Origin of the sequence: Pseudomonas sp., from assembly GCF_051660785.1 — a bacterium.
GTDB lineage: Bacteria > Pseudomonadota > Gammaproteobacteria > Pseudomonadales > Pseudomonadaceae > Aquipseudomonas.
The window spans coordinates 1-57,671 of sequence record NZ_JBOFQE010000001.1; the positions used below are offsets into that span (position 1 = coordinate 1).

The 57,671-nt window shown below is 59.5% G+C and carries 47 protein-coding genes (1 of these 47 running past the window's edge); 27 read left to right on the forward strand and 20 right to left on the reverse strand.

The annotated features are described in order from the left end of the window. Positions 1-248: 248 nt before the first annotated feature. From ACRC4F_RS00005 to ACRC4F_RS00015, 3 genes are all read left to right on the forward strand, one after another. Positions 249-380, forward strand: a complete 132-nt coding sequence (locus ACRC4F_RS00005) for a hypothetical protein (RefSeq protein WP_017337149.1) — start codon at positions 249-251, stop codon at positions 378-380. A 37-nt stretch (positions 381-417) separates the two neighbouring features. After that, positions 418-657 (forward strand): hypothetical protein, encoded by a 240-nt coding sequence (locus tag ACRC4F_RS00010; RefSeq protein WP_438657541.1) that lies wholly within the window; start codon positions 418-420, stop codon positions 655-657. A gap of 101 nt (positions 658-758) precedes the next feature. Next, on the forward strand, positions 759-1,958 hold the full coding sequence (locus ACRC4F_RS00015; RefSeq protein WP_438657542.1) for an MFS transporter: 1,200 nt from the start codon (positions 759-761) through the stop codon (positions 1,956-1,958). Here ACRC4F_RS00015 and arfB read toward each other — a convergent pair. Both arfB and ACRC4F_RS00025 read right to left on the reverse strand, forming a co-directional pair. Then, on the reverse strand, positions 1,955-2,368 hold the full coding sequence (gene arfB / locus ACRC4F_RS00020) for an alternative ribosome rescue aminoacyl-tRNA hydrolase ArfB (protein WP_123364512.1): 414 nt from the start codon (positions 2,366-2,368) through the stop codon (positions 1,955-1,957). The genes ACRC4F_RS00015 and arfB overlap by 4 nt on opposite strands. Positions 2,369-2,590: 222 nt before the next feature. After that, a complete protein-coding gene (locus ACRC4F_RS00025; RefSeq protein ID WP_438657543.1) occupies positions 2,591-4,006 on the reverse strand; it encodes an amino acid permease in 1,416 nt (471 codons plus the stop codon). Between the two features lie 930 nt (positions 4,007-4,936). Here ACRC4F_RS00025 and ACRC4F_RS00030 point away from each other — a divergent pair. Both ACRC4F_RS00030 and ACRC4F_RS00035 read left to right on the forward strand, forming a co-directional pair. Further along, positions 4,937-5,074: a hypothetical protein gene (locus tag ACRC4F_RS00030; protein ID WP_010461921.1), complete on the forward strand. Its 138-nt coding sequence runs from the start codon at positions 4,937-4,939 to the stop codon at positions 5,072-5,074. A 69-nt stretch (positions 5,075-5,143) separates the two neighbouring features. Continuing rightward, positions 5,144-6,109 carry a leucyl aminopeptidase gene (locus ACRC4F_RS00035; protein ID WP_438657544.1) on the forward strand — a complete coding sequence of 322 codons (966 nt, stop codon included), beginning with the start codon at positions 5,144-5,146 and terminating at the stop codon, positions 6,107-6,109. A 200-nt stretch (positions 6,110-6,309) separates the two neighbouring features. Here ACRC4F_RS00035 and rluB read toward each other — a convergent pair whose 3' ends face one another. The 8 genes from rluB to ACRC4F_RS00075 all read right to left on the reverse strand — a co-directional run bounded on the left by rluB (position 6,310) and on the right by ACRC4F_RS00075 (position 12,669). Beyond that, on the reverse strand, positions 6,310-7,608 hold the full coding sequence (rluB, locus tag ACRC4F_RS00040; protein WP_438657545.1) for a 23S rRNA pseudouridine(2605) synthase RluB: 1,299 nt from the start codon (positions 7,606-7,608) through the stop codon (positions 6,310-6,312). A gap of 156 nt (positions 7,609-7,764) precedes the next feature. Beyond that, positions 7,765-7,956, reverse strand: coding sequence for a DUF1289 domain-containing protein (locus ACRC4F_RS00045; protein WP_438657546.1), 192 nt, complete (start codon positions 7,954-7,956; stop codon positions 7,765-7,767). A gap of 80 nt (positions 7,957-8,036) precedes the next feature. Next, the gene (locus ACRC4F_RS00050) at positions 8,037-8,873 is read right to left on the reverse strand and encodes an IS3 family transposase (protein WP_438657547.1); all 837 of its coding nucleotides are present in this window, start codon (positions 8,871-8,873) and stop codon (positions 8,037-8,039) included. Next, positions 8,870-9,175: a transposase gene (locus tag ACRC4F_RS00055; protein WP_438657548.1), complete on the reverse strand. Its 306-nt coding sequence runs from the start codon at positions 9,173-9,175 to the stop codon at positions 8,870-8,872. Before ACRC4F_RS00055 ends, ACRC4F_RS00050 begins: the two co-directional genes overlap by 4 nt. Positions 9,176-9,348: 173 nt before the next feature. Next, a complete protein-coding gene (gene scpB, locus ACRC4F_RS00060) occupies positions 9,349-10,329 on the reverse strand; it encodes an SMC-Scp complex subunit ScpB (RefSeq protein WP_438657549.1) in 981 nt (326 codons plus the stop codon). An 11-nt stretch (positions 10,330-10,340) separates the two neighbouring features. Further along, the gene (locus ACRC4F_RS00065; protein ID WP_109628539.1) at positions 10,341-11,162 is read right to left on the reverse strand and encodes a segregation and condensation protein A; all 822 of its coding nucleotides are present in this window, start codon (positions 11,160-11,162) and stop codon (positions 10,341-10,343) included. Beyond that, complete coding sequence (locus ACRC4F_RS00070) at positions 11,163-11,792, reverse strand: L-threonylcarbamoyladenylate synthase (RefSeq protein ID WP_438657550.1); 630 nt, start codon at positions 11,790-11,792, stop codon at positions 11,163-11,165. Positions 11,793-11,805: 13 nt separating this feature from the next. Beyond that, on the reverse strand, positions 11,806-12,669 hold the full coding sequence (locus tag ACRC4F_RS00075; RefSeq protein ID WP_438657551.1) for a PHP domain-containing protein: 864 nt from the start codon (positions 12,667-12,669) through the stop codon (positions 11,806-11,808). A gap of 87 nt (positions 12,670-12,756) precedes the next feature. Here ACRC4F_RS00075 and ACRC4F_RS00080 point away from each other — a divergent pair, with 87 nt between their 5' ends. The 6 genes from ACRC4F_RS00080 to ACRC4F_RS00105 all read left to right on the forward strand — a co-directional run bounded on the left by ACRC4F_RS00080 (position 12,757) and on the right by ACRC4F_RS00105 (position 17,221). Further along, entirely contained in the window at positions 12,757-13,353 is a 597-nt protein-coding gene (locus tag ACRC4F_RS00080) for a septation protein A (RefSeq protein WP_438657552.1), read from the forward strand. 1 nt (position 13,354) lies between these two features. Beyond that, on the forward strand, positions 13,355-13,654 hold the full coding sequence (locus tag ACRC4F_RS00085) for a YciI family protein (protein WP_008156126.1): 300 nt from the start codon (positions 13,355-13,357) through the stop codon (positions 13,652-13,654). A 108-nt stretch (positions 13,655-13,762) separates the two neighbouring features. Then, positions 13,763-14,176: a translation initiation factor 2 gene (locus ACRC4F_RS00090; protein ID WP_438657553.1), complete on the forward strand. Its 414-nt coding sequence runs from the start codon at positions 13,763-13,765 to the stop codon at positions 14,174-14,176. Between the two features lie 7 nt (positions 14,177-14,183). Then, positions 14,184-14,861 (forward strand): response regulator transcription factor, encoded by a 678-nt coding sequence (locus tag ACRC4F_RS00095; protein ID WP_059407604.1) that lies wholly within the window; start codon positions 14,184-14,186, stop codon positions 14,859-14,861. A gap of 320 nt (positions 14,862-15,181) precedes the next feature. Further along, positions 15,182-15,619, forward strand: a complete 438-nt coding sequence (locus tag ACRC4F_RS00100) for a Spy/CpxP family protein refolding chaperone (protein ID WP_438657554.1) — start codon at positions 15,182-15,184, stop codon at positions 15,617-15,619. Positions 15,620-15,880: 261 nt separating this feature from the next. Next, positions 15,881-17,221 (forward strand): ATP-binding protein, encoded by a 1,341-nt coding sequence (locus tag ACRC4F_RS00105; protein WP_438657555.1) that lies wholly within the window; start codon positions 15,881-15,883, stop codon positions 17,219-17,221. Between the two features lie 242 nt (positions 17,222-17,463). On the opposite strand, the gene ACRC4F_RS00110 is transcribed toward ACRC4F_RS00105, so the two are convergent. After that, positions 17,464-18,030 carry an NAD(P)H nitroreductase gene (locus tag ACRC4F_RS00110; protein WP_438657556.1) on the reverse strand — a complete coding sequence of 189 codons (567 nt, stop codon included), beginning with the start codon at positions 18,028-18,030 and terminating at the stop codon, positions 17,464-17,466. A 122-nt stretch (positions 18,031-18,152) separates the two neighbouring features. Here ACRC4F_RS00110 and ACRC4F_RS00115 point away from each other — a divergent pair, with 122 nt between their 5' ends. After that, positions 18,153-19,607, forward strand: coding sequence for a TrkH family potassium uptake protein (locus ACRC4F_RS00115; protein WP_438657557.1), 1,455 nt, complete (start codon positions 18,153-18,155; stop codon positions 19,605-19,607). Here ACRC4F_RS00115 and ACRC4F_RS00120 read toward each other — a convergent pair. Then, on the reverse strand, positions 19,564-20,625 hold the full coding sequence (locus tag ACRC4F_RS00120; protein WP_438657558.1) for an AraC family transcriptional regulator: 1,062 nt from the start codon (positions 20,623-20,625) through the stop codon (positions 19,564-19,566). The two genes, ACRC4F_RS00115 and ACRC4F_RS00120, sit on opposite strands and share 44 nt — an antisense overlap. 163 nt (positions 20,626-20,788) lie before the next feature. Here ACRC4F_RS00120 and ACRC4F_RS00125 point away from each other — a divergent pair, with 163 nt between their 5' ends. Together ACRC4F_RS00125 and ACRC4F_RS00130 are read left to right on the forward strand one after the other, a co-directional pair. Beyond that, entirely contained in the window at positions 20,789-21,100 is a 312-nt protein-coding gene (locus tag ACRC4F_RS00125; RefSeq protein ID WP_438657559.1) for an Mpo1-like protein, read from the forward strand. A 99-nt stretch (positions 21,101-21,199) separates the two neighbouring features. Further along, positions 21,200-21,790 (forward strand): HD domain-containing protein, encoded by a 591-nt coding sequence (locus tag ACRC4F_RS00130; RefSeq protein ID WP_438657560.1) that lies wholly within the window; start codon positions 21,200-21,202, stop codon positions 21,788-21,790. Between the two features lie 136 nt (positions 21,791-21,926). On the opposite strand, the gene ACRC4F_RS00135 is transcribed toward ACRC4F_RS00130, so the two are convergent. Further along, the gene (locus ACRC4F_RS00135) at positions 21,927-22,742 is read right to left on the reverse strand and encodes a UDP-2,3-diacylglucosamine diphosphatase (protein ID WP_438657561.1); all 816 of its coding nucleotides are present in this window, start codon (positions 22,740-22,742) and stop codon (positions 21,927-21,929) included. A gap of 129 nt (positions 22,743-22,871) precedes the next feature. Here ACRC4F_RS00135 and ACRC4F_RS00140 point away from each other — a divergent pair, with 129 nt between their 5' ends. Together ACRC4F_RS00140 and ACRC4F_RS00145 are read left to right on the forward strand one after the other, a co-directional pair. After that, a complete protein-coding gene (locus ACRC4F_RS00140) occupies positions 22,872-23,636 on the forward strand; it encodes an AraC family transcriptional regulator (RefSeq protein WP_438657562.1) in 765 nt (254 codons plus the stop codon). Positions 23,637-23,794: 158 nt separating this feature from the next. Continuing rightward, complete coding sequence (locus tag ACRC4F_RS00145) at positions 23,795-24,688, forward strand: DMT family transporter (protein WP_438657563.1); 894 nt, start codon at positions 23,795-23,797, stop codon at positions 24,686-24,688. On the opposite strand, the gene ACRC4F_RS00150 is transcribed toward ACRC4F_RS00145, so the two are convergent. The 4 genes from ACRC4F_RS00150 to recQ form a co-directional block, all read right to left on the reverse strand. Beyond that, entirely contained in the window at positions 24,682-24,969 is a 288-nt protein-coding gene (locus ACRC4F_RS00150; protein WP_403099289.1) for a SelT/SelW/SelH family protein, read from the reverse strand. The two genes, ACRC4F_RS00145 and ACRC4F_RS00150, sit on opposite strands and share 7 nt — an antisense overlap. Before the next feature lie 45 nt (positions 24,970-25,014). Further along, on the reverse strand, positions 25,015-26,769 hold the full coding sequence (locus ACRC4F_RS00155; RefSeq protein WP_438657564.1) for a FimV/HubP family polar landmark protein: 1,755 nt from the start codon (positions 26,767-26,769) through the stop codon (positions 25,015-25,017). A gap of 128 nt (positions 26,770-26,897) precedes the next feature. Continuing rightward, a complete protein-coding gene (locus ACRC4F_RS00160; RefSeq protein WP_438657565.1) occupies positions 26,898-27,332 on the reverse strand; it encodes a MarR family transcriptional regulator in 435 nt (144 codons plus the stop codon). Between the two features lie 119 nt (positions 27,333-27,451). Then, positions 27,452-29,578 carry a DNA helicase RecQ gene (gene recQ, locus ACRC4F_RS00165; protein WP_131062539.1) on the reverse strand — a complete coding sequence of 709 codons (2,127 nt, stop codon included), beginning with the start codon at positions 29,576-29,578 and terminating at the stop codon, positions 27,452-27,454. Positions 29,579-29,990: 412 nt separating this feature from the next. On the opposite strand from recQ, the gene ACRC4F_RS00170 reads away from it, so the two are divergent. From ACRC4F_RS00170 to ACRC4F_RS00200, 7 genes are all read left to right on the forward strand, one after another. Beyond that, entirely contained in the window at positions 29,991-30,578 is a 588-nt protein-coding gene (locus ACRC4F_RS00170; RefSeq protein ID WP_010461974.1) for a UPF0149 family protein, read from the forward strand. A 10-nt stretch (positions 30,579-30,588) separates the two neighbouring features. Further along, entirely contained in the window at positions 30,589-30,984 is a 396-nt protein-coding gene (locus ACRC4F_RS00175) for a YbaN family protein (RefSeq protein WP_438657566.1), read from the forward strand. A gap of 231 nt (positions 30,985-31,215) precedes the next feature. Next, a complete protein-coding gene (gene lapG / locus ACRC4F_RS00180; RefSeq protein WP_438657567.1) occupies positions 31,216-31,923 on the forward strand; it encodes a cysteine protease LapG in 708 nt (235 codons plus the stop codon). Between the two features lie 22 nt (positions 31,924-31,945). Beyond that, positions 31,946-33,886 carry a cyclic di-GMP receptor LapD gene (gene lapD, locus ACRC4F_RS00185; RefSeq protein ID WP_438657568.1) on the forward strand — a complete coding sequence of 647 codons (1,941 nt, stop codon included), beginning with the start codon at positions 31,946-31,948 and terminating at the stop codon, positions 33,884-33,886. Positions 33,887-34,015: 129 nt separating this feature from the next. Further along, entirely contained in the window at positions 34,016-37,966 is a 3,951-nt protein-coding gene (locus ACRC4F_RS00190) for an Ig-like domain repeat protein (RefSeq protein ID WP_438657569.1), read from the forward strand. A gap of 195 nt (positions 37,967-38,161) precedes the next feature. Next, positions 38,162-41,395, forward strand: coding sequence for a hypothetical protein (locus tag ACRC4F_RS00195; protein ID WP_438657570.1), 3,234 nt, complete (start codon positions 38,162-38,164; stop codon positions 41,393-41,395). Positions 41,396-41,989: 594 nt separating this feature from the next. Beyond that, on the forward strand, positions 41,990-42,349 hold the full coding sequence (locus ACRC4F_RS00200) for a DUF6124 family protein (protein ID WP_438657571.1): 360 nt from the start codon (positions 41,990-41,992) through the stop codon (positions 42,347-42,349). A 408-nt stretch (positions 42,350-42,757) separates the two neighbouring features. Here the strand turns inward: ACRC4F_RS00200 and ACRC4F_RS00205 are convergent, their stop codons facing one another. Continuing rightward, the gene (locus tag ACRC4F_RS00205) at positions 42,758-49,918 is read right to left on the reverse strand and encodes a retention module-containing protein (RefSeq protein ID WP_438657572.1); all 7,161 of its coding nucleotides are present in this window, start codon (positions 49,916-49,918) and stop codon (positions 42,758-42,760) included. Between the two features lie 591 nt (positions 49,919-50,509). Here ACRC4F_RS00205 and ACRC4F_RS00210 point away from each other — a divergent pair. The 3 genes from ACRC4F_RS00210 to ACRC4F_RS00220 are packed head-to-tail and all read left to right on the forward strand — an operon-like array spanning position 50,510 to position 55,423. Further along, on the forward strand, positions 50,510-51,868 hold the full coding sequence (locus ACRC4F_RS00210; protein WP_438657573.1) for a TolC family outer membrane protein: 1,359 nt from the start codon (positions 50,510-50,512) through the stop codon (positions 51,866-51,868). A gap of 18 nt (positions 51,869-51,886) precedes the next feature. Further along, complete coding sequence (locus ACRC4F_RS00215; RefSeq protein ID WP_438657574.1) at positions 51,887-54,046, forward strand: type I secretion system permease/ATPase; 2,160 nt, start codon at positions 51,887-51,889, stop codon at positions 54,044-54,046. A 9-nt stretch (positions 54,047-54,055) separates the two neighbouring features. Then, positions 54,056-55,423 carry an HlyD family type I secretion periplasmic adaptor subunit gene (locus ACRC4F_RS00220; protein WP_438657575.1) on the forward strand — a complete coding sequence of 456 codons (1,368 nt, stop codon included), beginning with the start codon at positions 54,056-54,058 and terminating at the stop codon, positions 55,421-55,423. Between the two features lie 147 nt (positions 55,424-55,570). Here ACRC4F_RS00220 and ACRC4F_RS00225 read toward each other — a convergent pair whose 3' ends face one another. Both ACRC4F_RS00225 and ACRC4F_RS00230 read right to left on the reverse strand, forming a co-directional pair. After that, positions 55,571-56,167 (reverse strand): tRNA-uridine aminocarboxypropyltransferase, encoded by a 597-nt coding sequence (locus tag ACRC4F_RS00225; RefSeq protein ID WP_438657576.1) that lies wholly within the window; start codon positions 56,165-56,167, stop codon positions 55,571-55,573. Between the two features lie 4 nt (positions 56,168-56,171). After that, positions 56,172-57,065: a LysR family transcriptional regulator gene (locus ACRC4F_RS00230; RefSeq protein ID WP_007945995.1), complete on the reverse strand. Its 894-nt coding sequence runs from the start codon at positions 57,063-57,065 to the stop codon at positions 56,172-56,174. Between the two features lie 406 nt (positions 57,066-57,471). Here ACRC4F_RS00230 and speB point away from each other — a divergent pair, with 406 nt between their 5' ends. After that, positions 57,472-57,671, forward strand: partial view of an agmatinase gene (gene speB / locus ACRC4F_RS00235; protein WP_438657577.1) — the 5' portion only. It continues 751 nt past the right edge of the window; only the first 200 of its 951 coding nucleotides appear in the window; it begins with the start codon at positions 57,472-57,474; its stop codon lies beyond the right edge, outside the window.

The window sequence follows — 57,671 nt, forward strand, 5'->3', positions numbered from 1 at the left end:
AGCGAGCCTGCTCGCGATGGCGGAAAGTCAGTCAATACATCTGTTGACTGACACACCGCTATCGCGAGCAGGCTCGCTCCCACATTTGTTTTATGTCGCGCTCTCCATGACCTGTCTAGACAACGCCATCCGTCGAAACAAATGGATATAAAAGTCTGATTGTCATTTCTCCTGCTGTATCCTGCCCAAGCTTTTTAAAAGCGCGGATCTACCAGATCTATCAACAGACTTTGCGAGGAGCGCGAAACATGCACGAGATCCCTAATCTCCCCTTCCCAAGCCTGCACGAAACTGAGCAGACAACCCCGCAACAAGCCGGTGCCCAACAGCCCGAGCCGAAAGAAGCCACTGAACGCCGCCAGGCCGACAGCGAAGACTGAAACACCTGCAATGCCAGACCGTGTGGAAAGCGCTAACATGCGCTTTCCACACCGCCTGAACCCCGAGTCCCACACCATGACTGACGACTTCTCCCCTCCTTTTGATGAAGAGCTGCAGGCCAGCGTCCTGATCGGCACCGCCGAGAAGATGATCGAGATCTGGAATCGCCTGTCTCCCGAGAAACAAGCGGCGTTGCTTGCCCGTTTCGGCACTGAAGAAAACGCCCTGGCCGCCCTGGTCACGACGCAACTGGTTGCCCCGCAAAAACCTGAATAACCCCCGCCCGGCAAATAGTTTTACTTTTTCCACGACCCTCTGCCGTTCGCGCCGCTATCATAAGCAGCCTATCTATCCTGCTTTCCCGTGGACCTTTACCCATGTCTGAAAACCAGCGCCCCCTGGCGGTCACGCTGCAAGTCGTTTCCATCGTTCTCTTTACCTTCATCGGCTATCTGAACATCGGCATTCCCCTCGCCGTATTGCCTGGCTACGTTCACAGCGACCTCGGCTTTGGCGCCGTGATCGCCGGGCTGGTGATCAGCGTGCAATACCTGGCCACCCTGCTCAGCCGGCCCTACGCCGGGAAAATCATCGACAACAAGGGCAGCAAACTCGCCGTCATGTATGGCCTCGCCGGTTGCGGCTTGAGTGGTGTGTTCATGCTGATTTCGGCCTGGACCCAGAGCTTGCCGATGCTGAGCCTGATCAGCCTGTTGATCGGCCGCCTGGTGCTCGGCAGCGCGGAAAGCCTGGTGGGTTCGGGCTCGATTGGTTGGGGCATCGGCCGGGTCGGTGCGGCGAACACCGCCAAGGTCATCTCCTGGAACGGCATCGCCAGTTATGGCGCACTGGCGGTCGGCGCGCCGTTGGGTGTGCTGCTGGTCAGTCAATTGGGCTTGTGGAGCATGGGCGTGAGCATCGTGCTGCTGGCCGTCCTCGGCCTGGCGCTGGCCTGGCCGAAAACCGCCGCGCCGATTGTGGTCGGTGAACGGCTGCCGTTCATGCACGTGCTGGGACGGGTGCTGCCCCATGGTTGCGGCCTTGCCTTGGGCTCGATCGGATTTGGCACCATCGCCACCTTCATCACGTTGTATTACGCCACGCAACACTGGGACAACGCGGTGCTGTGCCTGAGCTTGTTCGGCGCCAGCTTCATCGGCGCGCGGCTGTTGTTCGGAAACCTGATCAACCGCCTCGGCGGCTTTCGCGTGGCGATTGCCTGCCTGGCGGTGGAAACCCTTGGGTTGTTGCTGCTGTGGCTGGCACCGGATGCGCATTGGGCACTGGCCGGGGCGGCATTGAGCGGTTTCGGGTTTTCGCTGGTGTTTCCGGCGTTGGGCGTGGAAGCGGTCAACCTGGTGCCGGCCTCCAGTCGTGGCGCGGCGGTAGGGGCTTATTCGCTGTTCATCGATTTGTCGCTGGGGATTACCGGGCCGCTGGCCGGCGCGATTGCCGCCGGGTTTGGTTTTGCGTCGATCTTTCTGTTTGCCGCTCTCGCTGCATTGAGCGGTTTGGCATTGAGTGTTTATTTGTACCGGCAGGCGCCTAAGTATCGCGAAGAGCGTGGCACCCGCTAGAAATCGATCTTGCCGCGTCCAGCCTTGATGCTGCCGCGCTTGGTCTTGGACTCCAGCCGACGCTTCTTCGAGCCGAGGGTCGGCTTGGTCGGACGGCGTTTCTTCTCGACCTTGGTGGCGCTGAGGATCAACTCGGTCAGCCGCTCCAGCGCATCGGCGCGATTGGCTTCCTGCGTGCGGTATTGCTGGGCCTTGATGATCAACACCCCTTCGCTGGTGATGCGACTGTCCCGCAGCGCCAGCAGCCGCTCCTTGTAGAACTCGGGCAAGGACGAGGCCGGAATGTCGAAGCGCAAGTGCACGGCGCTGGAGACCTTGTTGACGTTCTGCCCACCGGCGCCTTGCGCGCGAATGGCCGTCAATTCAATCTCGGCATCCGGCAGATGCACATTGTTGGAAATCACCAGCATGGAAAAGGGGTCCGCATTTGGGGTTCATCAGGATACCCGAATAGCCGGTAGGGGAATGCGGACCATTGTGGGAGCGAGCCTGCTCGCGATGGCGTCGTTGCATTCAACATCCATGTTGGCTGACAGATTGCCATCGCGAGCAGGCTCGCTCCCACAGGGTTTTGCGGCACGCACAAAAAAACCCGGCACATTGGCCGGGTTTGTTGTTTCTACAGGCTGCGCTTACTTCGCGCTTGCCGCCTGCAACGCATGCCGAGCACTGCGCTTGTTCTTGATGCCGTAGCACACCCACATGAACGCAACCCACACCGGAATCGCATACACCGAGATCTGGATGCCCGGGATCAACAGCATCACGCCGAGGATGAACACCACGAACGCCAGGCAGATGAAGTTCCCGTACGGGTACCACAGGGCCTTGAACAGCGGCGTTTGTTTTGTCTTGTCCATGTGCTGGCGGAACTTGAAGTGCGAGAAGCTGATCATCGCCCAGTTGATCACCAGGGTAGCCACCACCAGCGACATCAGCAGTTCCAGCGCATTCTGCGGGATCAGGTAGTTCAGCAACACCGCGATCAACGTCACCGCCGCCGAAGCGAGGATCGAGCGCACCGGCACGCCGCGCTTGTCGATCTTCGCCAGAGCTTTCGGCGCATCGCCCTGCTCGGCCATACCCAGCAACATGCGGCTGTTGCAGTAGGTGCCGCTGTTGTACACCGACAGCGCCGCGGTCAGGACCACGAAGTTGAGGATGTGCGCCGCGGTGTCGCTGCCAAGCATCGAGAACACTTGCACGAACGGGCTGCCGCTATAGGAATCACCCGACGCGTTCAGGGTCGCCAGCAGGCTGTCCCACGGTGTCAGCGACAACAGGATGACCAGTGCACCGATGTAGAAAATCAGGATCCGGTAGATCACCTGGTTGATGGCTTTCGGGATCACGGTTTTCGGCTTGTCGGCTTCTGCTGCGGTGAAACCGAGCATTTCCAGACCGCCGAAGGAGAACATGATGATCGCCATGGCCATCACCAGACCGCTGACACCATTCGGGAAGAAGCCGCCATGGGCCCACAGGTTGGTCACCGAGGCTTGCGGGCCGCCATGACCGCTGACCAGCAGGTAGCTGCCGAGCGCGATCATGCCGACGATCGCCACGACCTTGATGATCGCGAACCAGAACTCGGCTTCGCCAAAGACTTTGACGTTGGCCAGGTTGATCAGGTTGATCAGAACGAAGAAGCCGGCGGCCGAGACCCAGGTCGGAATGTGGGGCGCCCAGTAGTGGATGTATTTGCCGACCGCGGTCAGCTCCGACATGCCCACCAGAATGTACAGAATCCAGCAGTTCCAGCCCGACAGGAAACCGGCGAAACCACCCCAGTATTTGTGGGCGAAGTGGCTGAAGGAACCGGCAACGGGTTCTTCGACAATCATTTCGCCGAGCTGGCGCATGATCATGAAAGCAATGAAGCCACAGATGGCATAGCCGAGGATCATCGACGGGCCGGCAGATTTCAGTACGCCGGCCGAGCCCAGGAACAGCCCGGTACCGATCGCGCCACCGAGGGCGATCAGTTGAATATGGCGATTTTTCAGGCCGCGTTTCAGCTCGCCTGAATGCGAGTTTTGTCCACTCATGAAAAGGGTCTCACGCAAGGTTTGATGATGTTCGTTAGACGATGCTGCTCGGTTGCGATTTCAAGCAGCGTCGATCAAACCCCAGAGAAGGCAAAAGGAGTTCAGCGTTTTTACAACGGTCATGCGTCACCTGTTTGTTTTTATCTGTGACGAAATCGAACCCGACACGCTTGTGGCGCGGCGGAGTGAACAAGGCGGATAGCCTTGAGGTTTGCGCAGATGCGCAGGAGGTCACAGTTAAAACGCGGCGCATTGTACACCTGTAACCCCCTGCTGCCAGACACCGCTGGATCAGCGCGTCGTTTGCCGGGATTGCCTGTGTCCGCCCCGAGGCTCTGGGGCGGCTGCAAAAATAGGGTCAGACCTTTGCGGGTCTTCGGTGGGGGCGACGGAAAAGACGCCCTCCGGGGAGAAGTGGAGATGAGTCACGGCGTACATTGCGCCTCCTTCTTGTTATGCACCTGCACGACAGGCATGGGGCGCATCTCACCCTTCCAGCGCCGCTGAAACAAGCGGGCCAGAGCCTTGCAGGATCGCTGACCCGCGTATTTTCGGCAGGTTTTCCTTACACTCCTTCCGCAAGCGTCAATCTAAGGGACTTGCGGCGCGATTCCGTCAGCGTTTCTTTACAAGCTGTAACGCATATTTTCCAAATCAGATCAATCCGTAGGACGACTGCAAATTGACGGCAGGAAGTTTCCTAAGGAAAAGGTCGAGTTAGTTTTCTGTTTTTTATCGATAAATCTTTCATTAAAAAACAGAATAAAAAGTTCAAATAAATCTAATTTGATTATTTTTTTGCAATTTAAAAACCTCTGGACTAGGTTTTCAGCGACTGCCGAGACGCATCGACCGGCAAGTTGGCGGGTTATTCAATGACTGAAAAACGCGCCGCTGCACTTACCGAAAAAGTCATCTAGGAGATTCACAATGCAAGCACTTGAAAAAGACTTGGAAACTGAACTGCAACTGGACGATTGGTTTGAAGCACCGACCCATGAAGCCGCCGTTGAAATGATGCAAGCCGATGCGGTCGTTCCGTTCGGCACGGCGATGTGGCCGTTGTAAGGCACCTCGGCAGGCATGATCCGGCCGGTTGTGCCTGCCACTTTTTCTCGGTTTGTCAGGGAGGACTACATGGATAAGCAACGCGCCATTTCGCATTTCCTTTACTACCTCGAACACCACCCTGCCCTTGCCGGCATCAACCCGGCGAAGGTCTTGCTCGGCCACACCGCTGATTACGAGGCACTGACCGGCGCCATCGCCGAACAGGCCGGTGACAGCCAGCCGTTCCGATTCAGCGCCATGCGCCTGGACCTCGAACCCACCGAAACGCTGGCCCAGGCGATTGCCGACAGCGATCTGTACATTTTCTTCTACGACTCTTCCACCCTGCCCAATCCTCGCCCCGACGGCCCGGAGTTTGTCCGTGCGCTGCAAGGCGTGATGGCCGAGAACTGGAAGAAGTCGTTGCTGTTCAAGGATTACGGCGATTACTTCTACGACACCTTCAGTGTCACTCCGCAGCGTATAGCGGGGCTGAACAGCCACTTGATCCAGCGCATGTCTCACGCGACGACGTTAAGCTTCAAAGATGACCACGGCTCGTGGTTTGAAACGCCGATGCACAGCATCAAGAAGTGGACCGATATCAATGGAGTCGGCAACTTTGACTTGGCGCCCGGTGAAATTGCGACACACAGCGAAGCAATTAACGGCCAGGTGAAGTTCATGGGGACGTTTCTCAGCACCATTCCGTTTGCCCGCAAGTACGGGGTGCTGAATTCGCCATTGGAGTTGTGGATCGAGAACTCGACCATCCGCAAGATCGCCACGGAGGTGCCGGGGTTGGAACATGACTTCAACAAGTACCTGGACGCCAATCCGTCGAACCGGCGCATTGAGGAGTTGGGGATTGGCACCAACGAAGGCGTGAAGGCGCTGTATGCGCGCAATGCCGGGTTTGAGGAGCGCCATTGCGGGCTGCATCTGGGCTTGGGCGGTGGGGCCAAGGGCAGCCATCATCTGGACCTGATCTTCTCCGGCGGGGTTTTGGCGCTGGATGATGAGCCGGTGTTTGATGGGCGGTTTGTCTTTTAGCTGGTGAATAGCGGTGCTGCTACTGGCGTCATCGCGAGCAGGCTCGCTCCCACAGTGGACCGCATTCCTATGCCGCACCTCGGTCACCTGTGGGAGCGAGCCTGCTCGCGATGACGCCTGAACAGTCAACACTTTACTTAAAGCCAGACAAAAAAAACGCCAACCCTGAGGTTGGCGTTTTTTTATGCAGCGCTTACCGATTACTCAGGCTTGCGACGACCGAAGCCCGGGCGCTGGCCCGAACCGGCTGGCGCACCACGGCGTTTGCCCGACGGTGCATCCTTGTCGACCAGAACGATGCCTGGACGTTTCTTTGCCGGTGCCTTGGCCGGGCGCTTGGTGTCGGAAGGACGGTCTGCCACTGGCGTACCGCGACCCGACTCACCACGAGACTCGCCACGACCGGCTGGAGCACCGCGATCGCTACGACCGCCGCTTGGCGCACCGCGGCCTTCGCCACGCTCAGTACGACCGTTGGCCGGACGTGGCGTGCGTGGACCGCGCTCGCCATCAGCGCGTGGCGCTGCTGGTTTGCGGGCTGGACGCTCGCCTTCGATTTGCGGTACACGGGAGTCACGCGGCGTAGCAGCGGTCTGGTTGCCGATGGCTGGACGCAACGAACGCACCCGCTCGGTCTTGCCCATCGGACGCGACGATTTACGCTGCATGCGGTCGAGCTTGTCTTTGCTCTTGGCGTTCATCTGCGGCATGGCCACAGGCGTCAGGCCGACTTCAGCACTGAGAATGTCGACTTCGTACTGGCTCATTTCGCGCCAGCGACCCATTGGCAGGTCGGAGTTGAGGAACACCGGACCGAAACGCACGCGCTTCAGACGGCTGACCACCAGGCCCTGGGATTCCCACAGACGACGAACTTCGCGGTTGCGACCTTCCATCACCACGCAGTGATACCAGTGGTTGAAACCTTCGCCACCCGGTGCTTGCTTGATGTCGGTGAACTTGGCCGGGCCGTCTTCGAGGACGACGCCTGCTTTCAGACGCTCGATCATCTCGTCATCGACTTCGCCACGCACACGTACCGCGTATTCACGGTCCATTTCGTAGGAAGGGTGCATCAGACGGTTGGCCAGCTCACCGTCGGTGGTGAACATCAGCAGGCCGGTGGTGTTGATGTCCAGACGACCGATGTTGATCCAGCGACCTTCTTTTGGTTTCGGCATCTTGTCGAAAACGGTCGGACGGCCTTCCGGATCAAGGCGGGTGCAGATTTCGCCGTCGGGCTTGTTGTACATGATCACGCGGCGTACCGACTCGGCGGCTTCTTCGCGCTTGATCACCTTGCCATCAATGGTGATGGCGTCGTGCATGTCGACGCGCTGCCCGAGGGTGGCGTCTTTGCCATTGACCTTGATGCGGCCGTGGCTGATCCAGGCTTCCACGTCACGGCGCGAGCCGACGCCGATACGGGCGAGGACTTTCTGCAGTTTTTCGCCTGCTGGGCCGATTTCCTGGTCGTCTTTCTGGTCGTTGATACTCATCTGGGCACCTCCCGGTGTGGTCTGTTCAGGCGGCCCTGAATTGAGCGTCCTGAAGCGATGTAAATCTAATCACTTGGCGAGGGGATCGCCGAAGGGTCGCGAATCATACGCTCATGGGAGCGTTTGCGCATCAGAGACTAGCTGATGATTGCCTGCTTATTTGCTTTTACGCCGAACGGCACCGCCGAGTTTGATCAACCTGAGCGCTGACTCCGCGAGCACCGTGCGCTTGTCGGCCTTGTCGAGTTTCTTCCAGGCCTTGATCTCGCGCTTGCTGCGGCCACAGCCGAGGCAGATGTCATCGGCGAATTTGCAGACGCTGATGCACGGGTCTTTGGTAGAACTCATCAAATACTCCAGTCAACACAAAACCCCTGTGGGAGCTAGCCTGATCTGGTCAAGTAATCCCGGACACCGGTTACGGTGTTTTATGCCGCTTTTTGCTCCATGGCTATTGGCGACAGATAGTTGTTGTAGCTGTGGAGCCTGGTACGGTTGTAATACATGAAGAAGCGCAGCATATCGGTTTGCGCTTCCTTGATCGTGCTGTAACCGACTCCAGGCACCCATTCTGACTTCAGTGTCCCAAAAAAACGTTCCGTGGGCGCGTTGTCCCAGCATTGCCCGCGATGACTCATGCTTTGCAGAATTCCATGGCTCGCCAGCTCTGCTTGAAACTTGCGACTGGTGTATTGGCAGCCCTGATCGGAGTGAAACATCAGTCCAGAAGTGCAGTTTCGAACCTCTGTTGCCATGCGCAGAGCCTTGCTGACCAGATTGGCATCATTAACCAGAGAAAACGCCCAACCAACGACCCGTCGAGCGTACAAGTCAATCACGATGGCCAGATGAACCCAGCGTTTGTCCACCATCAAACTTGTAACGTCGCCACACCAGACTTGATTCACCGCGGTCGGCTTGAAATTGCGCTTGAGCAGATTGGGCGCGACAAAAGCTTCAACGCCTTTGGATCTGAATGGATGCGGCTGGCGTTGTTTGCTGACAATGTTGGCCTCCCTCATCAATGCTCTGGCAAGAGCTCTTCCAACAGCTATGTTTTCGGCCTGCAGATGCTTGCTGATCGTTCTGGACCCCATGGCTTCCCGGCTTTCGTGGTGCAACTGCACCACTTTCTTTTTGAGTTCTTCTCGTTCGATCCGTGGCTGGGTCTGCCGCTGAATCCACTCATAAAAGCTGCTGCGCTTCACATCGAAAACGCGGCACACGATGGCAGTCGGGAACGACTCTCTTAGCTCTGCGATCATCGAAAACGATCGGGATCCGACATCAAGAGAGCGGTAGCCTTTTTTAAGATCTCGGCCTCCATTTCCATGCGTTTGATCTTGGCCTTTAGCTCCTGGATTTCGCGCTGATCTTCGGTTATCGCCTTGGTACCTTTGACTGGCTGTCCCTCGCGCTCCTTGCGAACCTGATCGACCCAGCGCCGCAAAGCGGTAGGTCCGATATCCAGCGACGCACAAACCTCTGGAACCGGGCAGTTATCATCAAGCACCATGCTGGCAGCGTGCAGCTTGAACTCGCGGGAATAGACCTTTCTTTCGTTCATAGAACCTCCAATTGGCGAAATCATATCGCCCTTAAGAGGTGTCCGGAATTATTAGGCCAGTTCAGCCTGCTAGCGATGGGGGAGTTTCAGTCGACATCATGGTTGCCTGACACTCCCTCATCGCTAGCAGGCTAGCTCCCACAGGGGGGCCTTCTTTGCCTACGGGATTTGGGTCAGTCGTCGAATTCGCGGCGCTCGGCTTCGATGGCTTCAGCCAAAGCCCGGGCTTCGGCTTCTTCGTCGGTCAATTCGGGCTCGGGTTTGTGCTGTTCAAGGGCGGCGACAGCGGCGAGGAGTTTTTCGCGTGCTTCGGCAACGCCAAGCACATCATCTTCCTGCTCTTCTTCCTGCTCTTCTTCGACTGTGGCTTCTGGCTCAACCTGAAGTTCAACTTCGATCTCGGGCTGATCTTGAATCTCTTCGGTCTCAGTCACCTCGCCATCGCGCAACAGATCGTCAAAGTCGGTCTTGATCCCCTCCTCCATCGTGTCCAGTTCGAGCAACAACGTGTGGAAACTGGTTTCTTCCTTCTCCTCCTCCGGCTCGGCACTGGCGTCCGCCAGTTCCTGCAAGCCCGCCGGCACTGGAGCGTCGTCGAAATCGAGTACCGGATCAGGCTCCAGCTCTCGCAACTCAGCCAGCGGCGGCAAATCGTCGAGGTTCTTCAGGTTGAAGTGATCGAGGAACGCCTTGGTGGTGGCGAACATCGCCGGTTTGCCGGGCACGTCGCGGTAGCCGACGATGCGGATCCACTCGCGTTCCAGCAGGGTCTTGACGATGTGACTGTTGACCGCCACGCCCCGCACGTCTTCGATCTCGCCCCGGGTGATCGGTTGACGATAGGCGATCAACGCGATGGTTTCGAGCATGGCGCGGGAATAACGCTGCGGGCGTTCTTCCCACAATCTTCCCACCCACGGCGAGAACTTTTCGCGGATCTGCAGGCGATACCCGGAGGCCACTTCCTTCAGCTCGAAGGCGCGACCGTCGCAGGATTTGGCGAGAATCGTCAGGGCTTTCTTGAAGACCGGCGGTTCCGGCCGCTCACCTTCTTCGAAGAGTTCGAACAAGCGTTCAAGGGATTGCGGTTTTCCCGAGGCCAACAGAAAGGCTTCAAGCAGTGGCGCCAGCTCGCGGGGTTCAGTCAGGTTCATGATTCAACTCGTTATTCGGCTCGGGCTCGCACGTGGATCGCCGCGAACGGCTCATTCTGCACCAGCTCGACCAAAGATTCCTTGACCAGTTCGAGGATCGCCATAAAGGTCACCACTACCCCCAGACGTCCTTCTTCTGCGGTGAACAGCTCGACAAAGGGCACGAAACCGCCGCCCTTGAGCCGGTCCAGCACATCGCTCATGCGTTCGCGGGTGGACAGCGCCTCGCGGCTGACCTGGTGGCTTTCGAACATGTCGCCACGGCGCAGGACCTCGGCCATGGACAGCAGCAGCTCTGACAAACGCACGTCCGGCAACAGCTTGCGCGCCCGGGCTTCCGGGGCGTCGAGCTTGGGCACCACCACGTCACGGCCGACGCGACTCAGGCCATCGATGCCTTCCGCCGCCGCCTTGAAGCGCTCGTATTCCTGCAAGCGACGGATCAGTTCGGCGCGTGGGTCGTCTTCTTCGTCTTCGATGGTTTCGGCACGCGGCAACAGCATCCGCGACTTGATCTCGGCCAGCATCGCGGCCATCACCAGGTACTCGGCGGCCAGTTCCAGGCGCACCGACTGCATCAACTCGACATAACCCATGTACTGACGGGTGATTTCCGCCACGGGAATGTCGAGAATGTTGATGTTCTGTTTGCGGATCAGATACAGGAGCAGGTCGAGCGGGCCTTCGAACGCTTCAAGGAAAACCTCGAGCGCGTCCGGCGGAATGTACAGGTCCAGCGGCATTTCCATGACCGCCTGGCCATAGACCATGGCGAAGGGCAGCTCTTGCTGCGCGCCGGCCTGACTGTCGACAACGGGTTCCACGGCAGACATCTACGCCTCGGCCATGAACGGCGTCGGGTCGCCGCAACCGACGCGGATCACTTCCGGTTCGCCGTCGGCGAGGTTGATCACGGTGGACGCCTTGATCCCGCCGAAACCGCCATCGATGATCAGGTCGACCTGATGCTCAAGCAACTGACGCATTTCGTAGGGATCGCTCATCGGGTCGGTGTCGCCGGGCATGATCAGGGTCACGCTCATCAATGGCTCGCCGAGTTCTTCCAGCAGCGCCAGGGCAATCGGATGGCTCGGCACCCGCAGGCCGATGGTGCGTTTTTTCGGGTGCAACAAAAGCCGCGGGACTTCGCGGGTGGCGTTGAGAATGAAGGTGTAAGGCCCCGGCAGGTGCGCCTTGAGCAGGCGGAAGGTGCCGGTGTCGATCTTGGCGAACAGGCCCAGTTGCGACAAGTCGCTGCAGATCAGTGCAAAGTTGTGCTTGTCATCCAGCCCGCGCAAACGGCGTACGCGCTCCACGGCAACCTTGTCACCGATCTGGCAACCAATGGCGTAGGAAGAGTCTGTGGGATAAATCACCACCCCGCCGCTGCGGATGATCTCGACAGCCTGTTTGATCAGGCGCGCTTGCGGGTTTTCCGGATGAATCTGGAAAAATTGACTCACATTCTCTACCTGTTCAGACGGCGGCAATAATTGGGTCATGTTTGAATCGACACCACAGTGGTGGCAGATCCTCCGGGAGCGGACGGTATTCGCCGATCTCGGACCAGCCTCCAGGGCCATGAAAATCACTGCCGGCGCTGACCAGCAGACCGAACTCGCGGGCCAGAATCGCCAGGCTGCCCACTTGCTCGGCGGGCTGATGGCCATTGACCACTTCAATTGCGTGGCCCCCGGCTTGAATATAGTCAGAAATCAGGCGGCGACGCTTGCTGCGAGTGAAATCGTAGTGCCACGGATGCGCCAGGCTGACCCAGGCCTTCGCGGCCCGCAGGGTCTCGACCGTGTCTTCCAGGGTCGGCCAGTGCTGCTTGACGTCGCCCAGTTTGCCGGCGCCCAGCCATTTGCGGAACGCTTCGGCGCGATCCTTGACGAAACCTTCACGCACCATCCAGTCAGCGAAGTGCGGACGGGCCGGTGCATTGCCGCTGTCGCCCAGTTCCTGCTGGATGGCCCGTGCACCTTCCAGTGCGCCGGGCATGCCCTTCAACGCCAGCTTGCGACTTATTTCTTCGGACCTTAACCAGCGGCCATCGTGCAATTTGGCAATCGCCTCGACCAACGGTATGGCATTGACATCAAATCCGTAGCCGAGCACGTGAATGGTCGCCCCGCCCCAGGTACAGGACAATTCGACGCCATTGACCAATTGCATCCCCAGCGCCGTGGCCGCGCTGCGGGCCTCGTCGAGGCCTTCAAGGGTGTCGTGATCGGTCAGGGCCAGGACTCGCACGCCTTTCTCGAACGCACGCGCCACCAGGACAGCAGGCGCGAGAGCGCCATCGGAGGCGGTGCTATGGCAGTGCAAATCGACATTCACGGGGATGTGTTACCTCAAATCAGCTGGCGCTATCGCGCGCCCATATGTTTGTTATTATGCCGCCACATCCTGCTTCTGGCTGCCACTGTGAAACAATTCATCGATTTCATCCCGCTCCTGCTGTTTTTCATCGTTTTCAAAATCGATCCACGGGTCGTCGACATCGGCGGTCATCAACTGACTGTAGGCGGTATTTACAGCGCCACCGCGATGCTGATCATCAGCTCCCTGGTGGTGTACGGTGCGCTGTTCTTCAAGCAGCGCAAGCTGGAGAAGAGCCAGTGGCTGACCCTCATCGCCTGCCTGGTCTTCGGCAGCCTGACCCTGGCGTTCCACAGCGAGACCTTCCTGAAATGGAAAGCCCCGGTGGTCAACTGGCTGTTCGCCCTCGCGTTCATTGGTAGCCACTTCATCGGTGACCAACTGCTGATCAAGCGCATCATGGGCCACGCGCTGACCCTGCCGGACCTGGTCTGGACGCGCCTGAACATCGCCTGGATCGGCTTCTTCCTGTTTTGCGGTGCCGCCAACCTGTTCGTCGCGTTCACGTTCCAGAGCTACTGGGTCGACTTCAAAGTCTTCGGCAGCCTGGGCCTGACGTTGCTGTTCCTGGTCGCCCAGGGCATTTACCTGTCCCGCCACCTGCACGACGCCGATACCACTACGCCAAAAACCGAGGACTGACATGCTTTACGCAATCATTGCCACAGACGTCGCCAATTCCCTGGAAGCCCGCCTGGCCGCACGGCCTGCCCACCTTGAGCGCCTGCAAGTGCTCAAGGGCGAAGGTCGCATCGTTTTGGCCGGTCCACACCCGGCGGTCGACAGCAATGATCCGGGCGCCGCAGGTTTTACCGGCAGCCTGATCGTCGCCGAGTTCGATTCCCTGAGCGCTGCCCAAGCCTGGGCCGATGCCGATCCGTACATCGCCGCCGGCGTCTACGCCAACGTTTCGGTCAAGCCGTTCAAGCAAGTCCTGCCGTAAACTCCTTTGCGCGGTGAACCATGTCGGTTCATCGCGCTCTCAACGCTCATTATTCTCGTTCAGCGGCCGACAACCTGCCCAGTACTCGTATTGGAATCAGGAGTGGCGATGCGCAAAGGTCCGTTGTGTCTGATGTTGGTGACGTTGTCGATGGTGGCCCCTGCCCACGGTGAAGAAAGCGCCGAGGGCGGCAGTTCGACGCCGCTGTCGCTGAGCGCCGGCAGCCAGATCACCGAGTTGCAGCAGCGCTTGAAGGCAAGCGAGCAGCAACGAGAAGAACTGAACAAACAACTGCAAAATACCGACAGCGAACGCGAAAGCGCTCAGTTGAGCCGGTTGCGCCAAGAGAATCAGCGCCTCAAGCTGCAACTCAAGGAAGCCCAGGCCAGCAATCCGCTGCCACGTCTGCTGACTGATCAGCAGCAATGGTTCGTAATCGGTGGTGGAGTTGCGCTATTGGCCCTGCTCTGCGGTATCTTCGCCAGCGGTGCCACCAGAAAACGTCGGCAATGGCTAAATTGAGTGAGTGATGAGCGAGCTGTTATTAATTGATGATGACCAGGAGCTGTGCGAGCTCCTGAGCAGTTGGCTGAGCCAGGAAGGCTTTCAGGTCCGTGCCTGTCACGATGGCCAGAGTGCCCGTCGTGCGCTGGCCGAAACCTCCCCCGCCGCCGTGGTGCTGGACGTGATGCTGCCGGACGGCAGCGGTCTGGAATTGCTCAAGCAGCTGCGCAGTGACCATCCGGACCTGCCGGTGCTGATGCTGTCTGCGCGTGGCGAACCGCTGGATCGTATCCTCGGCCTGGAACTCGGCGCCGACGATTACCTTGCCAAGCCGTGCGACCCACGGGAACTGACAGCCCGTCTGCGCGCCGTGTTGCGCCGCAGTCATCCGGCGGCGGTGTCCAGTCAGCTCGAGCTGGGCGACCTGTGCTTCAGCCCGGTGCGTGGCGTGGTCAGCATCGACGAACAGGAATTCACCCTCACCGTCTCCGAAAGCCGTCTGCTTGAAGCCCTGCTCAAGCAACCCGGCGAGCCCCTGGACAAACAGGAACTGGCGCAAATCGCCCTCGGCCGCAAGCTGACCCTGTACGACCGCAGCCTGGACATGCACGTCAGCAACCTGCGCAAAAAGATCGGCCCGCACCCCGACGGCCGCCCGCGCATCATTGCCCTGCGTAGCCGCGGCTACTACTACAGCCTCTGAACCCGGACACAGCCCTCTGTAGCAGCTGTCGAGCCCCAGCGAAGCTGCGTTCGGCGACGAAGTCGTCGTAAACCCTGCAAACGCGGTATACCGGAAAAACCGCATCGCCTGATTTCACGACTGCTTCGCAGCCGAACGCAGCCTCGCTGGGGCTCGACAGCTGCTACAACGGGCATGTGTGTCCAAAAGGTGGTGGAAGTGTCAGGTCGGTACGAAATCGTCTTTACCGAAGCTTTACGCTCCGCTGACCGCCGCTGACCTTGATCTCCGTATTCTGAACTCATCCGGAACGTACCGGGAACGAGACAAGGAGATTCACCATGCGCAAGACTCTTATCGCTCTGATGTTCGCTGCCGCCCTGCCGACCGTTGCCATGGCCATGCCTGAAGGTGCCGGCCCGATGGACGGCTCGCGCCACGGCGGTCAGATGCACGGCATGCACGGTAAAGGCCCGTACAGCCAGCTGGACCTGAGTCGCGAACAGCGCGAGCAGATCCGCAAAATCATGGGCGAGCAGATGCACGAGCGTAAGCAAGTGGTCGAGAAGTACCTGGAAAAACTCTCGCCGGCCGACCAGAAAGCCATGAAAGATGAAATGGCCGCCAACCACAAGAAAGCCGAAGCCGATGTCCGTGGCCTGCTGAAACCGGATCAACAGAAGAAATTCGACGAGATCCAGAAGAAGAAGGCTGAGCGCCGCGCCGAATGGGCCGAGTTCAAAGCGTGGAAAGCGCAGCAACCGCAAAAAGCGCAATAATGCGTTAACCCGGACCCGACGGCTAAACCCGTCGGGTCTTTTGCCATTCAGGTTCATGTGGGAGTGAGCCTGTGGCGAGGGGATTTAGCGAAACGTCGCACCGCCCCGTTGGGCTGCAAAGCGGCCCCGAATCAGACATTGCGGTGTATCAGGTACACCGCAAGCAATGGTTTGACGACTGCTTCGCAGCCGAACGGGGATAAATCCCCTCGCCACACAGGCTCGCTCCCACATTAATCTGTGTTTGTCTGAGGATTTTCTGTGCGCTCATTGTTCTGGCGTATCCTGGCCAGCTTCTGGCTGGCCATCGCTCTGGTTGCAGGGCTGTCTATTCTGCTGGGGCACATGCTCAACCAGGACGCATGGATTCTCAGCCGCCATCCGGGCCTCAACACCTTGCCCGAAGAATGGACGCAGACCTACGAAGCCCAGGGTGAGGAAGCTGCGCAGGACATTCTCGAACAGCGTAAACGCCAGTATCACATCGACGTCCAGGTGCTTAACGAGAGCGGCGATCCGGTGGTGCGCGGCACTTTTCCGCGCCGGGCGGCAGCGTTCGAAGCGCGACAGAACAACGACGATCGCCGTCTGCCATGGCGTCGCTTGACCGCTGAATACACCAGCGCGAAAACCGGCGACACCTACCTGTTGATCTACCGCATCCCTCACCCCGAACTGGACGCGTGGCACCGCGAAAGCCTGCTCTGGCCGTTGAGTGCGCTGGGCATTGCGCTGGTGGTGCTGACCCTCTTCAGCCTCTTCGTGACCTTGTCTATCACCCGCCCGCTCAACCGCTTGCGCGGCGCGGTGCATGACCTTGGGCAAACCACCTATCAGCAGAACAGCCTGGTGAAACTGGCCAACCGTCGTGACGAATTTGGTGTGCTGGCCAACGACTTCAACCGTATGGGCGCGCGCCTGCAAAGCCTCATTGGCAGCCAGCGGCAATTGCTGCGCGATGTGTCCCATGAACTGCGCTCACCGCTGGCGCGACTGCGCATTGCCTTGGCACTGGCCGAACGGGCCACTCCCGAAGAACGGGAAAAACTCGCGCCACGCTTGACCCGTGAGTGCGACCGGCTCGAAGCGCTGATCAGTGAAATCCTGGTGCTCGCACGGGTTGATGCCGACAACGCCAGCGCTGAAGACGTAGACCTGAACGCGTTGCTCAATACACTGCAAAAGGATGCGCAATTGGGTTCGCCGGAGCAGACCGTGCGCCTCGACGCCGAAGCGCAGCTGAACCTCAAAGGCTGGCCGACGATGATCGAGCGTGCCGTCGACAATCTGCTGCGCAATGCTCAGCGCTTCAACCCGCAGGGGCAGTCGATTGAAATGCAGGCGGTGCGTCATGGCGAGCGGATTGTGGTCAGCGTCCGGGATCATGGGCCCGGTGTCGATGCCGAGCATTTGAGCCAGTTGGGTGAGCCGTTTTATCGGGCTCCGGGGCAGACGGCAGCCGGGCATGGCCTGGGATTGGCCATTGCGCGACGCGCGGCAGAGAGGCATGGCGGCAGTCTGGTGCTGGCTAATCATCCGCAGGGCGGGTTCATTGCCAGCCTGGAATTACCGTTGGTGCCGGGAATCATCGTCCAACCGTGATCCCCTGTGGGAGCGGGCTTGCTCGCAATTGCGGTAGCACACTCAACATCGCAGTGCCTGTCAGACCGCTATCGCGAGCAAGCTTGCTCCTACAGTAGATCTCCAGCGCATACGGGATTTGCGTTCGACGACGATCAACTGTGGGAGTGAGCCTGCTCGCGATGGCGTCGGCACATTCAGTATTGATGTGACTGACAGATAGCTATCGCGAGCAGGCTCGCTCCTACAGTTGATCGACGGTGTCAGGCCTTTGTGGGCCAGGCGCTGACGAATTCGGCGAGGTCGACTTTCTCTGCTACACGCGGTTCTTTCTGCGGCGTGCCGAGGTACAGGAAGGCAATCACCTCTTCACCCTCCGCCAATCCCAATCCCTTGGCTACATGCGCCGAATAAGCCAGTTCACCGGTGCGCCACACCGCGCCAATGCCTTGCGCGTAGGCCGCCAGCAGAATGCCGTGAGCAGCGCAGCCCGCCGCGAGCAATTGCTCGGATTTCGGGTATTTGACGTGATCCTGCAACCGCGCGATCACCACAACCACCAGCGGTGCACGCAATGGGCCATTGCGCGCCTTGTCCAGCGCCGCCTCGGACACTTCGCTGTCCTGCAGTTTCGCTGCTTCGGCCAGCAACTCGCCCATTTGCTCTCGCGCCGCACCTTCGACTGTCAGGAAGCGCCAAGGCTGCAAATGGCCGTGGTCCGGCGCACGCATCGCGGCAGCAAACAGCACTTCGCGTTGTTCTGCGGTCGGTGCCGGTTCGAGCAGTCGTGGAACGGAAACACGGTTGAGCAAAGCGTCGAGAGCCTGCATCGGCCACCTCCTGAAAAATATGTTTGGCTATTCTAGCGGTAACCACCTCGGGCGTGCCGGTTTACATAGCAGACCCCACGGGTAGAATGGCGCCCTTCCTACTTTCAGCCCGAGCGGACTTCATGGCGTTGCCGACCTTACGTCTCATTGGTTTCATCATCGGCCTCTTCCTGATCACGCTGGCCATCGCCATGGTCGTGCCCATGGCCACGCTGGTGATTTTCGAACGCACGGGCGATCTGCCGTCGTTCCTCTGGGCAAGCATGATTACCTTTGTCGCCGGCCTTGCACTGGTCATCCCCGGTCGCCCGGAACATGTGCATCTGCGTCCGCGCGATATGTACCTGCTGACCGTCAGCAGCTGGCTGGTGGTGTGCATTTTCGCCGCGCTGCCGTTCCTCCTGACCCAGCACATCAGCTACACCGACTCGTTCTTTGAAAGCATGTCCGGCATCACGGCCACCGGCTCAACGGTGCTGAACCACCTCGACGACATGTCCCCCGGCATCCTGATGTGGCGATCGTTGCTGCACTGGATTGGCGGCATCGGCTTTATCGGCATGGCGGTGGCGATTCTGCCCCTGCTGCGAATCGGTGGCATGCGCCTGTTTCAGACCGAGTCGTCGGACCGTTCCGAAAAGGTCATGCCTCGCTCGCACATGGTGGCGCGATTGATCGTTGCGGCTTACGTGGGCATCACCATTCTCGGCAGCCTGGCGTTCTGGTGGGCAGGGATGAGCCCGTTCGATGCGATCAACCATGCGATGTCGGCGATTTCCACCGGCGGGTTCTCCACCTCCGACCAGTCCCTGGCCAAGTGGACGCAACCGGCGGTGCACTGGGTGGCGATTGTCATCATGATTCTCGGCAGCCTGCCGTTCACCCTGTACGTGGCAACCTTGCGTGGCAACCGTCGGGCATTGATCAAGGATCAGCAGGTTCAAGGTTTGATTGGCATGTTGCTGGTGACCTGGCTGGTGCTCGGCACCTGGTACTGGTGGACCACCCAACTGCATTGGCTGGATGCGTTGCGGCATGTGGCGCTGAACGTGACGTCGGTGGTGACAACCACCGGTTTTGCGCTGGGGGACTACAGCCTGTGGGGAAATTTCTCGCTGATGCTGTTCTTCTACCTGGGTTTTGTCGGCGGTTGCTCAGGTTCGACGGCCGGCGGGATCAAGATTTTCCGCTTCCAGGTGGCCTACATCCTGCTCAAGGCCAACCTTAACCAATTGATTCACCCACGCGCGGTGATCAAGCAAAAGTACAACGGTCACCGTCTCGACGAAGAGATCGTGCGTTCGATCCTGACCTTTTCGTTCTTCTTCGCCATCACCATCTGCGTGATTGCATTGCTGCTGTCGCTGCTCGGCGTCGACTGGATGACCGCCCTGACCGGCGCCGCCAGCACCGTGTCCGGCGTCGGTCCCGGATTGGGCGAGACCATCGGCCCGGCGGGCAACTTCGCCACCCTGCCGGACGCCGCCAAGTGGATTCTCTCGTTCGGCATGCTGCTGGGCCGACTGGAGATCATTACGGTGTTTGTTCTGTGTATTCCTGCATTCTGGCGTCACTGACAATCGCAGGCGCTTGCATCAGCCGCGCCCGGTACTCGCCGGGGGTGGCGTCAAACCAGCGCCGAAAGGCACGGAAGAAGTTGCTGGGATCGGCAAACCCCAAGAGGTAGGCGATTTCCAGCAAGGTCATGGTGGGCTGCGCCAGGTATTGCTCGGCCAGTTCACGTCGGGTGTCATCCAGCAACGTTTGAAAACTCGTGCCTTCTTCCTGCAAGCGTCGCTGCAAGGTGCGCTGCGACAAGTGCAACGTCTGCGCCACGGTATCGCGCTTGGGTTCGCCCTGTGGCAGCAAACGACACAGGACCTGCCGCGCCTTGTGCGTTACGCGGCTTTCGGAAAACCGCGCGAGGTATTCGCCGGCAAACCGGTCATGCAACAGCGCCATCGCCTCGTTGGCGGTCGGCAGCGGCGCCTCCATGTCGGCGCGCTCGAAGATCAACGCGTCATAAGGCGCGTTGAACACCAACGGTGCATGGAAGGCTTGTTTATAGGGTTCCAGATCGACAGGCTGATCGCCCTGGATCAGCACTTTGCGCGGTTGCAGGGTGCGCCCGGTCAACCAGCCGCACAGCGCCAGCGCACAGGCCAGCGACGCTTCGGCGCTCTGTCGGGTCGGCGGCAAATGATCGCCATGCACCGTCAGAATCAGCGCATAACCTTCATCCAGCAGGCGGAAACTCAGGTCAGCGCTTTCGGCAATGATGCGCTGATAACGCACCAGTCGCTCAAAGCCTTCGGCCAGCGTCTGGCTGGACATCAGGGCGTAGCCCGCCACATGGAAGGAGGCCGGCCGCACCACCTTGCCCATGTTCAGGCCAATCGCCGGGTTGCCGGACAGCTCGACCGCTCGCTGCCACAGTCGCGTCATGGAATCTTGCGGGAAGCGCGCATCCGGATCATCCAGTGATGCATAGTCAAGCCCCAGTTGCTTGAACAGAACCCGGCAATCCAGGCCGTCCATTTCCAGTGCTTTGACAATCCCCATCGCCCAGCTTGCAGAAGTCGTTCGTTCGCTCATGGCGTCTACTTACTGTTTTGTGAGCCGTCTACCGCGGCAGATTTGCGAAGGATACTAAAGTGGCACCGATTGTCACTGGCCGATGCCATTGATCACTCTAGACTCAAATAAGCTACCCGCAGAACAACTTGCAATCAGAACAATAACCACAGAGATCGCAGTCGTGGAAAACATAAAACGTTTCAACAGCTTCGCTGAGTTTTACCCGTATTACCTCAGTGAACACAGCAACAGCACGTGTCGGCGATTGCATTTTATCGGTACCAGCCTGGTCATCCTCATCCTCGCGGTGACCATCGGCAAAGGCGCCTGGTTGATGCTGCTGGCATTGCCGCTGGCGGGTTACAGCTTTGCCTGGATCGGGCACTTCTTTTTCGAGAAGAACCGTCCTGCCACGTTCCAGCATCCTCTTTATAGCCTGCTCGGCGACTTTGTCATGTACCGCGACATGATCTTGGGTCGCGTGCCGTTCTAGGCTCCATTGGCCACAAAAGCGTCTTGCGCAGCCAGTGCGATGCTGGATCCAAGTTCTACACTCAAGACATCCCTTTCGATTAGAACAAGAGGATAGCTGATGAACGCCAATGCACGATTCACCCACATGCAGGATGGCACGCAGGAGGACTGGGCGATCATCGCCGCCGATTTCAGTGCCTATGCCAAACAGTTGCCGTCACGGATTGTGGCGCACCTGAAATTGCTGGAGGGTGATTTTGGCGGCTTCCCGGTGGATCGTCTGACCCACTCGCTGCAGACCGCCAGCCGTGCCTGGCGCGATGGCCGGGATGAAGAATACGTGGTCTGCGCGCTGCTTCACGACATCGGCGACACGCTGGGTTCCTATAACCATCCGGACATTGCCGCGGCGATCCTCAAGCCGTTCGTCAGCGCCGAGAATCTGTGGATGGTGGAGAAGCACGGGATATTCCAGGGGTATTACTTCTTCCATCACCTGGGCATGGATCGGCATTTGCGTGAGCAATTCAGCGGGCATCCGCAGTATCAGGCGACCATCGAGTTCTGCGCCAAATATGATGCGGCAGCGTTTGATCCGGCTTACGAGACGTTACCGCTGAGTTTCTTTGAGCCGATGATGGAGCGCTTGTTTGCGCAGCCGAAGAACTCGATCTACAAGGCGGCGATGGAACAACATTCACCAGCCTGATCGATCCGGTGGGACTGCTGCGCAGTCCATCGCGAGCAGGCTCACTCCCACAGGTGACCGAGTTCTTTCAGGGAAATACGATCAAAAATGTGGGAGCGAGCCTGCTCGCGATGAGGCCAGCCCAAACACCTTGTTCTTAAGCCGGCTCTGGAATTTTAATGGCTTTCAACTCCGCCTCCCTCGCCTGGGCATCCGCCAACCGGTACAACTCGATCGACCCGTCCCAATGCTCGATCAACGCCGTGCACGACTCCACCCAATCCCCGCAATTGAGGTAGTCCACCCCGCCGACCTTGCGAATCTCGGCATGGTGAATGTGTCCGCATACCACCCCATGCAACTCGCGCTTGACGCACTCGTGGGCGATGGCTTCTTCAAAATCACTGATGAAGCTGACCGCCGTCTTCACCTTGTGCTTGAGGTAAGCCGACAACGACCAGTAACCGTAGCCATAACGGGCACGCCAGTGATTCAGCCAGCGATTGAGGGTCAGGGTGAACTCGTAGGCCGAGTCGCCGAGAAAGGCCAGCCAGCGGTGATACCGGGTGATCACGTCGAACTGGTCGCCGTGGATCACCAACAAATGGCGACCATCGGCGGTCACGTGCACTGCCTCATCCACCAACTGGATGTTGCCCAGAATCAGCTTCGAATAGCGCCGCAGGAATTCGTCGTGGTTGCCGGTGACATAGATCACCTCGGTACCACGCTTGCTCATGGTCAGCAGGCGGCGAATCACGTTGGTGTGCGCCTGAGGCCAGTACATGCCGCTGCGCAGTTTCCAGCCATCGATGATGTCCCCCACCAGGTAGACCTTGTCGGCGTGATAGCCCTTGAGGAACTGCGACAGGTGTTCGGCCTGGCAGTCCCGGGTGCCCAAATGCACATCGGAAATCCACAAGGTCCGCACACGTTGCTTACGGCTGGGTTTGGCGAGCTCGGCGCTGGTCATGGGCAACCCTCTGGGCAAGTTTTGGCAACTTTGCCTCAATCCGGTTAATTGCCCATGACAACCGCGAGTCAATCCTGTGACAACGCCCGGCCGGTGTAGACTGGCCGCATCTTGACCGGGAGACCTGCGATGAGACCGATCCTCACGCTGCGCCAATACACCAAGGACCTGATCGTCCACAGCCACGACCATGCGCAACTGGTGTTCGGGCTGTCGGGTGCGCTGGACTTCGAGGTGGACGGGCATGGCAGCCAGGTGATTCAGCAGAGTTTCGTGGTGGTGCCGTCGGGCTTCCATCACGCTTGCGGCAGCAGCAATGGCAGCCGTTGCCTGGTGCTGGATGTGCCGAGCGATCAATGGATTTCGCAGTCTCTTGGCGATCACGCTGACGCCTGCCGCCGCTTGCTCGACAACGCCGGCCGCCTGCCGCTGGATGCGGGGCAAAGCCAATTGGTGAGTTGGCTGGCGGGCAGCCAGGTCAGTGACCCATTGATTGCCCAGCAAGGCGCGGTGCTGTTGTTGGCCAGCCTCAATAACGCCAAGCCTGAAATCGTCGGCGGTCGGCGCCTGCCGTATGCGGCGCTGAATGCGCATATCGATCAATACGCGGCCTATCCGCTGCAAGTCGCCGATCTGGCGCGCGTCGCCGGACTGTCCAGCGCCCGATTGCACGCGCGGTTTGTCGCTGAATGCGGGCAGACGCCGATGGATTACATCCGCAGTCGGCGACTGCATATTGCAGTGGGACTGTTGCGGGATTCGCCATTGCCCATCGGCGAGATCGCCAGTCGGGTCGGTTACAGTTCTCAGAGTGCATTTGCGGCGGCGGTGTTGAGGGAGTTCGGTAGGACCCCGGGCAGATTGCGGCGCGAGGCTGGCGACAAAAGTCGATAGTTTGCCGACAGACTCGCGGGAGGTTACGCGGTCAAATGTGTAGCAGCTGGCGAAGCCCTGTGGCGAGGGGATTTATCCCCTCGCCACAGGGCTTCGCCAGCTGCTACAGGGTGGCGGTGTCTGCTCGCCCGGTTTTAATACGTTTATCAAGGAATGCAATGACTCCCCGTACCGCCCTCGGCGCCCTACATATCGGCGCACTGATGTTCGGCCTGACCGGTGTGTTCGGCAAACTGGCTGCCGCCTCGCCCGCCGTCATCGTTTTCGGCCGGGCCGCATTTGCGGTTCTCGCCTTGGCGGTGTTCGCGCGGTTTGCCAGTAACACGCGCTGGTACAAACTCGAAGCGCAGGACTGGCGCCGTCTGCTGCTCAGCGGTTTGCTGCTGGCCGGGCATTGGGTGAGTTTTTTCATTGCGGTGAAAGTGGCCGGTGTGGCGATCGCAACCCTGGGGTTCGCCAGCTTCCCGGCGTTTACCGTGATCCTCGAAGGGCTGATATTCCGTGAGCGAATCCGCGTCAATGAAATCCTGTTGGTGGTGCTGGTGAGTGTCGGGCTGGTGCTGGTCACGCCTGACTTCGATCTGGCGAGTGGCGCCACCACGGGCCTGCTCTGGGCGGTTGGTTCAGGCTTGCTGTTCGCGCTACTGTCCCTGACCAACCGCGCCAGCTCCGCAAGGATCCCGCCGGTGCAAGCTGCGCTGTGTCAGAACGTGGTGGTCGCGCTGTGCCTGCTGCCAGTGGCGGCGCCGCAATTGAGCGAAGTTCGCGCCATCGACTGGCTGTGGATCGGTTTGCTCGGGGTGTTTTGCACCGGCGTCGCTCACAGCTTGTTCGTCGCCAGCCTCGCGGTGATCAAGGCGCGAACCGCCGCGGTGGTGTTTGCCCTGGAGCCGGTGTACGGCATCACCATGGCCTGGCTGTTGTTCGATGAAAACCCGACGCTGCGCATGTTGATCGGCGGTGCATTGATCATCGTCGCGATCGTGGTTTCCAGCAGACTGTCGAGCGGTTCAAGCAAAAAAGCCGTGGCAGCCGAAGCCGCGTCTCACTGAGTGCGGTCGTTGTGGCCGAGGTCTCGGTCAGGATCGATCTGATCGCGGACCCGTTGCTTGAGCACCTTGGCCTCCGGGAAACCGCCATCGGCCTTGCGCTCCCAGATCTGCACATCGTCACAGAAAATGTGAAAGACGCCGCCAGTGCCGGGCACCAGCGAGACCTTGCCCAGGTCATCGCCAAATGTGCTGAGCAGTTCCTGGGCCAGCCAGGCCGCACGCAACAGCCATTGGCATTGCGTGCAATAGGTAATGATGATTTCCGGTTTATGCGTGGTCATGATGGGCAAGACTCCTGAGCCTGAGGGCGCCGCTATAGTAGAGGCTCAGCGGATGCCGGCCAACAGGCTCCGGGCTGTCTGCTTGAGCGGCTCATCGCCGTCCTTCAGCAGTTCGTTGAGCAGTTCGATAGCGCTGTCCAGATCGCCGTCATCGATACAGGTCTGGGCTTGTTCCAGTTTGCCAGCGCTGGTCGAGTCGACCGACTGCAAATTTAACGGTTCAAGTTCCAGGGATCGGCCGGCATCGCTGAATTCGTCGAGAAAGTCGTCGTCCAGCGCCTGTGAGTCCGGTTCGGCCACCCATTCAAGTTCTGGCTCATCCAGCGTCGTTTCTTCAGGCATCTCGAACACATCGGGCAACACGTGCAGATTCGAGGTGAACGCAGGCTCTACGGCCTTGGGTGATTCGCCTGGAGATTTAGCGTTGTCGAATGGGCTGATCAGGTCCCAGCTGGAATCCATCGACAGGTCATCCAGATTTAACTGGAACTCGTCGGCAGGTGCCGCTTCTTGCACGGGGGTGATAACTGCTGCGGCTGCAATCGGTTGCGCATTGCCCAATTTCGGGTAACGAGCGCGGATTTCCTGAAGTTTTTCCACATCGAACCCGCCGTCACGCAGGCTGTTTTCCTGCGTGTCATAGGCAGGAACATCACCTTGTTTGCCGAGGACTTCCAACAGTTGCACGGCCAGATCGGTACGCTGTGGTTCCTTGACCAGTGCTTCTCGCAACAGACCGGCGGCTTCGGAAAAACGGCCATACGCCAGATAGATACCGACCCCTTCCAGTACATCGCCGGTGGGCGTTTCTTCACGATGTTCGGGAGCGGGTTTGAACATAGGCTGTTGCACCGCCGACTGTGCCGGACGCTCAAGCACCGGCTCATGTGGCGATGGCGCAGCGGGCAAAGACTCGGGCAACGCCTGAACCTGTTGGCGTCGACGTCGAATAAACAGCCCCAGCAGCAAAGCGATCAGCCCCAGCAAGCCGATGATCAGCGGCCAATGGCTTGCCTCGGGTTCTTCAACAACGACGGCAGCAGGCGCTACGGCTACTGGCGCAACCGACGGAGCCTGTTTGACCTCTGCCAGTTGGGTTTGCAGTTCGGTCACCTGTTTTTTCTGGCCGGCGATCTGCTCGTCCTGAGCCTGAAGTTTTGCATTCAGCTCATCGATGGTTTTTTGCAGCTGCTGGTTTTGCAGCACGCTGGCGGCCAGCTGCTCGGCGACGGGATCGGTCACAGGCGCGGCAGGTTGAACGGCAGCAGGCGGTGGCGCGGACTTCTTCGCCGCCGCTGCCGGAGCAGTAGCCGGTTTGACGCTCGGGAATGGAGAGTTTTGTGGGCTGGCGACGGGTTCGTCGTCGGCCGGCACGATCCCCGGAGAACCCGGTGGATCGATCAGCACTGTGTACTCACGCAGCAAACGCCCGTTGGGCTGATTGAGCTGCACCAGGAAATTCAGGAAAGGTTCATTGACCGGTTTGCTGGACGTCACCCGGATCCGACTGCGGTTGCCCTGCAAGACCGGCGTGAATTTCAGGTCGTTGAGGAAGAACACCCGATCGACTCCGGATCGGGCGAACTCCTCCGCCGTCGCCAGGCTGACCGACAGCTCGCCCTCCTCCAGCCCACCGACATCCACCAGGGCGATGTCGGCACGCAGTGGCTGATTCAACGCGGAATGAAGGGTAATGTCGCCCAATCCCAGCGCAGGAGCCAATGCCGAGTAAGTGACCGCACCACCGACCAGAAGCAGCCTGGTGCACCACCGCAAAACAACGTGCCAACTCTCGAGCATGAGCATCCCTTAGATAACCAGAACCAACCTGTACGCGTTCGCACATCCGGTACGAACACGATATTGCCTAGTAGTTCTTTATAGTCTGCCCAACGGGGTATCTCAAAAAGCTGACGCGTGGTTATGCCTCAAGATTTTTCCAGGTTGGCCAGAATGTGCCCGTGAACCCGCATGCAAACCTTCAGGTCCGCCTCGTCGACGCCGTCGAACAGTTCGCGGCGCAGTTGAGTGGCAATGGTTTCAATTTGTTCGATCAGAGGACGGGCCGGGGCACAGAGGACGATTTTTTTCGCCCGACGGTCCTCCAGCACCGATTGGCGCAGGACCAGGCCCTGGGTTTCCAGGCTGTCGAGCAACCGGGCCAGGGTCGGCCCTTCGACGCCGACGCTTTGCGCCAGTTCACGTTGGGTCGGTGCTTCTTCGAAGCGCGCCAGGTGCAGCAGCACCAGCCAGCGTGCCTGGGACAGACCCAGGCCTGCCAGACGGCGATCCAGTTCGGCACGCCAGCCGCGCGACATCTGGGCCAGTTGCATGCCAAATCGGTGTTGATCGGTTAACGGCATAAAACACTCATGATTAGACTGAAATAGAGAAAAACTAATTATTAGTCAGCTAAGCATGGCCGTTGGCTTGAGGCAAGTTCTGGTCTGTAGTGAATCGTTACATCACTGTAACAAGTCATTTAAACCTCAAATTCGGATTGCAGTGCCGCCCGCACGCAGTACAAGACACCTTCCGGCACTCGCCCGGCAAACAGCGCGGCAATCTCAGACACCGGTGGCAACTCACCCTCGCCGTCCAGGAAGGCGTCCTGAACCTCGCCCATCAATTCTTCAGGCAGGTCCAGTGCTTGCTCCAGCGACAACTGCTGCTTGCCGATCGCTTCGGCGAGCATGGTGTAGACGTTCTTTTCCGAGCATTGCAGCTGACCGGCGATCTGCAGCGGCGTCATGCCGGCGCGAGCGAGGGTGATCAATTCGTGGCGCACATCGGCGACGACTTTCGGCGCCTCGACCTGACCGCCAAGCACTTCGAGGAAGGCCTCGCCATACCGTTCGAGCTTGCGCGCGCCGACGCCGCTGACCGTGGCCATTTCCGCCAGCGAGGTCGGCTGACTGCGGAGCATTTCCAGCAAGGTCGAGTCAGGGAAGATGACGTACGGCGGCACTCCGTGTTCTTCCGCGAGCTTGCGACGCAAGGCGCGCAAGGCTTCCCACTGTTCGCGCTCTTCGCCGCGAACCAGTTGGCTCGCCTGGCTCTTGCTGCTTTTGGCAGTGGTTTGCGGCTTGAGGTCGCGGCGCAGTTCCAGGGTTACTTCGCCTTTGAGCAGCGGCCGGCACGTGTCGCTCAGGCGCAGGCCGCCGTAACCTTCGAGGTCAATGTCGGCCAGACCACGGGCCACCAGCTGACGGAACAGGGAGCGCCATTCACTCTCGCCCATGGCCTTGCCGACGCCATACACCGACAGGTGTTGATGGCCAAAGCTGCGGACCTTTTCGTTGTCCTTGCCCAGCAAAACGTCCACCAGATGACCGACACCATACCGCTGACCGGTACGATATATCGCCGAGAGCGCCTGACGGGCCGGCTCGGTGGCGTCCCAGGTCTGCACGCCATCGACGCAGTTGTCGCAATGGCCGCACGGCTCAGGCATGTCTTCGTCGAAGTAGGCCAGCAAGGTCTGCCGACGGCAGCGGGTTTCTTCGCAGAGCGAGAGCATGGCGTCGAGCTTGTGCTGCTCCAGACGCTTGTGGCGCTCGTCGCCTTCAGAGTTTTGCAGCATTTGCTTGAGCATCACCACGTCTTGCAGGCCGTAAGCCATCCAGGCATCCGCCGGCAGGCCATCACGACCGCCGCGACCGGTTTCCTGGTAGTACGCCTCAAGGGATTTCGGCAAATCGAGGTGAGCAACAAAGCGCACGTTGGGCTTGTCGATGCCCATGCCGAACGCCACGGTGGCGACCATGATCAGGCCTTCCTCGTTGAGGAAGCGCTTCTGGTGATGGGCCCGGGTATCGTTGGGCAAACCGGCATGGTACGGCAGCGCCGGGAAGCCTTGCTCGCTGAGGAACACCGCGACTTCGTCGACTTTCTTGCGCGACAGGCAATAGACAATGCCGGCATCACTGCGGCGCTCGGCGAGGAACGCCAGCAATTGCTTGCGTGGCTGCTCCTTGGGCACGATGCGGTAGAAAATGTTTGGACGGTCGAAGCTCGACAGGAAACGCTCGGCGTTCTGCAGATGCAAACGATCGACGATTTCTTCGCGGGTGCGCTTGTCGGCCGTGGCGGTGAGGGCAATACGCGGGACATTGGGGAACAGCTCCGCCAACTGGCCCAGTTGCAGGTATTCGCGACGGAAGTCATGGCCCCACTGGGACACGCAATGCGCTTCGTCGATGGCGAACAGGGCGATTTCAAGGCTTTGCAGAAAGGCCAGCATCCGCGGCTGGACCAGACGCTCGGGCGCCAGATAGAGCATCTTCACTTCGCCGCGTTTGATCCGCGCCGCCAGATCGCGCTGTTGCTCGGCGCTCAGCGTGGAGTTCAATGCAGCGGCAGCGACGCCGAGCTCTTCGAGGGTCGCGACCTGATCGTCCATCAATGCGATCAGCGGCGACACCACCACCGCCAAGCCTTCGCGCAGCAGCGCCGGGACCTGGAAGCACAAGGATTTGCCGCCACCGGTAGGCATCAGCACCAGGGCGTCGCCGCCACTGGCCACGCGCTCAATGATTGCACCCTGGCGGCCACGGAAACTGTCGTAGCCGAAGATGTCCTTGAGGACGCGTTGAGCCTGTTCGAGCATAAAAACTCCAGAAATCACAAAAACATCCCTGCAAGGCTGGTTCAGAACCACGCAGGCTGCACTGACAAATCGTAAGTGCGCATTGCATGACGCTTCACATTCCAGCCGTGACGCCAGCAGGGCATCACAAAACGCGCGAGTATACCCGACGCCTGCCCACCAAAGGGTGCCGCTGAGAAGACACACGAACGTCAATGCACCGCAAAACCTGTGGGAGCCAGCCTGCTCGCGATGGCGGCGTGTCAGGCGATAAAAGTATTGGATGTACCGGCCTCATCGCGAGCAGGCTCGCTCCCATAGGGATTGCGATGTTTGTGAGGTCTCAGGGGCGCAAAAATGCCGCGCGGCTGGCCCAAGCGCTCAAGAAGGCCTAGAATTCCCGCATCTGTTAATTCCCCAAGGTAGCCCTTTAATGTCCTTCGCTGAGCAACTAACCCGTTTGCAAGTCTTCCTCGACGCCGACGAACTGCATGACGAGGCGCTGGACTACGTGGCCGCCCACGGCTACCTCACTGCGCTTTCGATCTGTTCCGAAGAGGTTCCGGATCGTGAATGGATCGACGCCCTCTTCGCCGAAGAGCCGCATTACGCCGACGACACCGAGCGTGAAGCGATTGAATCCACCCTGCTGGCCCTCAAGGCTCACATCGCTCGCCAACTGGCGTCCGATGAAGAGTTCGAGCTGCCATGCGACCTGGACCTGGGCGAAGAGCCGGACGATTCCGACCTGCGCGGCTGGTGCATCGGTTTCATGGAAGGCGTGTTCCTGCGCGAAGCGGCCTGGTTCGAAACCGCCGAAGACGAAGTCAGCGAAATGCTGCTGCCGATCATGGTCGGTTCGGGTCTGTTCGACGAACAGCCTGAGTTCGAAGACATCGCCAAAGACGCCAACCTGATGGACGACATGATCGTGCAGATCCCGGAAGCCCTGACTGCGCTGTACCTGCTGTGCCAGGCGCCAGACGAAAAACCGGCGATTCTCAAGCCTCGTCACCACTAAGGTTCTGCCTATGGACAACCCCATAGGCAACCGCTCCCTGATGTTGCGTTACGTGCTGCTGGCCATCGGCTGGCTGAGCGTAGCGCTGGGGGTGATCGGGATTTTCCTGCCGGTGTTGCCCACCACGCCTTTCCTGCTGCTGGCGGCTGCCTGCTTTGCCCGCAGTTCGCCGCGTTTTTATCAGTGGCTGGTGGGACATCCACGACTTGGCCCGTGGATTCGCGACTACCTCGACGGCAACGGCATCCCGCTCAAGGGCAAGGTCTACGCGATCGGCCTGATGTGGGTGAGCATCTTGTTCTCCTGCTACCTGGTGCCCCTGCCGTGGGCGCGCGCGTTCATGCTGACCAGCGCGGTGCTGGTGACGATCTACATCCTCAAACAGAAAACCCTGCGTAAATCCTGAGCTACAGAGCATTTGTGGCGAGGGAGCTTGCTCCCGCTGGGTTGCGAAGCGGCCCCAAAACCTCAACCCCAATTTCTCCTGAAAGACCTCACTGACTGGTTTGGCGACTGCTTCGCAGCCGAACGGGAGCAAGCTCCCTCGCCACAGGGTCCATCTGCCGACCCGACGATTAGTCCTGTCTTTTAAAGAACACCGCCTAGACTTCAGTCATCTGCACCCGAGCAGCCAGACATGTCCCGTCGCCGGCGTAGTCCAGGATGGTCAACGCTCCGACTTCGGCTCGGCGGATGGCTGCTGCTGGCGAGTTTTCTGCTGACCGGACCGGGCAGTGTCTGGGCCGACTGGGACTTTGCGCAGATCCTGCAAATTGCCGAAAAGCGCTACGGCCCGCTCGGCCCCGCCCAAGGAAGAATCGAGGCCTGGAGTCAAATGCTCAAGAGCGAACTCAACCAACCCGAGCGCGAGCAACTGAACGCGGTCAATCGCTTCTTCAATCAACAGCTGAATTTTCAGGACGACACGCGCATCTGGCGTCAGACCGATTACTGGGCCACGCCAGAAGAATCGCTGGTCAAGGGCGCAGCCGACTGCGAAGACTACGCCCTGGCGAAATATTTCAGCTTGCGCCAGCTCGGGATTCCCAGCGAGAAACTGCGCATCACCTACGTCAAGGCCCTGACCCAGAACCAGGCTCACATGGTGCTGACCTTCTACAGCAGCCCCACAGCCGAGCCGCTGGTGCTCGATAACCTGATCGGCGAGATCCGCCCCGCCTCCCAGCGCAAAGACCTGTTGCCGGTGTATGCCTTCAATGCCGAAGGCCTGTACTTGCCGGGAGCCAATGGCGGCAAACGCAGCAGCGACTCGAAGAAACTGTCGCGCTGGCAGGATGTGTTGAAAAAGATGCAAGCCGAAGGTTTCGCCGTGGGCGAAGGCTAGCCACCGTCGCAAGGAGCGTTTTATGTCACTGCGCAAACAATTGTTCCTCGCCATTTGCCTGTTCTTGCTGGTGGCCTTCAGTGGCAGCTTTTTTGTGAGCCTGGAAAGCTCCCGCGAACAAATGCTCGGCCAGTTGCGCTCTCACGCCCAGGACGCCGCCACCGCGTTGGGCCTGTCATTGACCGCACAGATCGACGACCCGGCGATGACCGAATTGATGGTCAGCTCGATTTTCGACAGCGGCTATTTCCGCAGCATCCGCGTCGTCAGTATCGTTGATGAAAAGGTGCTGGTGGAGCGCAACGCACCGGCACAGATCGAGGGCGTGCCCGGCTGGTTTGTGAATCTGGTCAACCTGCGCCCGGAAGGTGGCGATGCGCTGATCATGCGCGGCTGGGAACAGGTGGCGCAGGTCGAGGTGCTGAGCAATCCGCAGTTCGCCCTGGCCAAACTCTGGGACAGCACACTCGGCAGCCTGATCTGGCTGTTGATCTGCGGACTGCTCAGCGCCGTGTTCGGTGGATGGTTGTTACGCCGGCAATTGCGCCCGCTCGACAAAATGGTCCGGCAGGCCGAAGCCATCAACAAACGCGAGTTCCTCAGCCTGCCAAAACTGCCACGCACGCCGGAGCTGAGACGCGTGGTGCTGGCCATGAATCAGATGGTCGAAAAGCTCAAGGCGTTGTTCTCTGAAGAGGCCTCGCGCAGCGAAAAACTGCGCGCCGAATCGTACCAGGACAGCCTGACAGGCCTGGCCAATCGACGCTTGCTGGATGAGCAACTGGCCGACCATCTATTGGTCTCCGAGCAAAGCTTCGACGGCCATTTGCTGATGCTGCGCATCAACGACCTGATCGGCCTCAACCAACGCCTGGGTGGACAGCGCACCGATGCGCTGATCAGCGCCGTCGGCGAATTGCTCAAGCGTCTGACGCAACTGCCGGAACGGCGGACCTGGCTGGCGGCGCGCAACCGGGGTGGCGAATTCAGCCTGCTGACACCGGGCCTGGACAGCACCGAAGCGGCCCGCCTTGCCTTGGAGATCAGCGCCACCCTGGAAAATCTGCGTCTGACCGGCGCCAGCGATTGCATGCCCGTGGCGCACCTGGGCGTGGTCGCCTATCAGCCCGGCGAACCGGCCAGCGACGTCCTGCTGCGCCTCGATCAGGCGCTGGCCCAGGCCCAGCAACATCCCGAGCGGCCGTGGGCGCATCTGGCGCGTTCCACTACCGCGACGAATCACTCCCAACACGACTGGCGCACCTGGATCGACGACGCGCTGACCCACGGCAAACTGAAGCTGTATTTTCAACCTGTGGTGCAATGCGCCGACACCAGCCAGGTGCTGCACCACAAAGTCCTCGCGCGGCTGCTCGACCCGCAAGGCGAGGCCATTGCCGCCGGGCATTTCCTGCCGTGGATCGAGCGTCTCGGCTGGTCGGCACGGTTCGACCTGGCGATGCTGGAAGCGACCCTCGACTACCTCATTGCCAATCGCTGGCCACTGGCGTTGAGCCTGTCCGGCAACACCTTGCGCGATCAAACGCAGCTGAAACAGATCATCGACATGCTCGAATCGCTGCCCGAACTGGCCCATCTGCTGATACTGGAAATCGACGAACGCCAATTGCCGCCCCCCGATGAATTACAACGCCTGAGCCACAACCTGCTCGACACCGGTTACCGCATCGGTTTGCAGCATTTTGGCGGCAGCTTCAGCCAGATCGGCAATCTGACGCAGCTCGGGTTGGCATATCTGAAAATCGATGGGGCGTACATCCGGCACATTGATGAGCAGAGTGACAAGCGGCTGTTTATCGATGCGATTTACCGTGCGACCAACAGCATTGATTTACCGTTGATTGCGGAGATGGTCGAGACCAAAGGGGAATTGGAGGTGATACGGGAGTTGGGGTTGTTTGGGGTGATGGGACGGTTGATCGGGCCGCCGGAACCGATGTGAGCGGAATGACCGTTCGTCCTAAACACGGATTTACTGTCAGATCTGACAGTAGCCGTCAGACGATCATCTGACTAAAAGAAGAAAGTACCGCAATGGCATTGCGACCTTTATCTTCCGTCGGAGTTGATCATGTCCTCTTTCAGCCGCTTCCTGTTTCTTCCCCGGGAAAATTTTTCCGCTTTCATGTCGCCGCTACAGTTGTGGCCACTGATCATCGCGGGCATGGTCCGTCCTGTCGAGGAAGCTGATGGCGGTATCAATATTGCCGTAGTCGAAGACAATGCCAATGGGGTTTTATGTGTTATCGACCCTTATCTAAGCATGGCAATCGACGATGTGCTCAAGATTTTCTGGAACAAAAAACTGGTTCATGAGCTGAAGGTAAAAATCGAAGAACTTGATAAACGATTGTTTTTTTTCCTGCCAACGTCCGAGATCGTACCGGGCTTTGCCGAGTGTCATTATCAATTGACCCGCGCCGGGGAAACCTTGCCGGACGACCCATCAGCGCCTTTGAAGCTGTTGGTCAAACTGGATAAGCCCGCCGGAGTTGACAAGGAGCCCCATAAACCCTGGCATTCAGAGCTTGAAATGGTCCGGTTACCTCCGGATGTCATTGTCAATGGCGTCACAAAAGAATCGGCCGCCAAGGGTGTACCGATGACCATCAAGGCTTATCCGGGGATTAACCTGCGCGACGTCATCCAGGTGCAATGGGGAAGCGTATTTCTCTTGCCGCATGTACTGACCCAGGCGGAAGTGGATGGTACTACCGACATTGTGATCACGGCCCTCCCCGCCGACATTTTGACCGCCGGAGACGCTGACAAGCTGCGGGTCCATTACGAGGTGCATGATCAGCTGTGGAATTACAGCGAAAAATGGTCAAAAGACACCACTGTTTTAGTTGACGCCGGTGCCGCTCGCCTGGACGCGGCCATTTTCAAAGAGGCCGTCGACGGTCAACTCCATCTCAAGGATCTGGACCATCAACCCGTCACACTGCAGATCCTTATCAAGAGTGGCGATGTGTTCGATGAAGGTGACACCCTTAAAATCAGGGTCATTGGCACGCCGCTCCCCGGGAGCCCGCCGCGAACGTTTACGGTAGAGGCCACTGTCTCGAATATTCCTCATATCCTTGAGATATTCATCTCTTTTGATTTCGTACGTCTGTTCGCTTTGGGAACGCTCGACGCTTCTTATGAGCTACGCAAACAGGACGACAGCGTGCCCCTCTTCTCCAAACGCGCCTTCGTTGATGTAGTCGGTGACCCCGCACAACTGCCGGCACCGACCATCAACGAAGTGATCGGTGCCGTACTGCCGGGCGACGCCATGATGGCGACGGTGGTCATCCGTTACCTGACCATAGCCATTGGGGACTACATCAACTTGATCTGGGAGGGAACAAAATCCGACGCCACCCCCTATGTGCATGAAGAACAACATACCGTCAGCGAAAGCGAGCAGAAAGATGGCAGCGTGATTATGTATGTGTGGGGCGAGCACATTCACCCGTTGAACAACGGCAGCCTCAAGCTCTCTTACCGGGTTTCCAACGACGATGAAGACCATTACGGTGTCAGCGAATCGGACTTTCTCAGGGTTGAGGTGGGGTCGCTGAAGGCGACGTATCCAGCACCAGAAGTCGAGGAAGCCAACGAAGGGGTGATTGACCCGTCTCAGGTCTACACCCAGGCCCACGTGCGGATTAAACCCGTCAATTGGCTCACGGGCGACATACTGACCTATCACTGGATTGGCGTTAACCCTTTTGGAACCACTCGAGGCAGCGTACCCATCACGATGGCGACTGTCGGTCAAACGGTGCGCTTCCGGGTCGACGCCAGGTTCGTCTCGGCCAATATCGGCTACAACGTCACCGTCCGCTACACCCTCCTGCATGCCGCAACGAGACAGTACAGCTACTCGGCGCCCCTGGAAGTAATGGTTGGAATACCCGTCGGCCACTTGCCGCCGCCTACGGTTTTAAAGGCGCCAACCGGCACGCTGAATCCGATGGATGCACTCTATGGAATTGATATTGAGTGCATGTACGCATCTATGGACGAACTACTGGACACACTCGGACTAAAGTGGCGAGGAACGCCCGGAGATGGCACTTCGGAAGATCTCGAGAAACCCGCAGAGGCCTCCGGCAAGGTCGTATTCCACCTGCCTGCGAAAGTGGTCGGTGCCAACATCCGTCGTGAGGTGTCGGTCAGTTACGCGGTGGACCGCTATAACTTGTCGACTCCGTCCGAAGCGTTGCTGCTGAACATACTGGGCTTCCAGGACCCTGACAAAGACCTGCCGAGACCTGAGGTTCCTCAGGCGAAGGATCTCGTACTGGACCTGATGGAGTTTACGGGTGACGCCAGGGTGCTGGTGAAAACCTGGCCCTTTATCGCTGCGCGGCAGCTGGTCTGGCTTAGCGTCGAGGGCCGCACTGCTGCCGGCCCCTATACCATCGATTTACTTAAGGGCCATTCGCTCAGCGACGCGCAAGCCACCCAAGGGCTTAACGAACCGCTACTCAGAACGGAACTGCTGAAACTGGGTCATCGTTCCGATCTCACCGTGAGCTGCAAGGTGATCTTCGATGGGAGCACGGATGAAACCACCGCGATCGCATTTCGGATCCTGCCTCTGAACATCCGCACCCGCTACGACTATCTGAAACCCGTCATCACCTTCGTAAAAGATGGGCAAAACACCGACATTCCCGAAGGCGATTTGACGTACGACAAGCGCCTGACGATTCAAGGCACGGCGACACGGGGTGAGTTTGTCGATGTCCAGGTAAACGGGGAGTCTAAAGGCAAGCCTACCGTCAATGAGAGCGGAATATGGACGCTAACGGTGGAGCTGGTCGCGCGCTTGCACCGTGTCGTCGCCATTGCCCAATACGACGCCGATGAGAAGAACAGTGAACCGAGAACGTTCACCATCGGTATCGCCACTGAACCCAAAATCACTGGGGTCAACGACGCCAAAGGCCCCGTAGCTCATAACGGAACATCCTACGATACCGAGGTGACGGTGTTTGTTACCGCGGACCCGAATCAAACGGTCCAGCTTTATGATGGAGCTTCAGCCATTGGTGCCCCCGTCACCCTCGCTGGCGATGGCAAGGGGACCACTAAGTTGTCCGGTCTCACACCTAAAATTTATTCCATCAAAGCCAGGGCGCTTTACGGTGATCAGCTGGAATCTCCCGCGCACGTCTTTACGACCAAGCCTCACCTTACGGTATCACTGACATCGGTCAGGCACTCAGGAGGAGAGCTGAGCAACGGAGGCCAAACCACCGACACCTCTGTCAGCCTGACGGGTCCGGTAACGCCTTCGTATGACGTGCAGATCTATGACAATAATGGTCCAAAACAGACCGTGCGAGGTGGCCTGAATGGCGCCTGGACCACCACGCTTGCGGTTGGCCTTGGCGGACATTTGATATACGTCAAGGCGCTGGCCACCGGTCAGAACTCCAACACACGGAGCTTCACGCGGGTCGCTCCATTGCCTTCGCTGAATTTCAATACCACACCGGTCACGTTGAGTGGCAAGACCTTCATCTTGCTGCACCACTTAGTGCTACCGGCGTTCAACACAGGCAACTCGGTGCTTCACCAGGCCTCTGGCGGCACGGGAAGTTTTATCTACGAATCCAGTCGAACGGATGTCGCCGTAGTCGACAACACGGGGTTTGTCACCGTGCGCGGTCGCGGGACCACCCGCATTACGGCCAGGGATACCGCCGGTCAAACCAAATTTTACGACGTGACGGTGACGAACGTGATCCACTGTATTGGTCTGGGGAACAGAACGTGGGGAGATGCGAACGCTCATGCCAGCGCCAATGGGGCGCGGATTCCGAGCATGGCTGAGCTTCTGGAAATACATTTGGCTTACAACGCACGGTGGCCCATGGGTCATCACCATTACTGGTCGACCGACCCAAGCAACTACTGGTTGCCATGGTATCGGGCTCAGAGAGCCTTTTATCTGGTCACGGGTGGCGAAAGCTCTCCAAGAATCAACGGCGACTACTCAAACGTCGTCGCACTGAAGTAACGGCGATCGGCGGCAGCGCTACCTCAATAAAACCGTCCGTTTTTATATCGGGCGGTTTTTTTGTCGCAAATCAGGACGACCAAGCGATGCCGCTCATCGGAAACCTATATCTACCTGTCAGATCTGACAGTAGCTAAACCATCCGCATCAGCCTTTAAATCACTCCACCCCTTTCACCCGGCCGGAGTGCCCCCTATGCTCATTCAACCCCTGAAAGCCATCAGCTCTCTGGCTGGCCTGCTTCCACTAGAAATCCCCGGCGCCATCGAACCCAAACCACCGGCAGAGAAGTGGGGGATCAACCTGGCGGCGGCTGTCAGTAACTTTCCTGACAAAGGTATGAAAGTCCAGATTGACGTCTGGTCCAACAAAAACCTGGGTGACAAGGTCGAGTTGCTGCTCAACAACAACGTGGTCGCTCATCAGACCGTCACCTACCCGTTCGAATTGACCGAGCGCACGACTCTGTTTGTCCCGGTGGGGCGCTTTCAGACCGGTGAATGGTTACTGACCTACCGCGTGGCGCGGTTACATCAGCAGCCCGAACTGTTCACCCCGTCGTTCAAGCTTGACGTCAAACTCGAGATTCCCGGCGGCCAGGACACGGACCCGGGCTACGGGCACTCCCATCTTTACATGGCGTTCGAGCCGGCGGAGATTGTTCAGGATGGAGTAGACAAGGACAGCGCCAAAAACGGCGTCGACATCCTTATCCAGGCCAGACCCGGCAGTGGCAGCAATCAGCCCTACCCGAACATCGACATAGGCGATGTGATCACCGTGAGCTGGGGCGGCCAGCTGGTACTCTCTGCGCCGGTCACCCAGGCGCAGATCGATGATCCGCAGGGCAACCCGATCAAGGTCCACATCAATGAAGCCACCCTCCTCGCGGCCGGCGATTCGGACCCCAAAGGTCTGGCCGTCACCTTCATGGTCCGCGACCGCGTGAACAATCAGTCCGAAGACTGGTGCAAGGAAACGCGCATCGTCGTCGACACCGGCAACTCGCGGCTGGATGCACCGATCCTCAAACAAGCCCTTGGCAACCAGCTCAACCTTGACACGCTGGGCAGTGATGAAAAGCTGATTCTGCAGGTTTGGGCAGCGTCGGCCGAGTTCACAGTGGGCGATTTCATCATCATGAACCTCACGGGCACCACACTCGACGGGGACACCATCGACATCAAGGTTCGCGAAGAGATCAAGAACGTCCCCTCGGTGGTCGAAGTGCTCCTGTCCAACGCCGGCGCCCGCGCGCTGGCGAAAACCCAAGTAAGGTTTGCCTACGACCTGGAGCGCGCCGGCACCATTGTTCAGCGCTCCAAAGGTCGCTTCATCAACATCATCGGCGAGCCCAAACGGCTGGCGGCGCCGATTGCCGTGAACGAAAATGGCGGAGCCTTCGATCCTGACCTGCCAAGCGTGAGCATTCGCATTCCGTTTGATCCGCTCATCCAGGCCGGTATGGCGATCGAGCTTAAATGGTTCGGCAAACGGCCGGATGGCACCACCTACGACCCGCTGCTCGACTGGTTCTTCCCCAGTGAAGAGGAAGCCGCGAACCCCGATGGCTTTCTCATCACGGTCGACGGCAAACACCTCAAGCCCCTCGAAGGCGGCACGCTGGAGCTGTGGTACATCCTGCTCAGCGAAGAAGACGGGCTGATCGTCAGGCGCGAATCCTTGCATGCCGCGCAGCTGAATGTCGGCGATCCACGCTTCGAACTGGTTGAACCCGTGGTCCAAGGCGAGAAGGACGGCGCGCTGGAACCCAAGGACCTGCCCGGCGGCGTCAGCAAAGTCACCTGCCCCAACCCGATCGCCAACCCGACCAAGAACAAGGATAAGGTTACCTGGCAGTTGCGCGATGCCGACGGCAAATTGATCTTCGAGGACTTCAAGACGCTCAATTCGCTGAGCGCTGGCAAGGCGGTGGACTTTCCCCTGAACGCCGCATTTGTGCAGCAACATTTCGAAGCGCGTCGCGGGGAAACACTGCGTGTGAGTTATCAGATCTTGCGCGCCGAGTCCAATACCACCAGTTACTCGAATCCTTTGGTGTTTGTGATCGGGGAACCGGTGAGCCTGGAGCCGCCGACGATCGAGTCGGTGAAGGGTTCGCCTAGCGAAGCCGAAATTCCCGAGGGCGGCAGCACCGTCGAAACCGCGGTGACGTTGTCGGGTACAGCCAGTAAAGGCAAGAAGGTCGAGGTACGGGATGGGGCAGAGGCCAAAGGTCAGCCTATCGCCGATGCGAAAACAGGCACCTGGTCTCTGTTGGTGTCCGATTTGATAGTTGCTACGCACCGCTTTACCGCGGTGGCGCTATACGGTTCGGGGGCGACGTCCGAGCCACCGCGAACCTTGACCGTGAGGGCGAATGTCGCCCCGACCATTGACTCGGTGAAGGGCTCACCCAGTAGCGCCGAAATTCCCGAGGGCGGCAGCACCGTCGAAACCGCGGTGACGTTGTCGGGTACGGCCAGTAAAGGCGAGAAAGTCGAGGTACGGGATGGCACGGAAGTCAAAGGTCAGGCTACCGTTAACGCGACAACAGGCAACTGGTCTCTGCTGGTGTCCGGTTTGACCGTCGCGACGCATCGCTTCACCGCGGTGGCGCTATACGGTTCGGGTGAGACGTCTGGGCCACCGCGGACTTTGACCGTGAGGGCGGATGTCGCCCCCACCATTGACTCGGTGAAGGGCTCGCCCAGTGGCGCCGAGATTCCCAAGGGGGGCAGAACTTTCGAAACCGCGGTGACGTTGTCGGGTACGGCCAGTAAAGGCGAGAAAGTCGATGTGCGCGATGGCACTGAATCCAAAGGCCAGCCTACGGCTGCCCCCTTAACGGGGATCTGGACCCTATTGGTGACGGGACTAAGCGTGACGCTCCATAGCTTTACCGCGAAAGCGCTATATGGCGGAGGGGCGGAATCCAACCCACCGTGGACGTTTACCGTGAGAGGTTCTGTTTCAACAGGCTCTGAAAACTTCGAAACTGAACCTTCGCGCACGCTCACGACAAATTCACCAATAAGACTCAAAAGTGGATTAACTCTAAATGCGCTAGAAATAAGCTCACAATACGACTCCCCACGTATCACCGATCAATTTGGACAAGCTCCTGGGTTTGGAACGAACACATTTTTTATGCACTTCTTAAGCAAGGTTAAGTTTAGCCTTGACGCTCCTGTCAAGATCTTCACCTTGGCAGTCAAGAGCTATATGAACGTTGGATCAACGGTAGTGTTTTACGACACCAGCGACAGACCAATTAAAACCGTAGATATTTCGACAGAGGAAGGTTTGCAAACAACTATCACATGCAATACTGGACAACAAATTGATTACTTTGAAGTCAAGATGGGCCAAATGATCAACAACTATCAAGGATGGATATTTGTTGACAACATAACTTGGCAACCTTGATTTATCTAACAATACCAGGAAAGGGGATGGGTAAAAGGGGCTTATTTTTGGTTCTTCACGGAATCCCTGGAAACACAGAAGAACGCCGATTTGATTGATGATGTTCGTGCGAGCAAACACATCTAAGAAACCGGCGTTCTTATGCGCGATATTAATACTTCCCTTCCTTTTTTGGGAGGGAGGAAAGGGGGACGTATTTATTTTGCATGGCCGAAGATTGCGACTTTGGGGTCTTAAACAACGATGTTCAACAAAACATCTCCAGACACTGACTCAGGCTACACATCCTTGCGCCGTTGCCTACGACTGCGCCAGAATCCGCCGGCTTGTGTGCCTTGCGGTCGAGCTCTATTGTTTCCCGGTCGCTGACAAATCAGCGATCGGGTTTAGCAGCTCGGTGAATATCAAGGCACGCCGGTGCCGCCTCTGATCTGTCGACAGTGTTTTGTCAGCTGATCTGCATTATGGCGGCTATGCGTGGGGCACTTCGGTGCGCCGGGTTCCTTGATGCCTGGTCTGCTAACCCGCGCACAGCCGCCACCCTCTTCGTTTAGCAGCGACGGATGACGGCTCTATTCATCAAGGAGTTTCACCATGTTCAAGATCACACCCAACCCACCCGAATCTGACGACGTTTCCCCCTACGAAACCACCGATTCCAGAAAACTCAACGAAGCCGCCGACCGCGCCCTCGATTACTACCTCAAACCGGTCATCCCCACAGACACCCCGCGTAAACCGAGCACGATTTATTCCATCGCTCCCGACACCAATGACGAAACCCTGCTGGTCAACGCCTGTGAAAACCTGGCGTCAGCGAGTGTGATGCTGAGTAATTTCGCGGGATTGATGGAGGGGTCGCATCGCAATACGGTGCTGGGGATTCAGCAGGTGGTGATGCTGGGGGAGTTGGCGGTGAATCGGATGCTGGATAATTTCGTTCCGCAGGGCTAGCGAAGAAGCTGCGGCGAACGCTTTCCTGTGGCGAGGGGATTTAGCGAAACGTCGCACCGCCCCGTTGGGCTGCGAAGCAGTCGTAGACCCAGTACACACAGTCTGCTTAATTTTGCGATGGCTGATTTTTTAGGGCCGCTTCGCTGCCCAACGGGGCGGTGCGACGTTTCGCTAAATCCCCTCGCCACAGTGGTGTTTCAGGCTGCGAGTTTTGCGGTGGTTTTTTGGGCCTCATCGCGAGCAGGCTCGCTCCCACAGGGGGACTGCTGTGTATCCGGTTTTTGTGAACGCCACAAATTAAATGTGGGAGCGAGCCTGCTCGCGATGGCGATCTCACAGACAACAAAAAACCCGCCATTCCTTTATCGGGAATGGCGGGTTTTGTCGTTTCAGATGTCAGCCTTCAGGTCACACGGTATCCACCTTCAACGAATGGTCATTCAGCATGCCATTGATGATCGTCGCCGTGTCGTGCCCGCCCGCGACCACCCCGCCCGCTCCCGGCGTGACGCCGTAGTGGCTGGCCAGGTTGACGCCGGCCAGGTCGATGGTCTGATTCGGTGCCGCGCCGGCCATGGCGCTGACGTCGATGCTGGTCAGGACCGACGCACCACTGCCGATGACTTTGAAGTGCAGATAGTCATCCAGTGAGGCCGCCGTGCCGTTTTCGCCTTGCAGCAGTTGCGACAGGTCCAGCTTGTCGGTGCCAGGGGTGAAGTCGGTGACCAGGTCATGGCCGCTGTTGCCTTTGAGCCACTGGAAGGTGTCGGCCCCTGCCCCGCCGGTAAGGGTGTTGTTGCCCAGGCCGCCGATCAGGAAGTCGTCACCGCCGCCACCCTTGAGGATGTCGTCGCCCAACCCGCCGGTGATGACGTTGCTCAGGTTGTCGCCCGTCAGCGAGTCGTTGAAGTTGGAGCCGGTGAGGTTTTCGATGGCGGTCAGCGTGTCGGTGCCGGCACCGCCAGTGTTTTGCGCGGTGGCCACACTCAGGTCGACCGTGACCCCGGCGGTGGCGTGGGCGTAACTCACGGTGTCGGTGCCGGTGCCGCCGTCGAGCAGGTCGTTGCCGGTGCCGCTGAACAGCAAGTCATTGCCGGCGCCGCCGTGCAGTTCGTTGTTCCCGTTACCAGCGGTGAGCACGTCGTTGCCGTCGCCGGCGTTGATAACGTTGTTGCCGGTGCCGGCCACCAACACATCGTCGCCTGCCGTGCCGGTGAGGGTGTGACCATCCTGATAGCTGATGGTCACGGCCGCGCCGTCGCTGCCGCCATGGCTGTCATTGGCGGTGTAGGTGCCGTGGGCGTCCGGGGCGATGTCGTGGCCCCCGGAGTAATTGAGGGTCATGGTCAGCTGGTAGTACTCGGAGTTGTTCACGCCGCTGCCGCTGGTATTGGTGATGTTGGTGACGTGGATCTGGTAGGTCCCGTCCGCCGCCGCGGTGAGGGTTTGCCCGTCCGCGAGAGCGATCCACGCGCCGCCGTTGAGCGAATACTCCATGGCGATGTGACCGCCCGCCAGGTTGTGGTCCAGGTTCAGGGTTTCGCCCTGTTTGAGGTTGACGGTAATCCGGTCCTCATCGTTGGCGTTGCCGGTGGTTACCCCGCCCAGATAACCACTGACCACCAGCACTGCCGTCATGGTTGCCGCGTTCGCCGTAAAGGCGCTGCGCACGTTCGCCAAGACTTGGTTGGAGGCGTTGTTGCCGGTCGAGGAAAAGCTGATCGCCCCGGTGCCGGTGAAATCGGCGCCTTTTGAAATCCAGCCGGTGTTGAAGGTGGTGGGTGACGCCGTCAGCGGATCGCCATTGGCATCGGTGTCGTTGGCCAGCAGCAACTCGCCCGGCACCACGACGCTGCCGGAAAGCACGTTGGTGATGACGTGATCATCGACCGCCACCGGCGCCGCGTTCGGAATGACTTTGACCGTCAGCGTGGAGCTGGCCAGGTCGCCGTCGTTGTCGCTGGCGGTGAAACCGATGTTTTCGGTGATCACCACCGACGTGGTTTTTTGCGAAGTGTAGGTGTACTCGCCGGTGTCGAGGTTCACCACCAAAGTGCCGCCATTGTTGGTGGCGATGCTGATGGAGTTGTTCACCGTGTTGAACGTGCCGTGGTTGGCGCCGCCGCTGAAGTTCAGCGCGCCCTGATTGCTGTTGCCTTTCGGATCGTAGGTGTACGTGGTGCCGTCGACCACGAGGGTTTTGATGAAGCCGCCATCGGCGCCGAACGTACCGCCTTCCAGCAAGGTGCCCGTGACCGGCGCGCCAACCACCGTGCCCGAGAGCACCGAGTTGAGTTGGTTGAGATCGGTCACCACCACCGCGTTGGTATTGGTGTGCGTGCTGCCGTCATAGGCCAGCGGATCGAGGTTGGCGTTGCTCACGCCGTTGCCCAGGCCGATCGCGTAGTTCTTGATGCTGTTGGCGTCGAGGAAGGCTTTGAGCGCGGTTTCGTCTGCGCTGCCAATGTCGCCTTCGTTGGGTTTGCCGTCGGAGAAGAAGTAGCCGACGTTCTGCGCCCCGGTCAGTTTGCCCGAGGTGTTGAACGCCGTTTGCATCGTCGCGACAGCGGCGTCGTAGTTGGTGCCACCGCCGGCAGTCAGGCCGGAGATGATCGACTTGGCGGTCGCTACATCAACCCAGATCGATGTCTTGTCGGTGGCGTTGCTGCTGAAGGTGACGATCTGCACTTTCACGTCGCCCAGGTCGTCGTATTTGTCGAGCAAGGCACTGATCGCCTGCTTGGCCAGCGCCAACCGCGACAGCCCGGGTACGCCGGACGCGTCGGCCATACTGCCGGAGACGTCGATCACCAGCAGCAGGTTGGAATCGATCTCGACAGCAGCGACCGAACGATCCGACGCGACCGCCTTGGGCACGTCATCGACGATGTTCACCACGATGGTGCTGGTGGTGCTGTTACCCAAGGCGTCGGTGGCTTTGTAGGTGAAGCTTTCGCTCAGGGTGTTCGAACCGTCGTTGGCGTTCGGCGAAGTCTTCGGCGCCGAGGTCAGGGTGTAGGTGTAGGTGCCGTTGGGGTTGAGGAGGATCTGCCCGTACGTCCCGGTAGCGTTGCCGACCAGGGTGTACGTGACCGCGCCACTCGCACCGCTGACGGAACCGACCAGGGTGCCAGTCGCCGTTTCGCCGGTGTGGCCCGGGTCGCTGCCGGTGACGGTGCCGGCCGCCAGGTCCTGCCCATTTTTGCTCAGGTCCAGGGCTTTTTCGTAGACGGTCACGTCGGTATCGGTGACCGCTTTGATGCAGCTGTTCGACACGTCGATGGTGATGGTGGTGGTGCTTTCATCGCCATCGGCATCGCGCACGGTGTAGGTGAAGGTGTCCGTGGCGCCCGCGCCGCTCACGGCGTTGGGATTGCTGTGATAGGTCGCGTTGCCGTTGGCATCCAGCGTCAGGTAACCGTAGGTGCCGTTGATGTTGGAGCCCAGGCCGCCAATGGCCGAGGACGAAGTGTCCGACCCTGCGCGCACCCCGACCACCGCACCACCGACTGCCGGGCCGTCGGCGCCGCCGATGTCGTTATCCAGCACGTTGCCGCTGACGGTGCCGCCTTCGGCCACGCTCGCCGTGTCAGCCTTGGCGGTCGGCAAATCATCGACGATGTTGACGTTGATCTGACCCGTCGCGGTGCTGCCGTCGGTGTCCGTCGCCACCACGGTGAAGTTCTCGGTGATGCTGTTGGCGCCGTTGGCGTTCGGATGGGTTTCGTTGTCCGCCAGGGTATAGCTGTAGCTGACCACGCCGGTCGCCGGGTTGTAACCGGTGATGGTCAGCGTGCTGCCGAGCGGAGTGACGACCGATTGCGGGAACCCTGCGGCCACGCCACCGGTGACCAGCGCAATGCCGCCCACTGTCAGGGTTTGCAGACCATCCAGCGCGGTCACGGTGAAGGTGCCGCCCTGGGTCAGGGCCGGTGTGTTGGGGCTGGTGCCGTCGCTGAGGTTTTTCTCGGAGACGGTCAGCTCGCCGCCGTAGACGTTGAGACCGTTGAGGGTGACCGGATCGTCGTTGTTATGGACATTCAGCACCAGGTTGGCGGTGCTGGTATCGCCGTCGGCATCGGTGACGGTGTAGGCGAAAGTTTCCGTGCCGTTGCCGCCGCCATGCAGATTTTTGAAGTCGGCATCGTTGGTGTTCAGCGTGTAGGTGTACGTGCCGTTGGCATTGAGCACCAGGGTGCCGTAGGTGCCGGTGAAGGTGCCTGGGGTGACCGGACCGGCGTTTGGTCCGGTGGCGACGTGGTCTGCACCTTGGACATCGTTAGTCAGCACGTTGCCGTTGAGGGTCAGAACGGTTTCCGCTGCGGTGCCGGAATTGCTGTCGTTGAAGGCTTTTGGCACGTCATCGACGATCTTCACCACGATGGTGCTGGTGGTGCTGTTGCCCAGCGAATCGGTGGCCTTGTAGGTGAAGCTTTCAGTCAGGGTATTCGCGCCATCGTTGACGTGCGGTGTGGTGGTCGCCGGCGATGTCAGGGTGTAGGTGTACGTGCCGTTGGGGTTGAGCTGAAGCTGGCCATAGTTGCCAGTAGCGCTGCCGACCAGCGTGTAGGTGATCGCGCCGGTCGCACCGGTGACCGAGCCGACCAGCGTGCCTTTGGCGGTTTCGCCAGTGCTGGTGGGGTCGCTGCCGATCACCGAGCCGGCCGCCAGGTCTTGCCCGTCCTTGGCCAGGTCGAGGGCTTTTTCGTAGACGGTCACGTCGGCATCGGTGGCAGCGACGATGCAGCTGTTGGACACGTCGATGGTGATGGTGGTGGTGCTTTCGTCACCATCGGCATCGCGCACGGTGTAGGTGAACACGTCGATCGCGCCCGGGCCGTTCACCGCATTCGGATTGCTGTGGTAGGTCGCGTTGCCGTTGGCGTCCAGCGTCAGGTAACCGTAGGTGCCGTTGATGTTGGTGCCCAAGCCACCAATGGCCGAGGTCGAAGTGTCCGAGCCTGCGCGCACGCCAACCACAGCGCCGCTGAGCGCCGGGCCGTCGGCACCACCGATGTCGTTATCCAGCACGTTGCCCGAGATGGTCGCGCCCTCGTCCACCGAGGCGAAATCAGGGTGTGCAGTGGGCAGGTCGTCGACGATGTTGACGTTGATCTGGCCCGACGCGGTGCTGCCGTCGGTGTCCGTCGCCACCACGTTGAAGTTCTCGGTGATGCTGTTGGCGCCGTTGGCGGTTGGATGGGTTTCGTTGTCTGCCAGGGTGTAGGTGTAGCTGATCACGCCGGTGGCCGGGTTGTAGCCGGTGATGGTCAACGTGCTGCCGAGCGGTGTGACGATCGATTGCGGGAAGCCTGCGGCCACGCCACCGCTGACCACGGAGATGCCACCCACGGTCAGGGTTTGCAGGCCATCGAGTGCGGACACGGTGAAGGTGCCGCTCTGAGTCAGGGCGGGCGTGTTCGGGTTGGTGCCGTCGCCGAGGTTTTTCTCGTAGACGGTCAGTTCACCTCCGGCGACGTCGAGACCGTTGAGGGTCACCGGGTCGTCGTTGTTGTGGATGTTCAGCACCAGGTTGGCGGTGCTGGTATCGCCATCGGCATCGGTCAGGGTGTAGGTGAAGGTTTCGGTGCCGCTGCCATTGCCGTGCAAGGCTTTGAAGTCGGCGTCACTGGTGTTCAGGGTGTAGGTGTACGTGCCGTTGGCGTTGAGCACCAACGTGCCGTAAGTCCCGACGAACGTGCCGGGGGTGATCGGGCCGGCGTTTTCGCCGATGGCCACGCGGTCGGCGCCTTGCACATCATTGGTCAGCACGTTGCCGTTGAGGGTCAGCAAAGTTTCCGAGGCGGTGCCGGCGTTGCTGTCATTCACGGCTTGGGGCAGGTCGTCGACGATGTTGACGTCGAGATTGCCGTTGGCAGTGGTGCCGTTGTCATCCACCACGGTCACGGCGAATTGCTCGGAGATGCCGTTGGCGCCGTTGGCGGTCGGATGCGCTTCGTTATCGGCCAGGGTGTAGCTGTAACTGACCACGCCGGTAGCGCTGTTGAACCCGGTGATGGTCAGCGTGCTGCCGAGTGGCGTGACGATGGATTGCGGGAAGCCTGCGGACACGCCGCCGACCACCACGTTGATGCCACCGATGGTGAGGGTTTGCACACCGTCGAGGGCGGTGATGGTGAAGGTGCCGCTCTGGGTCAGCGCTGGTGCATCGGGGCTAGTGCCGTCGCTGAGGTTTTTCTCGTAGACAACGAGTTCGCCGCCCTCGACGTTGAGGCCGCCGATCGTGACCGGGTCATCGTTGTTGTGGATCTCCAGCACCAGGTTGGCGGTGCTGGTGTCACCGTCGGCATCCGTAAGGGTGTAGGTGAAGGTTTCGGTGCCGCTGCCGCCACCGTGCAGGGCTTTGAAATCGGCGTCGCTGGTGTTCAGCGTGTAGGTGTAAGTGCCGTTGGGATTGAGCACCAGCGTGCCGTATGTCCCAGTGAAGGTGCCGCCAATGATCGGCCCGCTGTTGGGACCAACGGAAATGCGGTCAGCGCCCTGCGAGTCGTTGGGCAGCACGCTGCCGGTCAGGGTCAGCAGCGTTTCCGATGCGGTGCTTGCATTGGTGTCATCGACCGCTTTGGGCACGTCGTCGGTGATGTTGACGTCCAGCGTGCCGGTGGCGGTGTCGCCATTGGAATCGCCGGCGACCACGGTGAACTGTTCGCTCAGATTGTTGGCACCGTCCCCGGCCGAATGGGTGTCATTGCCGACCAGGGTGTAGCTGTAACTCACCACGCCAGTGGCCGGGTTGTAACCGGTAATCGTCAGGGTATTGCCCAGTTGCGTGGTGATCGACTGCGGGAAGCCGACAGCTACCCCGCCGGTGATCACATTGATTCCGCCGATGCTCAGGCTGGTCAGCCCGTCGGGCGCCGACACGGTGAACGTGCCGTTCTGAATCAACGCGCCCGGATTGCTGGCAGAACCGTCGGCGAGGTTGGCTTCGTTGAGGGTCAGTTCGCCCCCCGCCACCGACAACCCCGTGAGAGTGACCGGGTTGTTCGGCAGGGCGCCTGTCCCCCCGGCACCGGCACCGTCATCGCCGTTATCCGGGTCACCGGCCAGACGTTCCAGCGGAAATTCGGGAATGCCGTTGAAGCCTGCGGTGGGGAAGCCAATGGTGGGATCGACCCGCCCGCCCACTTCTTCGAGCATGACGAAACTGTGGCCACCGCCCGCTGCACCACCCGGTGCACCGGTTGAAGTTGGACCGGCGGCCGTTGCTTCAGCTGTTTGAGTCGGGTCATCGCCGGCAGCGATGGCTTTTTGCAGTTGCTCGACGTCAGTCAGTTGCGCCTGCGTCGGCGTCACCGCTTCAGCGGTATCCACATGAGGCGCCTGATGCGCCAGCAACTGGGAGGTCATTTGCAGGCTGCTGCCGCGCCCGAGGGTCAGTTCCTGGCCATTTTGCAAATGCACAGCCACCGCGCCTTCGGCGCCGGTGATCAATTGGTCGCCGGCGAACAATCGATCGCCCTCGACCAGCGCACGTCGGGTGCCACCGCTCGTTTCCGCGAACACCTGACCAATGACTTTACTGACGATACCGATGAGCGTTGCCATGTGCATTTCCTCCGCTGCCAACCGCTGTCGGCATCCTGTTTGTGCGAAGAACGTGCTCATGGTTGAAGCAGGTTGCCTGGCGGATCGTCTGCGGATTGCGTTTACCTGAGTAAGCCGCTGCCCCGGCGATCGTCTCACCAAGCGTGCCGCTCGCGGTCAATATGTGCGTTTTTGGCAAAACCCCAATGCAATCAACAACCTTGGGGTTCCAATCGCCGACACATTGCCCTTCGAGCGATGCGTAACGATTCTGAACCTGTAGAGTGACAAAAATCTGTCGCCTCAAAACCGTTTCGCTTCCCTCCCCTCCAGCACTTCTCCGCCCTATGTCGATAAGTGGATGGAACTTTCCTCAAACCCTCGAATGCTCCCTAGAGCTCCTGAATCAAGGGCTTTCAGAGTGAACAATGTGCTGGATTTTGCAGAGCGCATAAGTTTTTTTTGGAATAACCGTTATGAAAAAAATTTCTTAGCTACGCTCTAGAATGTTCTTAGCTACGTTGTTACAAGCATGAAACGGTTTTACCTATAAATGCCGTCAAATAATTGGCGACTGATAAAGTACCATCAGGACTTCAGGGAGATGTACCCATGCGCGTTTTAACCCCCCTATGCAGCGCAATTCTGCTGGCCATGGCCTGCACATCCCAGGCTCAAGCCATGTCGTTGACCGAGGCGATCCAGAGCACCATTGCAACCCACCCGGAACTGGCGTCGCGGGTGGACAGCCGTCTCTCGGCAGACGAGCAAGTGAAAGTTGCCAAGGGGGGCTTTTATCCATCGGTGGACCTGAACGCCGCCTACGGGCGCGGGTACAGCGATAACACCAACACCCGGGCGTTCGGCAATCACCACACCGAAATCCTCACCTACACCCAATCGGAGCTGCGTCTGCGGCAGATGCTGTTCGACGGTTTCAACACCGCGAACGAAGTCGAACGCACCAAAGGGGTGGTCAACTCCCGGGCTTATTACGCGCAAGGTACCGCCCAGGATCTGGCATTGCGCACCATCGAGGTCTACCTCGAAGTGCTCAAGCGCCGCGAACTGGTGACCCTGGCCACCAACAACCTGCAGGCTCACCTGCGGGTCAACGACCAGATTGGCTTGCGTACCCAGCGTGGCGTCGGCAGTAACGCCGACTCCGACCAGTCCACTGCTCGCCGGGCACTGGCTCAGAACAACCTCGACACCGCTGAAGTCGATCTGGCGGATGCCGAGTCGAATTTCGCCGCCGTTGTGGGGCGTCTGCCCGATGAACTCGAAACGCTGCCATCAATCCGTGGCGAACTGCCTGCCAGCCTGCCGGAAGCCCAGCAGAGCATGGTGGAAAACAACCCGTACCTGAAATCCGCCCAGGCTGACGTGCAATCGGCCGAGAGCCAGTACGAAGTCTCCAAGTCGCCGTTCTACCCACGTTTCGATGCCGAAGCGGCGGTAGGCGCAAACAATAACGTGCAAGGCGATGAAGGCCACGACAACGAATGGCGCGTGGGTGTGGTGATGAACTACAACCTGTTCCGCGGTGGCAGCGACAAGGCGCGCCTGCAGTCCAATGCGCATCAGATCAACCAGGCGATGGACATCCGCAACAACGCGCTGCGCCAACTCAACGAGAACATCCACTTGGCCTGGAACGCCATGGTCAACGCCAAGAAGCAAACCCCGACAGCGCGCGAATACGCGGATACCAGCCGGCGTGTGCGCGTGGCCTATCAGGATCAGTTCGGCCTCGGCCAACGCACTCTGCTCGACTTGCTCGACAGTGAAAACGAGCTCTACAACGCCAATCGCCGCTACACCGAAGTGCGCTACACCGAGGAGTATTCGATGTACCGCGTGCTGGCGAACATGGGCCAGTTGCTGAGCAAACAACGGGTGGTACTGCCCGCCGATGCGATCGCCTCCACCGAAGTGAAAAACGAAGCCCGTTTGCCTGAACTGAAGTAGGCCTGTGGAGAGATCAAATTGACCAGCATGGAACCCGGCAACATCGGTGTCGATCCGCGCCTGAGCTTCGATGACCCGCTTCTGGACGGTCTGTTGATCCTCTGCAAACTCCACGGCGCGACGGTCAGTCGCGCCAGCCTGAGTGCCGGGCTGCCGCTGAACAAGCAGCGCTTGAGCCTGGATCTGCTGCCCCGCGCCGCCGCCCGGGCCAGTTTGCAGGCGCGCGTATTACGCCGCGAACTGGCGGACATTTCGGCGCTCAACCTGCCCGTGATGCTGATCCTTAACAATGGCCGCACCGCCATCCTGCGACGCTTCGGCGATGACGGCCGGTTGCTGATTCTGCCCAGCGAAGCGGACGGTGGTGAACAATGGGTCAGCCGGGAAGAGCTGGCCGAAAATTACAGTGGCCAGGCGTTGTTCGCCCGGCCACGTCATGAACTGGAAGACTTGCGCTCGCCGCTGGTGCCCCGCGTCGAGGCGTGGTTTCGCGACACCTTGAAGCTGTCGAAATGGCTGTACAGCGATGCGATTCTGGCGAGTTTCCTGATCAACCTTTTGGGGTTGATGGTGCCGCTGTTCGTGATGCAAACCTACGATCGCGTGGTGCCGAACCAGGCCACCTCGACCTTGTGGGTGCTGTCGATCGGCTTGCTGATCGGCACCGGTTTCGAACTGGTGTTGCGGGTGGTCCGCGCGCATTTGCTGGACACCGCCGGCAAGAAAACCGATGTCATTCTTTCCGCGACTTTGTTCGAACGCATCACCGGCATGGCGATGAAGGCACGGCCAGCGACCATCGGCGGATTCGCCCAGAGCATCCATGACTTCCAGGGCCTGCGCGAATTCCTCACCGCCGTCACCCTGACCAGCCTGATCGACCTGCCCTTTGCCGTGCTGATGCTGGTGGTGATCGGCCTGCTCGGCGGCTGGCTGGTGGTGATCCCGCTGCTCGCCTTTCCGATCACGATCATCTTCGCGATGGTGATCCAGGTGCGCCTGCGCGACACCGTGCAGAAAAGTCTGAGCCTCGGTGCCGAACGCCAGGCCCTGCTGATCGAAACCCTCGGCGGCCTGGAAACCCTGAAAGCGTGCAGCGCCGAAAGTGAACGCCAGCACAAATGGGAAAGCACTCACGGCGCCCTCACCCGCCTCGACAGCCATGCGCGCAATCTTTCGGCGCTGGCCACCAACGGCACGCTGTTCATCCAGCAATTCTCCGGTATGGCGACCATCGTCGCCGGGGTCTACAGCATCATCGCCGGCAACCTCAGCGTCGGTGCGCTCGTGGCGACCTACATGCTCGGCAGCCGCGTACTCGCCCCTTTGGGGCAGATCGCTGGTTTGATCACCCGCTACCAGCAAGCGCAACTAACCATGAAAAGCACTGATGCGCTGATGTCCTTGCCGCAAGAGCGCGACGCCAAACAGCGGCCGCTGGAGCGCACGCAACTGCAAGGTGCATTGGACGTCAGCGGCGTGACCTTCCACTACAACGGCCAGAATGCCCCGGCCCTGGCCAACGTCAGCTTCAGCATCAAACCCGGCGAGCGGATCGGCATCATCGGGCGCAGCGGCTCGGGCAAAAGCACCCTGGCGCGCCTGGTAATGGGGTTCTATGCGCCGGAAGAAGGTCAGTTGTTGCTCGATGGATTGGACCTGCGGCAACTCGATGTCGCCGACCTGCGCCAGCAAATCGGTTACGTCGCCCATGACCTGCCGCTGCTGGCGGGCAGCCTGCGCGACAACCTGACCCTTGGCGCCCGCTACATCAGCGATTCAAGGATGCTCGAAGTTGCCGAACTGACCGGCGTCACCGAGCTGGCACGTCAGCATCCGCAAGGTTTTGACCGGCCCGTCGGTGAACGCGGGCAGTTGCTGTCCGGCGGTCAACGTCAGGCCGTGCTGCTGGCCCGGGCCTTGTTGCTGGATCCGCCGATCATGCTGCTCGACGAACCCACCAGCGCCATGGACAACAGCAGCGAAGACGTTTTGCGGCAAAAACTCCACGGCTGGGTGCAGGGCAAAACCTTGTTGCTGGTGACTCACCGCACCTCAATGCTCAGCCTGGTGGATCGGTTGCTGGTGCTGGACAACGGGAGGATCGTTGCCGACGGTCCGAAAGAAGCGGTCATCGATGCACTGCGCAAGGGCCGTGTCGGCTCTGCGGCTGTCTAGGAGCTACCCATGGCCCGTTCATCATCGGACAAGTCGCTAGACCGGGGCTACTTCGGCAGCTTCGGCAAAACCGCCGAAAGCGAATTCATGCCGGAAACGGCAGGCGCCTCGCTGCAGGATTCGCCGCGCTGGTCGCGGATCACCGTTTGGCTGGCCGCCGGGTTGATTGTCACCGCAGTGGTCTGGGCAAAGTTTGCGGTACTGCAAGAAGTCACCATGGGCGAAGGCAAGGCGATCCCGTCGAGCAAGGTCCAGGTGATCCAGAACCTGGAGGGCGGCATCGTCACCGAGATCTTCGTGCGCGAAGGGCAAATGGTGAACAAGGGCGACACCTTGCTGCGCCTGGATGACACGCGGTTTCTGTCGAACAAGGGCGAGAGCGAGGCGGATCGTTATGCGTTGACCGCGCAGGTGGAACGTCTGTCCGCCGAAGCGGAAGGCCGGCCGTTCAAGCTGTCGCCTGAAGTGATCGCCAAGGCCCCGCAAGTGGCCGAGGACGAGCGATCGCTGTACGAACAACGCCAGCGCCGACTGGCCAGTGAGCAACGGACGCTGACCGAACAACTGCGGCAAAAGACTCAGGAACTGGCGGAATTCCGCTCCAAGCAGGGGCAGTTCAGTTCGAGCCTGGCGCTGCTGCAACAAGAGATGAACATGTCTGCGCCGCTGGTGGGCACCGGGGCGGTTTCGCCGGTGGAAATCCTGCGACTCAAACGCAGCGCGGTGGAGATTCGCGGCTCGCTGAACGCGACAACGCTGGCGATTCCCCGGGCGGAATCGGCGATCAACGAGATCAAAAGCAAGATTGATGAATCGGAGCAATCCTTCCGCTCGGACGCAGCGAAAGAGCTGAATGAAAAACGTACCGACCTGTCAAAAATCACAGCGTCGAGTATCGCCATCGATGACCGCGTGACCCGCACCACTGTGGTGTCGCCGGTACACGGGATTATCAAGGTGCTGAAGGTCAATACCATCGGCGGCGTGGTTCAACCGGGCAGCGACATGGTGGAAATCGTACCCATTGAAGACAACTTGCTGATCGAAGCCAAGGTGCGGCCGCAGGACGTGGCGTTTCTGCATCCGGGGCAGAAGGCGATGGTGAAATTCAGCGCGTACGACTACACGATTTATGGCGGGTTGACTGCCAAGCTGGAGTTGATTGGTGCGGACACGATCACTGATGACAAGGGCAACAGCTTTTATTTGATCCAAGTGAGGACCGACAAGAATCATTTGGGTGGGGATGTGAAACCATTGCTGATTATTCCGGGGATGGTGGCGACGGTGGACATCATCACGGGGGAGAAAAGTGTGCTGGATTACTTGCTGAAACCGGTGTTGAAAGCACGGACAGAGGCGATGCGGGAGCGATAGATTCGGCCGGAATCTTCATTGACGGTGCAATGGCTATCGCTAGCAGGCTAGCTCCCACAGGGAACCTGGAGTGAATACATGTTTGTATTCACAACTGATCAAATGTGGGAGCTAGCCTGCTAGCGATGGGGCCGGTACAGACAATACTTATCTGTCGCCATGATTGCGCTGGTAGGTCTCCTCCCCCATCGCCGCAATCTGCCCCTCGATCAACGCCTCGAACGGTTTCAACAGCGGCTCGAACGTCGTCGGCGCTTCCAGCGTCTGCAACGCCTGTACAATCGCCTCCACCGTCGACAACGCCCCCGGCGCCGGGGCTTTGCGCAGGCGATATCTTGAAACCCCGCCGTCCGCCAACGTCACCCTCGGCAGCGCCGCCAGCAACGGATTGAGGTGCAACATCTTGCGCGCTTTGCGCCAGGTGCCGTCCGGGACGACCAGCAATAGCGGTTGGTCATTTGCGGTGTAAGCCTGCAACGACTGCGCATCGTCGGCAGGAAACAACAATCGCGCCTGATACCCCGGTGGGTTCAACAACGTCGGCAAGTCCTCGAACACCTCTCCCACAATCAATTCGGCATTCTTCAAGCCCAACGCGGCCAGTCGCGCCGTGTTCAGCGCATGGTTCACTTCGCTCGGATGCTGCAACAGCAGCACCCGCGTGCGGCTGTCGAGGCTCGGGATCAACGGGCACAGGCAATGGGTTTGTGGGCGCAGGCAGCGCGGGCACTGGATTCTGGACATGTTCTCAAGCCTGGTTCAGTTGTGCTTTAAGCAGATCGCGGAAGGTCTGGATCAGCGGCTCGCGACTGCGGCCACGGCGCACGATCATCGAGAACGGCGCCTGATAACCAAAAGTCGCGGGCAGCAACACGCGCAAATCGCCCTTGTCCGCCCATGCCTGGGCGTAGTGTTCCGGCAGGTAACCGATATAGGCGCCGGAGAGCACCAGAATCAGCTGCGCCTCCATACTTTCCACGGTGGCGGCGCTGTGCTTGAAACCGTGACGGGCCAGTTCGGCCTGGCTCCAGTACCCACGGCCCACCATGCGCTGCTGGGTGATGACTTGCTCGGGGATGCGCCGCTCGGTGAACAGCGGATGACGACTGCTGCAATAAAGCCAGTGTTGTTCGCGATAAAGCGGCATGTAAACCAGGCCGCTCATGCGCGTGGAAAACGCACCGATGGCCAGGTCGAGACGGTTGTCCTGCACGCCGAGCTGCAATTCGTAGGGGCTCATGACCGACAGGTGCAAATGCACGGCCGGGTGTTCCTGGCTGTAGGCACCGATGGCTTCGGCGAAGGGCAAGGCCTTGTCGCTGACGGTCGAGTCGATCACGCCCAGGTTCAGCGTGCCGCGCAGTTCGCCCTTCAACGCCGCCGCGTATTGTTCGAAGCCTTCAAGCTCGCCGAGCAGGCGCAGCGTTTCCTGATGGAACAGTTCGCCCTTGCTGGTCAGGCTGAAACCACCGCGACCGCGATGGCAGAGCACCAGGCCAAGGGCGGCTTCGAGCTGGCTCATGTAGGTGCTGATCGCCGAGGTCGAGAGGTTGAGCTCTTGCTGGGCGTTGGCGAAACCCTGATGACGGACCACGCTGACGAAGATGCGCAGGAGTTTCAGGTCAGGTAAAGCGTTGGCCATGGGGGCTCCGGGCTCGAATCATGTGTGGTCTGTTAAATCCACCCCTCACCCCAACCCTCTCCCCAGAGGGGCGAGGGGGCTGATCGAGGTGTTCTGCGGGATCCAGCGACCTGAATTATCGAGCCGAACTCAAATTTTGAAGAGCATGGAGATCGGCTCCCTTTCCCCCTCTCCCCCTTGGGGAGAGGGTTGGGGTGAGGGGTCGATCTTGATCCCACCACAAATCTCGCTGTCGCGAAGTCTAATCCCACTCTACCCATTAGTTTAGAAAAATCTGAACTAAGTATTTGCCCGTAGCGATTCTTCCCGGCCACTACATTTCGCAGAATCGGCCCCCTACGGTGCCCGAACCTCCCCGGAGCGGCGCAACCGACATAAATAAAACAACGACGATGAGGCCTTACCCGTGGACAAGATTCTTCACCAACCACTGGGCGGCAATGAAATGCCGCGCTTCGGCGGCATCGCCACCATGATGCGACTCCCCCACGTGCCTACCGCTGCCGGTCTGGATGCTGCCTTCGTTGGCGTCCCACTGGACATCGGCACCTCGCTGCGCCCCGGCACCCGTTTCGGACCTCGCGAAATCCGCGCTGAATCGGTGAT

What these genes read in the sequence shown, in the direction of transcription:
- ACRC4F_RS00175 (WP_438657566.1), top strand. Translation starts at nt 30,589, where the DNA reads ATGGACAACCCCATAGGCAACCGCTCCCTGATGTTGCGTTACGTGCTG.
- ACRC4F_RS00140 (WP_438657562.1), top strand. Translation starts at nt 22,872, where the DNA reads ATGAGACCGATCCTCACGCTGCGCCAATACACCAAGGACCTGATCGTC.
- ACRC4F_RS00090 (WP_438657553.1), top strand. Translation starts at nt 13,763, where the DNA reads ATGCGCAAAGGTCCGTTGTGTCTGATGTTGGTGACGTTGTCGATGGTG.
- ACRC4F_RS00205 (WP_438657572.1), bottom strand. Translation starts at nt 49,918, where the DNA reads ATGGCAACGCTCATCGGTATCGTCAGTAAAGTCATTGGTCAGGTGTTC.
- ACRC4F_RS00170 (WP_010461974.1), top strand. Translation starts at nt 29,991, where the DNA reads ATGTCCTTCGCTGAGCAACTAACCCGTTTGCAAGTCTTCCTCGACGCC.
- ACRC4F_RS00015 (WP_438657542.1), top strand. Translation starts at nt 759, where the DNA reads ATGTCTGAAAACCAGCGCCCCCTGGCGGTCACGCTGCAAGTCGTTTCC.
- ACRC4F_RS00025 (WP_438657543.1), bottom strand. Translation starts at nt 4,006, where the DNA reads ATGAGTGGACAAAACTCGCATTCAGGCGAGCTGAAACGCGGCCTGAAA.
- ACRC4F_RS00230 (WP_007945995.1), bottom strand. Translation starts at nt 57,065, where the DNA reads ATGGCCAACGCTTTACCTGACCTGAAACTCCTGCGCATCTTCGTCAGC.
- ACRC4F_RS00130 (WP_438657560.1), top strand. Translation starts at nt 21,200, where the DNA reads ATGAACGCCAATGCACGATTCACCCACATGCAGGATGGCACGCAGGAG.
- lapG (WP_438657567.1), top strand. Translation starts at nt 31,216, where the DNA reads ATGTCCCGTCGCCGGCGTAGTCCAGGATGGTCAACGCTCCGACTTCGG.
- ACRC4F_RS00150 (WP_403099289.1), bottom strand. Translation starts at nt 24,969, where the DNA reads ATGACCACGCATAAACCGGAAATCATCATTACCTATTGCACGCAATGC.
- ACRC4F_RS00045 (WP_438657546.1), bottom strand. Translation starts at nt 7,956, where the DNA reads ATGAGTTCTACCAAAGACCCGTGCATCAGCGTCTGCAAATTCGCCGAT.
- lapD (WP_438657568.1), top strand. Translation starts at nt 31,946, where the DNA reads ATGTCACTGCGCAAACAATTGTTCCTCGCCATTTGCCTGTTCTTGCTG.
- ACRC4F_RS00195 (WP_438657570.1), top strand. Translation starts at nt 38,162, where the DNA reads ATGCTCATTCAACCCCTGAAAGCCATCAGCTCTCTGGCTGGCCTGCTT.
- ACRC4F_RS00010 (WP_438657541.1), top strand. Translation starts at nt 418, where the DNA reads ATGCGCTTTCCACACCGCCTGAACCCCGAGTCCCACACCATGACTGAC.
- ACRC4F_RS00110 (WP_438657556.1), bottom strand. Translation starts at nt 18,030, where the DNA reads ATGCAGGCTCTCGACGCTTTGCTCAACCGTGTTTCCGTTCCACGACTG.
- ACRC4F_RS00135 (WP_438657561.1), bottom strand. Translation starts at nt 22,742, where the DNA reads ATGACCAGCGCCGAGCTCGCCAAACCCAGCCGTAAGCAACGTGTGCGG.
- ACRC4F_RS00160 (WP_438657565.1), bottom strand. Translation starts at nt 27,332, where the DNA reads ATGCCGTTAACCGATCAACACCGATTTGGCATGCAACTGGCCCAGATG.
- ACRC4F_RS00210 (WP_438657573.1), top strand. Translation starts at nt 50,510, where the DNA reads ATGCGCGTTTTAACCCCCCTATGCAGCGCAATTCTGCTGGCCATGGCC.
- scpB (WP_438657549.1), bottom strand. Translation starts at nt 10,329, where the DNA reads ATGAACCTGACTGAACCCCGCGAGCTGGCGCCACTGCTTGAAGCCTTT.
- ACRC4F_RS00200 (WP_438657571.1), top strand. Translation starts at nt 41,990, where the DNA reads ATGTTCAAGATCACACCCAACCCACCCGAATCTGACGACGTTTCCCCC.
- ACRC4F_RS00095 (WP_059407604.1), top strand. Translation starts at nt 14,184, where the DNA reads ATGAGCGAGCTGTTATTAATTGATGATGACCAGGAGCTGTGCGAGCTC.
- ACRC4F_RS00190 (WP_438657569.1), top strand. Translation starts at nt 34,016, where the DNA reads ATGTCCTCTTTCAGCCGCTTCCTGTTTCTTCCCCGGGAAAATTTTTCC.
- arfB (WP_123364512.1), bottom strand. Translation starts at nt 2,368, where the DNA reads ATGCTGGTGATTTCCAACAATGTGCATCTGCCGGATGCCGAGATTGAA.
- ACRC4F_RS00035 (WP_438657544.1), top strand. Translation starts at nt 5,144, where the DNA reads ATGGATAAGCAACGCGCCATTTCGCATTTCCTTTACTACCTCGAACAC.
- ACRC4F_RS00225 (WP_438657576.1), bottom strand. Translation starts at nt 56,167, where the DNA reads ATGTCCAGAATCCAGTGCCCGCGCTGCCTGCGCCCACAAACCCATTGC.
- ACRC4F_RS00030 (WP_010461921.1), top strand. Translation starts at nt 4,937, where the DNA reads ATGCAAGCACTTGAAAAAGACTTGGAAACTGAACTGCAACTGGACGAT.
- recQ (WP_131062539.1), bottom strand. Translation starts at nt 29,578, where the DNA reads ATGCTCGAACAGGCTCAACGCGTCCTCAAGGACATCTTCGGCTACGAC.
- ACRC4F_RS00145 (WP_438657563.1), top strand. Translation starts at nt 23,795, where the DNA reads ATGACTCCCCGTACCGCCCTCGGCGCCCTACATATCGGCGCACTGATG.
- ACRC4F_RS00220 (WP_438657575.1), top strand. Translation starts at nt 54,056, where the DNA reads ATGGCCCGTTCATCATCGGACAAGTCGCTAGACCGGGGCTACTTCGGC.
- ACRC4F_RS00155 (WP_438657564.1), bottom strand. Translation starts at nt 26,769, where the DNA reads ATGCTCGAGAGTTGGCACGTTGTTTTGCGGTGGTGCACCAGGCTGCTT.
- ACRC4F_RS00005 (WP_017337149.1), top strand. Translation starts at nt 249, where the DNA reads ATGCACGAGATCCCTAATCTCCCCTTCCCAAGCCTGCACGAAACTGAG.
- ACRC4F_RS00085 (WP_008156126.1), top strand. Translation starts at nt 13,355, where the DNA reads ATGCTTTACGCAATCATTGCCACAGACGTCGCCAATTCCCTGGAAGCC.
- ACRC4F_RS00065 (WP_109628539.1), bottom strand. Translation starts at nt 11,162, where the DNA reads ATGTCTGCCGTGGAACCCGTTGTCGACAGTCAGGCCGGCGCGCAGCAA.
- ACRC4F_RS00050 (WP_438657547.1), bottom strand. Translation starts at nt 8,873, where the DNA reads ATGATCGCAGAGCTAAGAGAGTCGTTCCCGACTGCCATCGTGTGCCGC.
- ACRC4F_RS00100 (WP_438657554.1), top strand. Translation starts at nt 15,182, where the DNA reads ATGCGCAAGACTCTTATCGCTCTGATGTTCGCTGCCGCCCTGCCGACC.
- rluB (WP_438657545.1), bottom strand. Translation starts at nt 7,608, where the DNA reads ATGAGTATCAACGACCAGAAAGACGACCAGGAAATCGGCCCAGCAGGC.
- ACRC4F_RS00055 (WP_438657548.1), bottom strand. Translation starts at nt 9,175, where the DNA reads ATGAACGAAAGAAAGGTCTATTCCCGCGAGTTCAAGCTGCACGCTGCC.
- ACRC4F_RS00115 (WP_438657557.1), top strand. Translation starts at nt 18,153, where the DNA reads ATGGCGTTGCCGACCTTACGTCTCATTGGTTTCATCATCGGCCTCTTC.
- ACRC4F_RS00120 (WP_438657558.1), bottom strand. Translation starts at nt 20,625, where the DNA reads ATGAGCGAACGAACGACTTCTGCAAGCTGGGCGATGGGGATTGTCAAA.